Below are 54,391 nucleotides of genomic sequence, written 5' to 3' on the forward strand. Positions count from 1 at the left end.
GGGCGGCTACATGAGCATCGACGTCAACGATGAGCGGGGCGGTCTCTGCGTCCTGGGCTACTGGGGTGGCACGGTGTGCTTTGATCCGGACCGGAAGCCGTTGCGCATGGACATCAACGATCTCAACGGCGGGGGAATCTCCGGCAACGTCGTGGCGGAGACCTGCGGCAGCTCCCAGGAGCACTCGCACCTGCGCGTCTTCGCGGCGCCGTACTTGCCGTCGACAGCCACGAACGCGCAGCTGAAGAGCATTGTCTCCGCCTACGCGAAGTCCTTGTCGGAAGCGTTCGAGCTCTTCGATGACCTCTTCCCCGAGCACCCCTCGCAGCCCCTGCGCGGGGCGGCGCTCAAGCCCGTGCCCACGCACTATTTCAGCGAGGCCTACGAGGTATCCGTGGTCGGGATGTGGCGCGTGCACCAGCGCGCCACGCGCCTGGCCATGGTGGGCACCCCGGTGTACGTGCTTAATCATGGGGACGGCACCGTGAGCATCATCATCGATGACCACACGATCACCGTGCAGGCGGCGACCGATGACTCCGGCGATATCGAGCTGAGCCTGGTCACCCCCTCCGGCCGCTGCGTGTGCGACCTCGACTCGCTGGTGCGCTGGGCGGAGCTTAAGAACGCCGATCAGTACGCCGTCTCCGCCCGCATTGAGGCGGTGCACGTGGACGCCGAGCTTGCCGACGACGACATCCTCGCCCTCGACGGTGAAGAAGACCTCGTCCTCGTGACCACCGCGCGCATCCCCACCGGGTGGGGCTACACGGACGCGCAGCTGGATCACCAGCTCAGTTCCCTGGTGAGCCAGCTGTTGTGGGCCGGCGAGGAGTTCTATGACACCTTCAACCCGGGCCGCTTCACGCGCTACGTCGACCGCGCGGCCTAGGCCTTCGCGTGCTCCTCGATGAGCGCCATCAGCTCCTTCTGCACCTCGCGGCGGCGAACCTTGCCCAGCTGGTCTGAGGCGAGGTGCTCGAAGTGGTAGAAGCGGCGGGGCACCTTGTAGCGGGTAAGCCGCTCGCGGCAGTAGTCCTTGAGTCCCTCGGGGTCGAGCACGGCGCCGTCGTTAAGCACGATGCACGCCACCACGTCCTCCGAGCCGTCCTCGCGGGGTAGGCCCACCACGGCCACAGAGTTGACGTCCGGGTGCTCGCAGATGACGTCCTCCACCTCGGCCGGGTAGATGTTGAAGCCGCCGGTGATGATCATCTCCTTGATGCGGGAGACGATCTTGATGAAGCCGTCCGACTCCATAATTGCCATGTCGCCCGTGCGGTACCAGCCGTTGTGGAAGGCATTCTCGGTGGCCTCCGGCATGTTGAAATAGCCCTTGAACACCTGCGGGCCGCGCACGAGCAGCTCGCCCGCCGTGCCGTCCGGCTGTGTTTCATCCAGGTTGTCCGGGTTGCCAATGCGCACCTCCGTATCCGGGAAGGGGATGCCGATGTAGCCCGGGCGGCGGTTCTTGTTGAGTGGGTTCGCGGTGACGATGGGGGAGGTCTCCGTCAGGCCGTAGCCCTCCACCAGCAGGCCGCCGGTGAGCGCCTCCCACTCCTCGACGATCTCCTGCGGCAGCGCGGCCGCGCCGGAGAGGCTGTTGTTGATGCCCTTGAGGTCGATGCCCTTCTCCTTGGCCGCCTCCATGACCTTGGCGTAGATGGTGGGCACGCCCGGCATCCAGGTGGGGCGGCGCTTCTTCATGATGTCCAGCAGGAGCGGGATCTTCGGCGCGGGGGTAAGGACGAGCTCGCCGCCGATGTGTACGCCGAGGGCCGCGATGAGCGTGAGGCCGTAGACGTGGAAGAGGGGAAGTGCGGCCAGCATGCGCTCGGGCTTGTCCCCTAGCTCCGGCACCCAGGACTCCGCCATCTTCATGTTGCAGTACAGGTTGGAGTGGGTCAGCTGCGCGCCCTTGGGCGTTCCGGTGGTGCCGGAGGTGTAGAGGATAAGTGCGGTGTCGTTGAGATCCACCTCCGGGTCGGGGAGGTCGTGGCCGTAGCCGCCGATGGCGCGGCCGGTCAGCGCGCTCCACGGCACGGTGTTGGGAGCGTCGACGGAGAGCTCCTCGCGCTTGTCCTTGATGAAGGGTACCGGCAGCCGCAGGAGCAGCTGGGTGCGGCGCGGCATGGCGTCGATCATGTTGACCGTCACGATGGTTTCCAGCGGGGTGGAGCTGCGCAGCTTCTCAAAGGTCGGCGTGGCCTTGTCCCACACCACGGCCACGCGGGCGGCGTGGTCCTTGAACAGCGGCTCCAGCTCCGCGGCGGTATACAGCGGGTTGTGCTCCACTACCGTCGCCCCCAGCTTGAGGATGGCGTAGAACACCGCCACGTGCTGCGGGCAGTTGGGCAGGGCCACCGCCACGCGGTCGCCCGGGCGGATGCCGAAGGCCTTGAGCCCCGCAGCGGCAGCGCGCACGTGGGTATCCAGCTCGCGGTAGGTCATTTGGGCGCCGAAGAACCAGGTGGCGGGCCGGTCGCCCTTGGCGTCGATGGTTTCTTGGTAGGAATCCAGCAGAGTCTTCTCGCCGTAGTCCAGGTGCGGCTTGGTCCATTCGGGGTAGTACTGCAGCCAGGCCTTCGTCTCGTAGGCGGACGGTGCGTGAGCGGGGACGTCGGTCATCTCGGCAGACTCCTTAGGGGTGCAAAGTAGTTATGTGTGGAACAGTATAGCCAAATAGTGACTAGTGTCTCGCAAAACTTTGCAAAGTTACGGAGTGCGGGGAGAAAACGCGCGAAAGCCCGGCCAGAACGTCAGTGTTCGGACCGGGCTCGCGGGAGAAGCGGCTACTTCTTCTGCTTACTTCTCTGCCTGCAGGCGCTTGAGCAGGTCTTCCTGCACCGCGCGGCGGCGGACCTTGCCCAGCTGGTCGCTGGCCAGCTCCTCGAAGTGGTAGAAGGTGCGTGGAACCTTGTAGCGGGTCAGGCGTTCGCGGCAGTAGTCCTTGAGGCCCTCCGGGTCCATCGCGGCGCCGTCGGCCAGAATGACACAGGCCACGACGTCCTCCGAGCCGTCCGAGCGCGGGCGGCCCACCACGGCGGCCTGGTCCACGTCCGGGTGGGAGGTGAGCACTTCTTCCACCTCGCCCGGGTACACGTTGAAGCCGCCGGTGATGATGATTTCCTTGATGCGGCTGACCAGGCGGATGAAGCCATCGTCCTCCATTACGCCCATGTCACCGGTGCGGAACCAGTCGCCGTGGAAGGCCTTCTGGGTGGCCTCCTCGTCGCCGAAGTAGCCCTTGAACACCTGCGGGCCGCGGGCTAGGACCTCGCCCTCCTCGCCGTCCGGCATGGTCTCATCCAGGTTCTCCGGGTTGGCGATGCGAATCTCGGTGTCCGGGAAGGGGATGCCCACATAGCCCGGGCGGCGGGCAGAGGTCATGGGGTTGCCCACGATGATGGGGGAGCACTCCGTGAGGCCGTAGCCCTCCACCAGCATGCCGCCGGTGTACTTTTCCCACTTCTCCACGGTCTCCACCGGTAGGGTGGACGCACCGGAGAAGGCAGCGCGCACGCCGTCCAGGGATACGTCGTTCTCCTCCGCCTTGGCCACGATGCGCTCGTAGAGCGTCGGCACGCCCGGTACCCACGTCGGGGTGTGCTTCTTCATCAGGTCCATGATGAGCGGCATCTGCGGGCTGGGCAGGAGTACTAGCTCGCTGGCGATGAGCGGGGCCAGGGTGGCGTTCATGGTCAGGCCGTAGGCGTGGAAGAAGGGCAGGGCGGCCAACATGCGCTCCGGGGAATCGCCCAACTGCGGCACCCAGTGCTTGCCCATGAGGATGTTGGCAAAGAGGTTGCCGTGGGTCAGCTCCGCGCCCTTAGGCTTGCCGGTGGTGCCGGAGGTGTACATGATGATCGCGGTGCTGTCCTTGGTGACCTCCTCCGGGGAGACCACATCGGAACCGTCGCCGCCGATGGCATTGCCCACCAGGGACTCCCACGGCACCGTGTTCGGCGCCGGGGCGGTGAGCTGATCGCGCTTGGACTTCAGCGGCGGGATAGGCAGGCGCAGCGCCAGGCGCTGGGCGGTGGGCATGGCGTTGACCATGTTGATGGACACGACCGTCTCCAGGCTGGTGGTCGCGCGCAGCTTCTCCAGGGTGGATGCCGTCTTGTCCCAGGAGATGGCGATGCGTGCCCCGTGGTTCTGGAACAGGCCCTCCAGCTCGTGCGCGGTGTAGAGCGGGTTGTGCAGCACGGCGATGGCGCCGAGCTTGAGCACGGCCCAGAAGGACGCGATGAACTGTGGGCAGTTCGGGGCCACGATGGCCACACGGTCGCCCGGGCGAACACCAAAGGCGCGCAGGCCGGCGGCGGCGCGGCGGACCTGCTTGTCCAGCTCCGCGTAGCTTTGGGTGCGGCCGAAGAAGTACGTCGCGGGCTTGTCGGGGTGGAGGGCAAGGTTGTTGTCGTAGACGTCGAGAAGCGTGGTGTCTCCGTACTCCAGGCTGTGCGGAGTCCACTCCGGGTAGTGCTGGAGCCACGCCTTGGACTCAAGTGCCGACATCTGTTCACCTTTCGGTCGCGTAACTTAGGGCACGGGCCAGTATAACGCGGGGTGAATACGGTTACACTGGGCAACTATGCGGATCGCGATGATTTCCATGCACACCTCGCCCCTTGAACAGCCCGGATCGGGCGACGCGGGCGGTATGAACGTCTACGTTCTCAACACCGCCCGCCAGCTCGCCCGCCTCGGCGTGGATGTGGATATTTTCACCCGCGCCACGCGCCCGAGCCAGGGAGAAGTGGTGGGCGTGGAGGAACACCTGCGCGTCATCAACATCGTCGCCGGCCCCTACGAGGGCCTGAGCAAGGAGGAGCTGCCCACGCAGCTCGCGGCGTTTACCGGCGGCATCTTCAACTTCGCGCGCTGCTTTGGCGCGGAGTATGACGTCATCCATTCGCACTATTGGCTCTCCGGCCAGGTGGGGTGGCTGCTGCGGGACCTGTGGGACGTGCCGTTGGTGCACACCGCGCACACGCTGGCGGCGGTGAAGAACTCGCACCGCACGCTCGATGACACCGCGGAGACGGAGGCGCGCCGCATCTGCGAGCAGCAGCTGGTGGATAACGCCGACATTCTGGTGGTCAACACCGCCCAGGAGACGCGGGACCTGGTGGAGCACTACGACGCCTCCGAGGAAAACATCGTGGTGGTCTCCCCGGGCGCCGACACGGAGCTCTACACGCCGGGCACGGACCGTATGACGGAGCGTGCCCGCCGCCAGCTGGGCATTCCGCTGCACACGAAGGTGGTGGCGTTCGTCGGCCGCCTGCAGAAGTTCAAGGGCCCGGAAGTACTCATCCGCGCCACCGCGGAGCTCATGGAGCGCGACCCGGACCGCAACCTGCGCGTGGTTATCTGCGGCGGTCCGTCGGGGGCGAACTCCTCCCCGGACACCTACCACGCCCTCGCCTGCGAGCTGGGTGTGGAGCGCACCGTGCGTTTCTTGAACCCGCGCCCGCCGCAGGAGCTCGTGGCCATCTACCAGGCCGCGGACATCGTGGCGGTACCCAGCTACAACGAGTCCTTCGGCCTGGTGGCGATGGAGGCGCAGGCCTCGGGCACACCGGTTGTGGCGGCCGCGGTGGGTGGCCTGCCCATCGCCGTGGCGGACGGGGACACGGGCCTGCTCGTGCACTCCCACGCGGCGGAGGACTGGGCGGACGCGCTGGAGCAGTTGCTTGACGACGATCCCCGGCGCATCGCCATGGGCGAAGCCGCCGTCGACCACGCCCAGCAGTTCAGCTGGGCGGCGGCCGCAGCACAGCTGGAAAACATCTACGCCGACGCCATGAGCATCGAGATCCCGGACTGCCACTCGCGCCGGGCAAGCGGCTACTAAAACCACATAAGCGGGCATAAACCCACACTTAGGGGTGATGTGTTTGGCTTCACAGGCGAGCCGTCGAAAAACGTGGCATGCTGGTGTTTATGACTAACGGAAAGCTGATTCTTCTTCGACACGGACAGTCCGAATGGAACGAATCCAACCAGTTCACCGGTTGGGTAGACGTCAACCTCACCGCCAAGGGTGAGAGTGAGGCTAAGCGTGGTGGCGAGCTGCTCAAGGAGCAGGGCATCCTGCCGGAGGTTGTGTACACCTCCCTGCTGCGCCGTGCCATCCGCACCGCCAACATCGCCCTCAACGCGGCTGACCGCCACTGGATTCCGGTCGTGCGTGACTGGCGCCTCAACGAGCGTCACTACGGCGCTCTGCAGGGCCTGAACAAGTCCGAGACCAAGGACAAGTGCGGCGAGGAGCAGTTCATGGCATGGCGCCGCTCCTACGGCACCCCGCCGCCGGAGCTCGAGGACGGCGCAGAGTTCTCCCAGTCCGGGGACCCGCGCTACGCCAACCTGGATCAGGTTCCGCGCACCGAGTGCCTCAAGGACGTCGTCGAGCGCTTCGTGCCCTACTTCGAGGAGGAGATCCTCCCGCGCGCCAAGAAGGGCGAGACCGTCCTCATTGCCGCACACGGCAACTCCCTGCGCGCGCTGGTCAAGCACCTGGATAACATCTCCGATGATGACATCGCGGGCCTGAATATCCCGACCGGTATCCCGCTGGTCTACGAGATCAAGGAAGACGGCTCCGTCGTCAACCCGGGCGGTACCTACCTCGACCCGGAGGCAGCCGCTGCTGGTGCTGCCGCCGTGGCCGCACAGGGCGCTAAGAAGTAAATTTGCCCTTACTTTTCGCTGCGCTTAATCCCCAGGGAGTCTATACTCCTTGGGGATTATTTTAGGGTGTGACTCGTCGTGGAACTGATGCTCCTTGCTTTCCTCGCCGGTGTGGTGGCCTGCGGGCTGGCCATACCGGTGATTACGCGTGTCCGCGAGCGGCTCGACCGCCGGCGCGCCCGCGATTCCGACTCCAACCAGGTCACCAGCGTGAGCCAAGTGCTGCACCTCGCCGTGGGCGGCTCGCCCTCCGGTATCACGGTGCTGTCCAAGGACAAGGAGATCATCTTCTCCAACCCCACCGCCCACGAGATGTCGATGGTGCACGACCGTGCCGTGAACCCGGACGTGTGGTCCGTGGCGCAGGAGGTCTTCGAGGACAAGGAGACCCGCACGCTGGATCTGGCCATCCCGAAGCGCCGCACGGGCAACCGCGTGACCCAGGTCCGCGCGGTGGTCAAGCCGCTGACGCTCAACGATGACCGCTTCGTCATCGTCTACGGCACCGACGAGTCCGAGTCCGTGCGCATGGAGTCCGCGCGCCGCGACTTCGTGGCTAACGTCTCCCACGAGCTCAAGACCCCGGTCGGCGGCATCGCCCTGCTGGCGGAGGCCCTGCTCCAGGACACCGGCGACCAAGACCACGTGGAGTACTTCGGCGGCAAGATCCAAAAGGAGGCCGCCCGCATGGCGGAGATGGTCAGCGAGCTCATCTCGCTGTCCAAGCTGCAGGGCGCGGAGGCGCTGCCGGAGATGGAGCCGGTGAGCCTGGATGACATCGTCGATGCGGCCATTGCCCGCAACCAGGTGGCCGCGGACAACCACCACAATCGGCTCACCCGTGGCGAGTCCGTCGGCGTGCAGGTGATGGCGGATGAGTCCCTGCTCGTCACCGCAGTGTCGAACCTCATCTCCAACGCCATCCACTATTCGCCGGATGAGATGCCGGTGTCCGTGACACAGAAGGTGGTGGGCGGCAACGTCGTCCTCGTGCGCGTGACCGATCGCGGCATTGGCATCGCCCCGGAGGACCAGAAGCGTGTGTTCGAGCGCTTCTTCCGCGTGGACAAGGCGCGCTCGCGCCAGACCGGCGGAACCGGTTTGGGGCTGGCCATTGTCAAGCACGTGGTGGCAAACCACGGCGGCAACATCAAGCTGTGGTCCCGGCCTGGGACGGGTTCGACGTTCACAATCGAGCTCCCTATCTACACAGAAGAAAAGCCAGCGGATACTGTAGAGAATCAGGATAATAAAGAAGACGGGGCCGTCAGCTCCGCCGCTCCTGGCTTGCAGCGCGCCGTCGCGCGCGTTGCCGCACGTCGAAAGGATAAAGCTCAATGACCACCATCCTCATCGTCGAAGATGAAGAGTCGCTGGCCGATCCCCTCGCATTCCTCCTCCGCAAGGAGGGCTTCGACGTCCTCCTCGCGCCCGACGGGCCGAGCGCGCTCGAGCAGTTCGAGGCGAACTCCGTGGACATCGTCCTGTTGGACCTGATGTTGCCGGGCATGTCCGGCACCGACGTGTGCAAGCAGCTGCGCGCCACCTCCTCGGTCCCGGTCATCATGGTCACTGCCCGCGACTCGGAGATTGACAAGGTGGTGGGCCTGGAGCTCGGCGCCGATGATTACGTGACCAAGCCGTACTCTTCCCGCGAGCTCATCGCCCGCATCCGCGCCGTGCTGCGCCGCGGTAGCGAGGTCAGCTCCGAGGGCGGCGAGGAGGAGCCGGACGAGCAGATTCTGGAGGGCGGCCGCGTGCGCATGGACGTGGAGCGCCACACCGTGCTTGTCGACGGCGAACCGGTCTCCATGCCGCTGAAGGAGTTCGACCTCCTCGAGTACCTCCTGCGCAACGCCGGACGCGTGCTTACCCGCGGCCAGCTCATTGACCGCATCTGGGGTGCGGACTACGTGGGCGATACCAAGACGCTCGACGTCCACGTCAAGCGCCTGCGCTCCAAGATCGAATCCGAGCCCTCGCACCCGCAGAACCTGGTCACCGTCCGCGGCCTGGGCTACAAGTTCGACGCGTAGTCCGCAGGCGTTTAGTCCGCCGGGTGCTGCGGGAACTCCACCCCGGAGCGCTCGCGGGCCGCAAGGTGGCGGGCGAGGATGTCGTAGCACTCCTCACCCAGCAGGGCGATGAGCTCCGTTTTCTGCGACTTCCACAGCGGTTCTTCCGCGATGTGGCAGGACGGATCGGCCGAGCAGTACCAGTCGAAGTCCTCGCCGCCGTTGCCCCAGCCGCGGCGGTCATATTCGCCGATGGTGGTGCGCAGAATCTCCTCGCCGTCGGTGCGCTCCTCGTAGTCCTCGTGGCGGCGAATCGGCAGCTGCCAGCACACCTCCGGCTTGACCACGGTGAGCTCCTCACCGGCGTCGATCGCCCACTGGTGGAGGGCGCAGCCCGCGCCCGTGGCCCAGCCGGCGCGGTTGGCAAAGATGCACGCACCGCCCACAATGGGCGTCTTGAGCTCCGGCTCCTCGCCGTCTTCGCCCTCGTCCCATTCCAGCCAGGGCTCCAGCTCGTCGGAGTCGCTCTCCAGGTACTCGTCCACGCCCTCCGGGCGGTGCTGCCAGTAGCGTGCGGGCATGCGCGTCACGGCGTCGCGAAGCTGCTCCCGGTCCGTCTCATCCGCCATGTAAGCGCCGTGGACGCAACAGCCGACGTCCGGCTGGTTCTTATCAATGCCGTGGCAGCGCTCGGTTCCGAACTGGCACGCATAGTGCGATTCCAGCCAGGTGAGATCGACGGAGAACACGTGCAGCGGGTCGTGCGGATCGGTGAACTCGAACCACTCGCGCGGGAAGTCGGGGGCCTTTTCGCGGCCGGCGCGGATGGAGGCAGCGGCGGGGGAGGAGGCTGGAAAACCCAGGTAAACCTCGTTTGATTTCGGGCGATTCACACCTACCCACGGTAGACCTACTACTCTGGAAGCGTGCGATTAGGTGTATTAGACGTCGGAAGCAATACCGTCCACCTCGTTGCGGTTGATGCCGCGACCGGTGGCCGGCCCACTCCGATGAGCGATTGGAAGACTCCGCTGCGTCTGGTGGAACAGCTGGACAAGAAGGGCAACATCCACGAGAAGGGTCTCAAAAAGCTCATCAACGCCGTGGGCGAGGCCAATGAGCTGGGTGAGAAGCTCGGCTGTGACGAGTTCATGGCCTTTGCCACCTCCGCGGTGCGCTCCGCCCCGAACTCGGCCGAGATCCTCGATGAGGTAGAGAAGCAGACCGGCGTCCGCCTGGAAATCCTCTCCGGCGAGGAAGAGGCGCGCCTGACCTTCCTGGCGGTGCGCCGTTGGTACGGCTGGTCTGCCGGCCGCATCACCAACCTCGACATCGGCGGCGGTTCCCTGGAGCTGTCCACCGGTACCGACGAGCACCCGGAGCTCGCCTTCTCCCTCGACCTCGGCGCGGGACGCCTTACCCACAATTGGTTCAATACCGATCCGCCCGAGAAGTCCAAGGTAAATCTTCTCCGTGACTACATTGATGCGGAATTGGTAGGTGTGGCCGATCAGATGCGCGCCCTCGGCCCTGCGGGCCTGAGCGTGGGAACCTCAAAAACCTTCCGTACGCTGGCACGACTCACCGGTGCGGCACCGTCCTCGGCGGGCCCCTACGTCAAGCGCACGCTCACCGCACCGGGTCTGCGGCAGCTGATTTCTTTCATCTCCCGCATGACTGCAGCTGACAGAGCGGACCTTGAGGGTGTAAGTTCTACCCGATCGCACCAAATCGTCGCGGGCGCTCTTGTGGCCGAGGCGAGCATGCGTGCCCTGGGAATTGAGAAGCTGGAGATCTGCCCGTGGGCTCTGCGTGAGGGTGTTATTCTGCGCCGTACCGATAAGGGACTGGAATAGGAAAGAAACGTGGCTGACGAGAAACAGTTGACAGTTGCGGAGCTGATGGCCCGCAACGCGAAGAACCGCCCCGAGGGGGCTACGAGCTCGCGCCGCCGTCGCCGCAGCCTAGAGGAGGGCGGCGTCTCCGTGGCGGAGCTGACCGGCAACCTGGAAAAGGTCAAGGCCACCCCGGCCGAGGCGAAGCACTCCAGCGTTTCCATCGACGAGACCGCCCCCGTCATTCCGGCACCCAAGAAGGAAGAAGACAAGCAGGCAGAAGCTAAGCAGCCTGCCGCGGCCCAGGGCGCTGCGGTACGCGTCGAGAAGCCCAAGGCAGATAGCAAGGCTGACACTAAGGCCGACGCCGAGGAGAAGCGCCACCAGCCCTCCACCGAGGACACCCACGTCATCCAGCGCGTCAAGGATGAGCCGGAAAAGGCTGAGGCCAAGGACACCAAGGTCAAGGCCGAGGAGCCTGTCGCGCCCGCAGTACCGGCCGAGCCTGCGGAGCCGACTCAGGACGCTGAGCTCGAAGAGTACGACGACGAAGAGGACTTCGAGGAGGAAGAGAAGCTCAACCCCTTCGCGGTCGTGCTTCTCGCGCTCGTCGGCGTCGTGCTGGGCGCTGTGGTCTTCAAGGGCTTCGAGGTTCTCTGGGAGAACTTCTCCCGCGTGGTCGTCCTCATCCTGGCCGTGGTGGTCACCGGCGTCATCGTCGGCATCGTCCACGCTCTGCGCACCAACCGCGATGGCTTGTCCATGTTCCTGGCCGCCATCGCCGGCCTGGTGCTGACCTTCGGCCCGCTGCTGGTTGTAATGTAGCCGTGCCCCAGGGTTTCTGGCACCCTGGGAAGCATGACAAAAATCGCAGTACTTGGTGGAGGACAAATCGGCGAGGCCCTGGTCTCCGGGCTGGTGAACGCGGGCTACGAGCCCGCTGACATCGTGGTGACCAACCGCCGCTCGGAACGCGGCGAGCAGCTGCACGGCACGTATGGGGTGAGTGTCACCAGCGATAACGCCGCGGCTATCGACGGCGCCGAGTACATCTTCGCCTGCGTCAAGCCCTACGCTATCGTCGAGCTGCTGGAAGGCCTCGACATTCCCCAGGACGCCGTCGTGGTGTCCATGGCCGCGGGCCTGACCCTCGAAACCTTGGAGAAGGCCGCGGGCGACGGCGTCCCTGTCGTCCGCGTCATGCCGAATACGCCCATGCTGGTGGGCAAGGGCATGTGCACGTGTGCGGGTGGTGAGCACGTGAGTGAGGAGCAGCTCGGGGGCGTCGTCAAGCTGCTTGAGGCCGTCGGTGAGGTTGCCGTCATTGAGGAGAAGCACATCGACGCCGCCACCGCCCTGGCCGGCTCCGCGCCCGCGTACTACTTCCTGGTGACGGAGGCGCTGATCGACGCCGGCGTCCAGCTCGGCCTCACCCGCGACGTCGCCGAAAAACTGGCCACCCGCACCGCCCAGGGCGCGGGCACAATGATGGCGGAATCGGGCAAGGACCCCGTCGCCTTGCGTGCCGGCGTGACCTCCCCGGGCGGTACCACCGCGGCGGCCCTCCGCGAGCTGGAGGAGTCGGGCCTGCGCGGCGCCTTCTTCCGCGCCGCCGAGGCATGCGCTCAGCGCGCACAGGAGCTGGCGTAGGGGATCGTGAAAATCCTGTGACACCAGTTGCCCGGCGGGTTTATGGGGAAGGGGGTTGCGGCAGGGGAAAAAATTGGCACTTGGGTCGCATTAGTCACAGGTTTCACGCTAAGCTGGCAGGAGCGCGTGCGTGATAGTCCTGTGGGAGGGGAAGCCTACAGCGCGTCACGTGCTGAAGGGTTAACTAAAATATGGCTAACGAAGATAAGGGAACTTTCCTGACCATCGCTGAAGTTGCGGAGATCATGCGAGTCTCCAAGATGACGGTGTACAGGTTGGTTCATGCAGGTGACATGCCGGCAGTACGCGTGGGGCGTTCCTTCCGCGTGCACGAGTCCGCCGTCAAGGAATACCTTGAGGCATCGGTCTACGGCGCTTAACGTTCACCATTTTTAAGCAGCGCCCACCCCTGTGGATTCCTACAGTCCACGGCGGTGGGCGCTGTTTTGGTGCTGTAGGGCCAGCTGGGTAAGATGATGGGCATTCGTGTCGGCACAGGTACGCCTGCGTCTCCCCGCTGTGCGGGGCCGCATCGAGTGCACCGTGCGGTTTCATTCCAGGCGTTGCCGGCCGGTTTGAGTACGTACTAATACCGAAAGTGAGGAAACCTGTCATGGGTTCTGTTATCAAGAAGCGCCGCAAGCGCATGTCCAAGAAGAAGCACCGCAAGATGCTGCGCCGCACCCGCGTTCAGCGTCGTAAGCTGGGCAAGTAAAGCTCCGGCACTCGCTCTCCCCGTTCGGTCCTTTATGAGGATTGTGGCGGGGAGTTCGTCGTTTTAAACGACGGGGCTGTCGTCTTCCTTTCTCGTCGTTTTAAACGACGGCGCGGGCTAGAACGGGATGTCCTCCGTGTCCTCCGTGGAGTTGTCCTGCGGAGTGCTGGGCTCGGGGGTGCGGGCGTCCTCGTCGAGTTCCTTCTTGAGCTGCTGTGCCTTGTCATGCGCGCGCTTCTGGTCGGCGGTGATCTTCTGTGCCACGGTCTGCGCCCAGCGCTTAGTCTTCGGGGCCAGGGGACCGGAGGGCTCGGTCATGGCCCAGGTGCCGTCCTCGAAGAGCCAGACGACGTCCCCGGTGATGGGGTCCATGATGTAGTGCGCCCGGCCGTCGGTCTTCATGTTGTGGTGGTGCTGGCACAGACTGGCAAGGTTGCGCGGATGCGTCGGCCCGCCCTCGGCGTAATTGATGCGGTGATCCATCTGGCACTGCCAGGCGGGGCGAGTGCACCCCAGCGCCCGGCAGGTGCCGTCGCGGCCCTCCACGAACTTGCGGATGAGCTCTGAGGCCACGTAGCTGTCTGACTCCAGGGGCTCAGCGGAGAGGTCGCGCGTGCGGGTCGCGGGCAGGTCGGCGGCGGTCCACTCGTGGCCTTGGACAAAGGTGGGCGCATTCGGGATGTCAGTGGCCTGGTAGGTGTGCAGGATGACGGTGGCGGAGGGCTGGATTGCCCCGGAGATGAGCTTCTTGAGCGCCTCCGGGGTGGAGATGTTGTGCTCCTTGGCGGCGTCCTTGATGAATTGGTGCAGGATGATGCCGGTGGCGCTGTCGGTGGTGAGCTCCAGGCTGGCGCGCTCGCCGGTTTCCGTCATGGTGTAGGTGTCCTTCGGGCGGGTGTCACGAAAGGCCACGGTTTTGTCGATGACCCGGCAGATGTCGCGCACCTTCCGGCCAATCTGGGCAGGCGTGGGGAAGTTCTGGTTCGGCCGGGTGGGGGTGAGGAAGTCCACCAGGGCGGCGTCGATAAACGCGAGCTTGTCCGCGGCCAGCGTGCCCAGCTTGGTCAGCGCGCGGTCGATGGCCAGCAGGGCGCGCATGTCGAGCAGGTACAGGGTCTCCTGCAGGTTCTTGAGCCCCGGCAGCTGCGTGAGGCGGTGGAGGGCAGCGCAGCTTTCCATGATGACTTTCGGCCCGAGGCCCAGCTTGGCGACGAGCCGCTGACACGCAACATCAAAATCTTCATCTAACGGTGGCAGGGCGGATATCCACGAGCGATAGTCCGCGCGGCGGGCGGCGGTGCGCTCGGTGGCGATGGCACAGTTGGGGTTCATGTGGGAAAAGTAGGTGGTCTCGGTGGCGGTAGTCATGCGGTATCTCCCTGGGTAGTTTTGGATGGAACACACGTTCTACCGTGACTATATAACCCGCCTCGGACATGTACCCTGAGCTGCGCAAAGGGCGATTTGGGGAGTGAGGTTAAGCGGGCACCACGCGAGCGGAAATTTCCGTATTATGGCGCACTATGGTGCCTAAGCTATTGACCACGAATAATCTCGTCATTTCCCAGACCAAGTCCTTCATGCAGGATCAGTTCCTCATCGCCGACGAACAAGGCGTGCCCGTGGGAACCATCGTGCAATCAGCCAGCCTGAAGGACATGTTCTTTAAGGCCTCCCGCAGTCTGGAGGTCGCGTTCACCGATGATCAGGGAAACCCGCAGCAGCCACTCATGGTGATTTCGGATCCGCCGAACCTGGTGCGGGATACCTATGAGGTGCACCTGCCGGGCGTCGAGAAGCCCATGGCGGTGGTGACCAAGCACTTTGCCCTGTTGAAGACTCGGCTGACCATGGAGATGGAGGGCTTTGCCGATATCGACATTGAGGGCGATTTCTGGGACTGGAACATTACCATTACCAGCCAGGGGCAGCCGCTGGCGCAGGTGCGCAACCAGTTCAGTGGTGTGGGCCGCTACCTGACCGGCAAGAACACCTATCACCTGTCCATTGCGGAGGGGCTCGACCCGCAGCAGCACGCCGGGCTGATTGGCGCGGTGATGTGCATGGATATGCTGCGCACCAAGGCGCAACAGAGCGACGGCTAGCGGCGGTGGGCCATGCGCCAGCCGCCGTAGGAGAAGAGGGCGGTGGCTAGCGCCGGGAGGCCGTACGTGCGCACGGCCTTGCGTACGGAGCGGTAGTCCCGGATGAGCCAGCCGTTCTCCTCCGCGATGTCCCGCAGCTTGGCATCCGGGTTGATGGCCACCGGGGTGCCCACCATGGACAACATGGGGACGTCGTTTGCGCTATCGGAATACGCCGTGCAGCGCTCCAAGTCGAGGTTTTCCAGGGTGGCCAACGCCGCCACCGCATGCATCTTGCCGGAGCCGTGCAGGATATCGCCCACGAGGCGGCCGGTGAAACGGCCGTCTTTGACCTCGGCCACCGTGCCGAGAGCTCCCGTGAACCCGAAGCGCTGCGCCAGGATCTGCGCCAGCTGCACCGGGGTGGCGGTGACGAGCCAGACCTGCTGGCCGGCGTCGAGGTGCATCTGTGCCAGCTGCTTGGTGCCCGGGTAAGCCTTGTGCGCCATGGACTGGTCCACGATCTCTTCGCACAGGGCGACCATCTCCGCCACCGAGCGGCCCTTGACAAACTCGAGGGCCTGGACGCGCCCGGAGGCGACGTCTTCGGCGTTTTCTGAGCCGGATACCCGGAACTTCAGCTGCTTCCAGGCAATGGGAAGAATCTCCGAGAGGCTGAAATAACGTCGGCGCGCCAGGCCGAAGGCGAAGGACACCAGGGAGGAGCCTTGGACCAGGGTGTTGTCGACGTCGAAAAACGCGGCCGTGCCGGGGTCCTGGGGGATGTCCGGGTCGGGCGCGGTGATGCTGCGCGCGCCGGCGGATTCGAAGGAGCCCTCCACGGACTCGAGGCCGGAGGAGAAGGAATCTAGGGAGATACCGAAGAGCTGTTCCACCGCTGCGGCTGCCGACGCCTCACCGGCCGCCCGCTGATGATCCTCACCGAGAGGAGCGAAGGCTTGCTGCTCGAGGAAATTGCGGAGGTTGCCCCTGCTCGCGGTCCAGTTGGCCAGGAACTCACGCGGGGAGTTGGGCATACCGGGAGGGATGGGGAGGGACACGCATTCAGCTTTCAACGGGACGGAAGACTAACGTGTCCATAGTAAACCGTTGCCTATATTTCTTCTGAATAAGGAGACCCATGTCTTCCCAGCCTCACACCGTTGAGCTCATGGTGCGCACGACCTGCGGATCCTGCGAGCGGGTGCGCCAGCAGATCGAGCCCGTGGTGGCGCAGGCGGGCTGCGAGCTTAGCGTGCGCACGGTGGATGAGGACCGGGAGCTGGCCATGGAATACGGCGACCGCGTGCCGGTTGTGGTGATTGACGGCGAGGAGTTTTCCTGCTGGGAAGTGGACAACGCGGAGCTGGCGGAGGCGCTGTCGGCGTAGTTTCGGAAAGCGTCGCCAAGCTGCTAGCCTTTTGGTTGATTTGGGTCATCCAAAGGGATGATCGAGGGCTGGAGGGTAGTGCATGAGTGTGCTCGTCGTGGGCATGTCGCATCAGTCGGCGCCGGTGGCGCTGTTGGAGAAGCTGAGCATGGATGAGTCCGTCCAGCACTCCGCCTGCGGCGCCATGGTCCAGGCGGGGTCGCTGTCGGAGGCCATGATTATCTCCACGTGTAACCGCATGGAGGTCTACACCGTCACCAACTCCTTCCACGCCGGCGTCCACGACGTCGTCCGCGTGCTGACGGAGATCTCCGGGGTGGCGGAGGATGAGCTGCGCACCTACCTGTACGTGCGCTACGCCGACGCCGCCGCGGAGCACCTCATGACGGTGACCTCGGGATTGGACTCCATGGTGGTGGGGGAGCAGCAGATTATCGGCCAGGTGCGCAGCGCCTACCAGTCCGCCTCCGAGCAGGGCACGGTGGGCCCGCGCATCCACGCCCTGGCGCAGTCCGCGCTGCGCACCGGAAAGCGCGTGCACTCCGAGACCGATATTGATGAGGCCGGTGCCTCCATGGTCTCCTTCGCCTTCGACCAGGCGCTGCAGCGCATGGGGACCGAACAGCTGGACGGCAAGCGGGTGCTCATCCTGGGCGCAGGCGCGATGGCGTCCCTGGCGGCGACCCATGCCGGGCGCCTCGGCGCCGACTTGGTCATTGCGAACCGCACCACCGCCCGCGCGCAGCGCCTGGCGGAGCACGCCCACGAGGCCGGCGTGCACGCGGACGTCGTGGAATTTAGCGACCGCGCCCAGGCGCTGCACTCCGTGGACATGGCCATCTCCGCCACCGGCGCGCAGGACTTCACCATCACGGCCGCCGACGTTGAGCGCTATCACGTGGCGGGCCGCGCGCTCATGCTGGTGGATCTGTCCCTGCCCCGGGATATCGACGATGCGACCGCGGAGCTGGAGGGCGTGGAGCTGGTCAATGTCGAGCGCCTGAGCAAGTCCCTCGACGCCGCCGCGACAGACCTTGCCGCCGGCAGCAGCCCCCACGCGCAGGCGCGCCGCATCGTGACGGAGGAGCTGGAGGCCTACGCCTCCGCCCAGCGCGTGCGCGACGTGGTGCCGGCGGTCTCGGCCCTGCGCCAGCGCGCGGCGGACCTCGTGCAGTGCGAGGTCGCCCGCCTGGAGCAGAAGCACCCGGAGCTGGATGAGCGCCAGATGGGGGACGTCAACCGCGCGCTGAAGCGGGTGGCGGATAAGCTGCTCCACGAGCCCACGGTCCGCGCCAAGCAGCTCGCCGCCAGCTCGGGCAGCGTGAGCCACGAGACCGCGCTGCAGGAGCTCTTTGGGCTGCAGCTGGAGGGCAGCGGGGTGGCGGTGGATGTCGCCGAGCTTCCCGACGCCGCCCAGATGCAGGCCGCACAAAAGAAGGAGTCGTAAATGCTGAAGATTGGCACCCGTGGATCCCTGCTGGCAACGACGCAGTCGGGCCACGTGCAGGAGTGGCTGAAGTCCGCCGGTTATGAGGCGGAGCTGCACATCGTGACCACGCACGGCGACGTCAACATGGCGCCCGTCGAGCGCATCGGCGTCGGTGTGTTCACCCAGGCTTTGCGCGAGGCCGTGGCAGGCGGGGAGTGCGACATTGCCGTGCACTCGTTCAAGGACCTTCCCACGGCCGCCGATCCGCGCTTTGACCTGGTGGTTCCGCAGCGCCAGGACGCGCGGGAGGCGCTCGTTGCCCGGGACGGGCTGACGCTTCAGGAGCTGCCGGAGGGCGCGCGCGTGGGTACCTCCGCCCCGCGTCGAATTAGCCAGCTCAAGGCCCTGCGCCCGGACCTGGACATTCGCCCCCTGCGCGGCAACATCGATACCCGCATGGGCAAGGTCACCGGCGGCGAGCTCGACGCGGTTCTGCTGGCCTACGCCGGCCTGGTCCGCGCCAACTATGCCGACCGTGCCACCGAGGTCTTCGATCCGGAGGTCTTCATGCCCGCACCGGCGCAGGGTGCTCTGGCCATTGAGGCAGTCAAGGCAACCCCGGCAGCGGAGGCGATTGCCCAGTTGGCAGATAACACCGCCACCGCCGCAGCCCAGGCGGAGCGCACCGTGCTCTCCCGCCTGGAGGCTGGCTGCACCGCGCCCGTGGCGGCGACCTCCCACTGGGAAGGTGAGCAGCTGGTGGTCCGCGGCGGCGTCTTCGCGCTGGATGGTTCGCGTCAGCTCACCGCGCAGGCGGCTGGAATGGCGGTCCAGGCGCAGGAGCTGGGGCGTGCCGTCTCGGAGGAGCTCTTCGCGCAGGGGGCGGCCGACCTGCTGGATAACTGATTTTTGGTTTCGCGCCTTATCCTTTAGTGTGTACCTAGCACACAATCATTGACGTCAATGATTTAGCCCCCCTTAATCCCTTTCTGAGGGGGCTTTTCCCTGTCCGTGCGCCCACCATTGAAGGATGGGGCGCTTCGAGACCACAGACTAGAAAAGAACCTTATGAGCAATGCCGTGCCGGATACGCAGTCGCCTGATCTGGGCAGAGTCGTCTTCGTCGGTGCCGGCCCAGGCAATCCTGACTTGTTGACCGTGCGCGCCCGCGAGGTTCTGGAGGCATCCGCCATCGCTATCGCGGACGCCGGCGTGTCCCAGGGGGTGCGCGATTTCGTGGCGCGGCAGGTGCCGGTGCCGCAGGAGCTTCTCGACGCCGCCGAGGAAGAATACGAGCGCATCTGCGCCGCCGCCAAGGAGGCCGGGGCGCGTCGCAAGCCGCCGCGTCCTGCCCCGCCGACGGCGGCGGTGTTTGAGGAACCTGAGGGGGACGTCGTCAAGCAACTGCGTGAAGCGCTTGAGCGCGCCGAGGGTCGCGACGTCATCCGCTTGGTCACGGGCAACCCGCTCAACCGCGAGTCCATCAAGGCGGAGATTTCTGCCGTGGCGAACGCCGGCATGGAATTCCAGGTGGTGCCGGGCATGTCCCTGCCGTCGACGGTGCCGTCCTTTGCCGGCATCGCGCTGGGCGCGACCTACACCGAGGCCGATATTACGGAGGGTGCCGACTGGGACGAGCTGGCATCCGCCACGCAGCCGTTGGTTCTGCAGGCCACGGCGGAGGATCTGCCGGTTATCTCCCGGGAGCTGGTGGACCGCGGCATGCCCGCGGAGACCGAGGCGTACGTAACCGTCCACGGCACCACCCGCCTGCAGCGCACGCACGAGACCACCCTGGGCACCCTGGGCAAGCTCGACGCGGAGCTGCCCGGTGAGCTGGTGGTGACGCTGGGCCGCAGCTTCGATGACCGCTCCAAGTACTCGTGGTGGGAGAACCGCCCGCTGTACGGCTGGCGCGTGCTGGTCCCGCGCACGAAGGAGCAGGCCGCCGCCATGAGCGCCCGCCTGGCCGGGCACGGCGCCATCCCGCAGTCGGTGCCCACTATTTCCGTGGAGCCGCCGCGCAACCCGGCGCAGATGGACCGCGCCATCAAGGGCATTGTCGAAGGCCGCTACAAGTGGATCGTCTTCACCTCCGTCAACGCGGTGAGCGCGGTGTGGAAGAAGATCGCAGAGCTGGGGCTCGACGCCCGCGACTTCGCCGGCGTGCACCTGGCCGCGGTGGGGCAGAAGACTGCCGACGCTATTCGCGCCAAGGGCATGGTCCCGGAGGTTATGCCGAAGCCGACGAAGCAGAACGCCGAAGGCTTGGTCGACGTCTTCCCGAACTACGTGGAGGACATCGACGCCGTGAGCCGCGTCCTGCTGCCCCGCGCGGACATTGCGGGTGAAACTCTGGTCACTGGCCTGCTGGATCTGGGCTGGGAGGTCGACGACGTCGTGGCCTACCGCACCGTGCGCGCGGCCCCGCCGGCGGCGGAGATCCGCGACATGATCAAGACCGGTGGCTTCGACGCGGTGACGTTCACGTCGCCGTCGACTGTCCGCAACCTCGTGGGCATCGCCGGCAAGCCGCACGCCCGCACCGTCATTGCGTGCATCGGGCCGTCGACCAAGGCTGCGGCTGAGGAGCTGGGCCTGCGCGTCGACGTGGTCCCGGAGGTCGCGGATGTGCCCGCGCTTGTCGACGCCTTGGCGGACCACGTCGCCGCCCTCCGCGCCTCCGGCAACCTGCCGGCCCCGCGCAAGAAGCGCCGTTCCCGTAAAAAGGCGGCGGCTACTAAGGTCGACAAGGCATAGGATTTAGCTGACTTTTTCGAGCTCGAAGGAGAGTTAACACTCATGAGCATTGTTCGTCGCCCCCGCCGCCTGCGCCAGACCCCGGCCTTCCGGGAGCTCGTCGCCGAAACCACGCTGCGCCCCAGCGACTTCATCCTGCCGATGTTCGTGGTGGACGGCCTGGACGAGCCCCGCGAGATTCCGTCCATGCCGGGCGTCCACCAGCACACGCTGGACTCGCTGAAGCGCGCGGCCCACGAGGCCCTCGAGGCCGGCGTGAAGTGCGTCGACCTCTTCGGCGTGCCGCTGGAGGAGGACAAGGATGAGACCGGCTCCGTCGCGTGGGATCCGCAGGGCATCCTCAACCGTGGCATTGAGGAACTGCGCAAGGAGTTCGGCGATGACCTCATCGTCATGGCGGATACCTGCCTGGACGAGTTCACCTCCCACGGCCACTGCGGCATGCTGGATGACCAGGGCCGCGTGCTTAACGACGAAACGGTGAAGCTCTACCAGGACATGGCCCGCTCCCAGGCCCGCGCCGGCGCGCACATGGTCAGCCCCTCCGGCATGATGGACGGCCAGATTGCCGCCATCCGCGAGTCCCTCGATGAGGCCGGCCACGAGGACGTGGCCATCATGGCCTACTCCGCCAAGTACGCCTCGCCCTCCTTCGGACCGTTCCGCGACGCCGTCGGCTCCTCCCTGGAGGGCGACCGCCGCACCTACCAGCAGGATCCGCGCAACTACCGCGAGTCCATGCTGGAGGTGGACCTCGACATTGAGGAGGGCGCGGACATCGTCATGGTGAAGCCGGGCCTGCCCTACCTGGACGTTCTGGCGGGTGTGGCGGAGCGCTCCTCCGTCCCGGTGGCCGTGTACCAGGTCTCCGGCGAGTACGCGATGATCAAGGCTGCCTCCCAGAACGGGTGGATTGACGGCGAGGCCGTTATGCTGGAGTCCTTGACCGCGTTCAAGCGCGCGGGCGCCGATCAGATCCTGACGTACTTCGCCACCGACGCCGCCCGCCTGCTGAAGTAAGGGCCCCTACCGGGGCCGAAGTGAAGGAGAGCCGTGACCCAGACACCGAACTCCGCGCTGCCTGCCAAGGCCGAGAAGGAGCCGAAGAAAGGCAAGCGCACTGAAGCCGTAGCGCTGATGATCAAGGTGTGGCTCTGCGCCCTGATCCTGGAGGCGGTGCACCTCATCCTCAGCGTCGTGCTGACGATGTTTAACCGCAGCGAACTCTTTGCCCAGGCGGAGGAGACCGCGGAGCAGGCGGCCCAGAGCACCGGCCAGGAGCTCTCGGACTCCTTCGTGCAGCTCGTGGCGTACGGGTCGGTGGCGTTTAGCTCCTTTATCTCCCTCGCCATCGTGGTGCTGCTGGGCATCATGCTGTGGCTGCTCAACACCAACTCCTCTGCGGCGGGCACCGGCCGGCGCCTGTGGTTCGCCTTCTCCCTGTACTTCGGCTTCCGCGTGCTGCTGGTGTTCTTCACCAGCCCGGCCGGCGCCCATGTGCCGGACTGGCTGTTCGTCCTCGATGCGGGCGTGCAGATCCTCGCCGGCGTGACCGCGGTGATGGGGCTCATCTTCTGCTCCAAGGAGGAGGTCCTGGAATACACCGGGGAGATGGAGCAGATGCGCCAGATGCGAAAGGAGCTGGAGGACCAGCGCCGCCAAGAGAACCAAGAGAAGCGCGATAAAGACCGCACCGACAAGAAGGACGACCGCTCGTGACCGATCGCCCAGGCCCCATCGACTACAACCGCCGCCCGCGCCGCACGCAGATGGACGGCGAGCAGGACACATCCACCTGGCCTGCGCAGCTGCGCATTGCCTACTGGGTCTTCGTCGTCGCGGCCGTCATCATGCTCACCGCCGGCATCGTGGGCATCGGTGCCTCCACCAAGGTTGTCACGGGAATCGCTCCGGAGGCGCGGGACTTCATCGCCTTCAACGTGCGCTTTGCGGCGGTGTCCAACATCGTGGGCGCGGTCGTCATCGCCGCCTGTGCGGCACAGCTGGCGGGCGGCTCGACGTGGGCGCGCCGCGCCATCGTGCTGGTCTCCGCCTACGCGATGTTTGTCAACGTCGCCGCACTCATCATCGGCGTGGGCGAGCTGTTGCTGTTGTTCATCCCCATGGTGCTCATGGTGGGTATTTACTTCCTGTTCCACCCGAACTCCAACGCCTTCATCAAGGCCCGACGCCTCGAGCGCGCGTGATTGGCGCGGAATCCAACTTTTGATTCATAATGGACGGTATGTCACGACTGTCCGCCGCGCCGCTCATTGAGGCCGCTTCCGGCCGTACCCCGTCCCGCCCGCCCGTCTGGTTCATGCGCCAGGCGGGCCGTTCCCTGCCGGAATACCGCAAGGTCCGCGAGGGGATCAGCATGCTGGACTCCTGCTTCATGCCGGAGCTCCTGGCGGAGATCACCCTGCAGCCGGTGCGCCGCCACGACGTGGACGCGGCCATCCTGTTCAGCGATATCGTCGTCCCGCTCAAGGCGGCGGGCGTGGGCGTGGAAATCGTCCCCGGCCGCGGCCCCGTCATGGATGCCCCGGTGCGCACTAAGGAGGACGTGGCGAACCTGCCGGCTCTCGACGTCGACGTGCCCGAGGTCCGCCAGGGCATCGAGCTCATCCTTAAAGAACTCACCGATAAGCAGGCGCTCATCGGCTTCGTGGGCGCGCCGTTTACCCTGGCCAGCTACCTCATCGAGGGTGGACCGTCCAAGAACCACGAGCGGACCAAGGCGCTCATGCACTCCGAGCCGCAGACGTGGCACGCGCTCATGGAGCGGCTCACGCCCACCATCACCGCGTTCTTGGAGTTGCAGCTCGATGCCGGCATTGACGCCATGCAGCTCTTCGATTCCTGGGCGGGCTACCTCAACGAGCGCGACTACCGCGAGTTCGTGCTGCCGTATTCCACGCGCATCCTCGAGGTTGCCGCGGGCCGCGTGCCGCGCATCCACTTCGGCGTGGGCACTGGGGAACTGCTCGGCGCGATGTCGGAGGCCGGTTCCGAGGTCATGGGCGTGGACTACCGCGTGACCATGGACGCAGCTGCTGCCCGCGTCAACGCGGATGTCTTGCAGGGCAACCTGGACCCGGCCCTGCTCTTCGCCGGTGAGGACGCGGTGCGCCAGGCGGTGCGTACCATCAAGTCCGAGGTCGCTCGTGCGACAGAGCACGGCGACATAAAAGGGCACATCTGGAACCTCGGCCACGGGGTTCTGCCGACTACCGACGCCGACGCAGTCACCCGCGCCGTCGCCATCATCCACGAGGAGGCTAAATGAAGATCGCGATCATCGGTGCTGGACTAGCGGGATTGACCGCTGCATGGGAGCTGCGCTCCCACGAGGTTTACGTTTTTGAGGCGGCCGGTCGCATCGGCGGCAAGCTGCACACCGTGCCGTTTAACGGCGGGCCAACGGACATGGGCGCAGAAGCCTTCATCCGGCGCCGCCAGGATGCCGTGGAGTTCTTCACCGAGCTTGGTCTCAGTGACTCCTTCGTGGAGCCCAACACCACGCTGCGCCCCCGCGTATACACCGGCGGCGAGCTACACCTCCTGCCGCAGGGCGGAGTGATGGGTATCCCGTCTGCGCCGCAGGACTTCTTCTCCGCGGCCACCAATGAGCGCATCGCCAACGAGCAGCCTTTCGAGTGGGAAATTGGTGGGGATGTTTCCGTCGGCAAGCTTGTGCGTGAGCAGTACGGCGACGATGTGGTTGACCACGTGGTCTCCGCCCTGCTCGGCGGCGTGTACTCCTGCGCCGCCGATGACCTGGGGCTTCGGGCCACGGTGCCGCACCTGGCAGCCGCGCTGGACACGCTGGCGCAGGACGGGCCGGTGACGTTGTCCGCTGCGATTAAGCAGATCGAGTCTGGCCGCAGCCCCGCCGAGGGCTCGGTCTTCGGTGCTTTCAAGGGCGGCTACGCCGAGCTCTACGAGGCGCTGGCGGAGCAGTCCGGCGCACAGATCCACCTCGATACGTTCGTCTCCGGCGTGGCCCGTAAGGGCGAGGCCTTCGAGGTCAAGGGCGCCCCGGGGGACCTGGGCCCCTTCGACCGCGTCCTCTTCGCCACCCCGGCGCCGACCACCGCGCGCCTCATCAAGGCCGTCGCCCCCGAGGCCGCCGCGCAGCTCGCCACTATTCAGCTGGCCTCTTCTGTGGTCGTGGGCTTCAACTTTGCCTCCGCCACGGACCCGGAGGGCAACGCGCTTCCCGACGCCACCGGAATCCTCATCGCCGCCGACGAACCCGACCTGCACGCCAAGGCTTTCACGCTATCCTCCAACAAGTGGCCGCACCTGGGCGAGCGCGAAGGCTTCCTCGTGCGTGCGTCCTTCGGGCGCTTTGGCGACGATTCCCTCGTCCGCGCGGAAGAAGATGACCTCGTGGACTACGCCCTCGATGACCTGCAGAAGATCACCGGCTTCGATGGTCGTGCCGCCGGCGTGGAGGAGATTTACACGCAACGCTGGTTCGGCGGAATCCCGCGCTATGACGAGAAGCACCTAGCCACGGTGGCCGCTGCGCAGGACGCGCTTGGTGAGGTCTCCGGCATCGCCGCCACCGGCGCCTGGGCAGGCGGGGTTGGCGTGCCCGCCGTCATCGCGGACGCCCGCGCTGCTGCGCAGGGGCTCGTCAGCGAGTAGTGGGATCTGCTAGAAGGCATCTTTTGTCTCCAGCTTTTCGATGGAGTCACGCAGACGATGTGCGTTGCGAGGGGAACCCAGTAAGTATGCCGTTTCGCGGAGAGAGCTGTAGCCATCCAAGGAAATGGTCGTTGTGAGGTCCACCCGCTCGCACACGTGCTCGTCGTGGCTGACCAGGATGAAGGCGCCGCGGTAGCTTGTGAGAACCTCGACCAGCCAGTCGGTGGTGGGGATGTCGAGGTTGTTCGTCGGTTCGTCGAGAAGCAGGAAGCGCGGGGCCGGATCGCTGAGCAGGACGCGGGCGACTTCGACGCGGAAGCGCTCGCCACCGGAAAGCTGGCCTACGGGCTGGTGGATCTTGTCTTTGATAAAGAGCATCTGCGCCAGCTGGTCGCGCAGGAACTGCGGGTCGGCGTTGGGGTTGGCCTCACGGACGATGTCGAGCACCGACTTTTCCGCGGGCAAGACGATGCGCTGGCGGATGTATCCGCAGGGCAGTGCGTACTCGACGTCGCCGCGGGCGACGCGGTTGAGGAAGGTGGTCTTGCCGCTGCCGTTGGGCCCGGAGAGGCGAACGCGCTCGGGTCCGGTGATACTCAACAGATCGCTGACTAGGACCCGGGTGCCAGCGGGAAGCTCGGTGCCGGGCAGGTCGATGTGGACATGGGTGTCGTCGCGAAGCGCGCGCTGCGCCTTGTCGTGCGCCGACTGGGCGGCAGCGACTGCGTCGTTGGCCTGTTGGGAACGCCCAGCAGCGGAGCGCTCGGAACGGTTCTTGTCCAAGCCCATGGCCATGCCGGGTTTGCGCTTCGAGGCGGCGAAGTTCTTGCCGCGGCGGGCATCGCGCGCAATGCGGGTCTGCATAGCGGCGCGCTCGCGGATTTGTTTGCGGTGTTCGGCCTTGGTCTCTCGGACCTTGGCCTGCGCGGAATCCTGCTCGGCGTCAATCGCTGCGCGGTAGGAGGAGTAGTTTCCCTCGAACTCGCGAAGTGTTCCGTGGTAGAGCTCCGCGATGCTATCGGCGTGCTCGAGGAGCTCGCGGTCGTGTGAGACGACGAGAACCGGCATCGGCGCGGTGCGAATGAGCTCGAGTAAGCGTTGGCGTGATGAGGAATCCAGGTTGTTGGTGGGCTCGTCGAGGATGAGGAAATCCGGCTTGCGGAAGAATGCGGCGGTCAGCGCCACGGTTACGGCCTCACCACCAGACAAAGTACCAATAGTGCGCTCTAAGGGGAAGGGGATACTCGCGGCGTCGAGAGCCGCTTCGATGCGCTCTGCTAAATCCCACTGCTCACCAACAGTGGTGGCGAGCTCTTCCGAGTATTCGCCAGCCTCAATGCGGGCAATGGCGTTGAGGACTTCGGTCGCGCCAAAGACATCGGCGATGGTGCTAGACGTATGGAGGCCTAAATCCTGGTCGACATAGAGGACTGAGCCCGCGGATACCGTTCCCGAAGTCGGGGCAATGAGACCAGCAAGGACCTTGGCCAACGTTGATTTTCCGGAACCATTCGCACCGACCAAGCCCGTGAAGTGCGAGGAAAACGTGCCGGTGAGGTCCGTGAAACAAGGGGTGCCGTCGGGCCAGGTGACGGTGAGATGAGAAAAAGAAATAGGCATGAAGAAATCCACCTTCGAGTAAGTCGCGTAAAAAGTGTGAGGTCGAATTAGGAAAAAATCTTCATGCTCGAAAGACTAGCCCCGGCTAATACCCCAGTGCAAGGGCCGCCATGCCAAGGCCGAGAGCGCCGCGGGCAATGTAGTGCAATACCTCGGGAGAGAAGGAGACACCGAAGCCGCCGCTATCCAGCATGGACATGCGGTCTACCCGTGCCGGGCGGGAACGCTTAAACGACGCCCAGCTAAGACCAGCGATGATGAGCGCCACTGCGATGGCGGAGAGCTTCCACACCAAGACCAGAACACCGGTGCCAAGGAACGCCGTGCCCACTGAAGCGATAAGGGGAAGGCCCCAGTCGGGCCATGCATCGTCGCTGATGCGACCGAAGGAGGCGGCGCGCCCAACCGCCGCGCCGACGATGCTCCACGCGGACATGAATCCGACGATAGCCAGCGCCCCGAGCTGTGGGGCGAACCCCAACGACAAGCCGAGGGCCGCGAGGGCACCGACGCCGATGTACCACCGTCGTCCCAGACGACGGAAGAAGAGACCCGTCAACGTGGAGGGCGCATGGGCGCGACGAGGAATCCACGCGGATTGGCTCGCAATGGCATCAGAGGTGACCTCCGAATCGAGAAGACCTAGGCCAGACCCGCCGACCAGGCGCGTGCGCCCAGCGCTGAGAAGCGAAGCCAGCGTGAACGAGCGCCACCCCACGACGAAACGCAGGGCCGGGACTGCCAGCGCGAACCACGGGGATAGCCCGGTGGACACGCAGATGCCGAGGCCCAAGATCCCGAACCCCATTAGCTGCGCCCACGTCATCCAGTCGGTACCGCGCAGCCGGCCGCGCGGGCGATCAACGTACACCCAACGCTCCCGGGATAGCGCGCGCAGAGGATAGAGAACCTCGGTGAGCACCATAAGCGCGAGCAGTCCCACGATGCCGGCAATCGGGGCGACGCTAGTCAGCGTGATGCGTGCCGGGATGGCAGGCAGGACTGCGCCGACTTCTTGCCAGACTGTATAACCGAAGCCGAAGACGACGCCGGCGAGGATGAGGTACCAAATGCCATCACCTAGCCGCGATAGCACGCGCATCACAGCTGCACCACCTCGTCGCAGGCCTGGGTGATGGTGTCGGAATGCGTGGCCACAACGATGCAGCGATTCTCCTCGTCGGCTAGGTAGCGCAATTCGCTGGCGAGGAACTCGGTCCAGGCGGCGTCGAGGTGGCGCTCGGGTTCGTCGATAAGCACTGCACGTGCCGGCTGGTATAGCTGCGCCGCCAAGAACACGCGCTGGCGCTGGCCCGAGGACAGGCGCGAGGCTGGGTGCGGAAGGAGAGGATCGAGTGCCCAGAGTTCGCAGAGCTTGGCGACGTCCACCCCTGCCGCCTTTCCTATCAAGTCCAGGTGCTCGCCCACGGAGAGGTCGGGGAGGAAAACCGGCTCGGCCACCGTAATCACAGCACCCGGCTGCTCCTTCGTACCGACGGGATGGCCGTCACACTTCACTGAACCATCGAGGGGTGCGAGTTCTCCTCCGAGTGTTGCGAGAAGCGTAGACTTACCCGAACCATTGGGGCCAGCGAGGCCATAGATGCGGCCGGGGGTGAAGTCCTTCTCAAGGTGTCCAAGGGGCGTGGAATGCCCAAAATCGGCGTCGATGGAAAGCATTGTTGGGCGGTGATCTCCTTGTATTGGGCGGCTAGATAATAGTTGAAACTTATTGATGAAGTTTAGCAAAATGCTCGCCCTGAACGTTCTCCTCGAGCTGGGAAGAACCCTAGGGATTGAGGTCTTGTGCTGCTAAAATGGGGCGAAGTGTAGTTAGAAACTCGGGAGGGTAGCAATGTCCAAGCCGATTCAAGTTGAAAGTAGTAGTGCCCGTGATCCTTTGGCGCTGAGTGATGCAGCGCTGCGTCTGGCAGGCCACGACGTGACGGATGAGTACGTTCGGCAATTAGGCCGCGAGGTGGCCGCAGGGACATTATCTGCCGACGAAGCAGTCGCTCGTGTACGGCGTGCTTCGTTGAAGTAGAGCGCGGGAAAGAAACATGAGCGGGGGCTGGGAGAGCTATTTCATTCCTGGGACTAAGGTTCTGAAGAATCGCTTGGGGTTAGATGATGCAGAAGAACTACGGATCTTGGAAGAAAGGCTTGTATTTCTTCGGATAACCGAGTTGGACTCGGAACCTGTGAAAGGTGATTTCGACTATGCGCACTTCAAAGCCATACATCGACATCTCTTTCAGGATGTGTACGAGTGGGCAGGGGAAGAGCGCACTGCGCCAATGGGGCAGTTCATGATTAAGGCAGGGCATGCCTATTACCCGGCGGGTCCGGAAATGACGAAGGCAGCGGAGAAGCTGTTCGGGGGGTTGGCGAAGGATAACTTTCTGCGTGGCCTGGGGATTGATGAGTTTGTGGCCAAGCTGGCGGAACTGTGGGGCGAGCTCAATGTGGTGCACAGCTTTAGAGAAGGAAATACTCGCACGCAAACGGTGTTCTTTGACGAGCTGGTCAAGGCGGCGGGATACGAACTTGACGTGGAGCGGTTAGCGAGTGATAGCCGCGTGCGAGCGGAGTTTATTGACGCGCGCTTTCACAGCCAAGACACTGGGGATAACGCGCAGCTGGAGGAAGTGCTGCGCGGACTCGTCGGAAAGCGCGGTGCGTAGCGGCGGGGCCTAGCCCTTGTTGCGGAAGACGAAGATGGAGGAGAAGTCCTGGTCGCCGTGGCCCATGGCCTGCTGCTCCTCAAAGCGCTGGATGGCGGCGGTGACCGCGGGCAGCGGCTTGTTGGAGGTCATCTCCATGAGCTTGGCGTCCTTGCACAGGGCGTCGACGGTGAAGTCGCCCGGAGTGGTGTTGCGCTCACCGGTGATGAACGGGCCCTTCATGTTCTTCATGAAGGCCAGGCCGGTGATGTCGAGCATCTCGAGGATGACCTCGGAATCGAGGCCCTCGGACTCACCAAGCTGCAGGGCTTCGAGCAGGCCCTCCGCGGTGACGGCCAGGGCCAGGTTGGCCAGGAGTTTGCCAAGTGCTGCGGTGGGAGCGGACTCCACGCCGATGAGCTTGTTCTCGTCGGCCCAGAGTTCGGCAATGGTCATGGCGAGCTCGCGGCGGTCGTCGTCAGGCGTGCCTACGTAGACGCCGAGCGTGCCCTCGCGCGCCGGGCCAAGGGAGCCGACGACGGGCGCGTGGACATAAGAGTCGACCGCAGCGGCGAACTCGCGGGCGGCGTCGGGGGAGACGGTGGTGGTATCGATCCAGGTCACGCCCGCGGGGATGAGGTTGGTGTCGATGACGACCTCGCGGATATCGTCCGGGCCAAAGAGCGAGGTAATGACGACCTCTGCGCCCTCCACGGCGGCGGTGGGGGAATCGGCGCGGGTAGCGCCGGCGTCAACCAGCGGCTGCGCGCGCTCGGCGGTGCGGTTCCAGACGGTGAGCTCATGGTGATCGAGGAGGTGTCGGGCGAGCTCGGTACCCATGCGGCCAGTTCCCAGGAATGCAATCTTCATGCTGCCCAGTGTGCCATTATTGTGGGCAGGTTCGCCGCGAGCTGTGCGAGCCCCGGCCGAAGGTGGCTGAGAAGTGGCGTGGCTTGGGCTGTTCCCTGGCCATTTTTTGCTGCACGATGGGGCTGAAGTTGGAGCACTAGGAGGCTTTCGTCGTTTTAAACGACGACGAGGAACCGTTATATCGGTGGATGGACTCCTACGTACATACGTAGTAACTCTTAAGTATCAAGCCGAAAGGCACATAGGCTCTGGCCCCAGAGACGCTGGGGCCATCTTTTATTGCGCCGGCAAGAGGGGGCTGGGCGCGCGAAAATATTAAACACGCACCACTCATCCACTATGTGGTCCTCCCCGAACCTTTGGGCTTCGGAGTACCTGATTAGTCGGGAGGACGCGTGGGGTCCTACTCGTAGCGCAGCGCCTCAATCGGGTCCAGCTTCGCGGCCTTGCCGGCAGGGTAGTAGCCGAAGAAGAGGCCGATGGACAGTGAGAAGAGCATCGACATGATGACTGCCCACAGCGGCGGGAAGACGAGCGCGCCGATAGCTGCTGCGCCCGCCATGCCGGCGGCGGTGCCGATGGCGATGCCGATGAGGCCACCGATGAGGCAGACCACGACGGCTTCGGTGATGAACTGCATGCGGATATCGCGGCGGCGCGCGCCCAGGGCCTTGCGGATGCCGATCTCGCGGGTGCGCTCCGTGACGGTGATGAGCATAATGTTCATCACGCCGATGCCGCCGACGAGCAGGGAGATGCCGCCGATCGCCGCGAGCACCAGGCTCATCGTGGTGAAGATCTGGTTGAGGGAGGCCAGATCCTCGCTGAAGTCAGACACTTCCACCTTGTAGTCCGGGTTGGTGGCGTAGTAGCTGTCGAAGGCGCGCTGGAGGTTGCTGGCCACCGCGGCCTTGTCGGTATCAGCCCCGCCGCGAACGGAGACCTGGCTAAAGCCCTCGCCGGCGCCGGTGGAGGTGGTGAGCTCGGCCTCAAGGGGGTAGGGCACGAGGGCGGTCTGCGCGGATCCGCCGCCCACCAGCGGGCCGGTCTCCGGTTCCTCGTAGACGCCGATGACTCCCAGGTTGAGCGAGGTGCCGTCGTCGAGCTGGAAGTCGACATACTGGCCCACCGCGGCGTCGGGGCTGCCGAAGAGCTCCGTGGCGGTCTCCACGCTGAGCATGGTGGAGGGGCGGGCGGAGTCGATGTCGTCGGCGTTGAGGGAGCGACCCGCCTGGATGGAGTACTGCGAGGCGGAGACGTAGTCCGGATTCGTGGGGCGCAGCAGCAAGTTGGTGGACTTTTCCTGGGCCGTGGCGGAGTCGTTCTCCGCGGTCATCTCGCCGGGGTAGGAGTTGTACTCGCCGATGATGATGCCCTCGATCTGGGAGCCCATGGCGGCCTTGACGGCGTCGAGCATATCGGGGGTGAGCAGGGAATCGGAGTCCTCGATGGTGCCGCCGCCCATGAATGGATCTTCGGCCTTGTCTTCCTCGCCCTCCTCCGGGCGCTCCTTGACTTGGACGGAGAAGTTGTTGGCTCCGACCTTATCCAGGTCCTTTTGTACGGAGGCCTGCAGCGAGCTGCCCAGCGTGACGATGGCGATGACGGCAGCGATGCCGATGATGACACCTAAGAGAGTCAGCGCCGAGCGCATCTTGTTGGTGCGCAGGCTGGACAGCGCCATCTTGGTGGATTCGGCGAAATTCATGAAAGCACTCCGTCCGCCATCGTGACCGTGCGGGAGCACTCCTCGGCCAACTCCGGGTTGTGGGTGATGAACAAGATGGTCTTGCCGTGGGTGCGATGCAGCTCGTGGAAGAGATCCATGACCATGCGCCCGGTCTGGGAATCCAGTGCGCCGGTGGGCTCGTCCGCCAGCAGGATGTCCGGTTCGTTGGCTAGGGCGCGGGCGACGGCGACGCGCTGCTTCTGGCCGCCGGAGAGCTCGTTGGGCAGGTGATTCATGCGGTCGGTCATGCCGACCATCTCCAACAGCTGCTGGGCGCGCTGCGTGCGCTCATGGGCGGAAACGCCCGCGTAGACCATGGGCATCTCAACGTTCTTCAGCGCGGAGATGCGGCCGATCAGGTTGAAGTTTTGGAAGATGAAGCCGATTTTTTGGCCGCGGAAGCTGGCCAGTTTGTCGTCGCCAAGCGCGAGCGCATCCACCCCCGCCAGGTGGTACGCGCCGGCGGTGGGGCGGTCGAGGAGGCCGATGATGTTCATGAGCGTGGACTTGCCGGAGCCGGACTGGCCCACGACGGCCACGAACTCGCCCTCGTCCACGGTGAAATCGAGGCCGGGGAGGACGGTCAGCTCGCTGTCGAGGCCCTCGTTGAAGCGCTTGACAATTCCCCGCATGTCGATGAGATGGCTCATGCGTCCGCAACCTCGACGGCCTCACCGATGCGGTCCTTGAACATGTCCGCCTGGGCGATGACTGTCTCGCCCTCCTTCACGCCCGAAGCGATCGCCGCGGACAGGGTGGATTCGGTGGCCACGGTGACCTTGCGCGCGCGGATCTCGCCGTCCTCGACGACGAGGACGGAGGACTGGCCGTTGTCGTCGTACAGCGCGGACAGGGGGATGGTGATGGCGTCCGAGTCCTTCTCCGTGATGATCTTTGCCTTGGTGGTGGAGCCTAGGCGCAGGCCGTCGCGGTTGCCCTCGACGCGGATGTGTACGGGGAACTCGGGCTTGGCGGAGCCGCCGGAGCCCCCTTTGTTCGCGCCGGGCTCGGCGGGCGCATCCTGCTGGGCGGTGGGGGAGATGAAGGTGACCTTGCCCTTGTACTCCTTGCCGGGGCTGGATGGGGAGGTGAACGTGACCTCGTCGCCCACCGTGACCTGGGCGATGTCGCCCTCCTTCACCGTGGACTTCACCAGCAACGTCGAGTCATCCGCCACGGTGAGGATGGGGCCCTCGGCGGGCATGCCGGCCTGGCCGTTGACGGCGGTGATCACGCCGCCGAGCGGGGAGCGCAGGTCCGCCTGGGAGAGCTGATACTCCAGCGCGCCGTTTTCCTTGGCGCCGTTCGCGCTTGCCGACGCCGCACTTTCCATCGCATGGTTCACCGCCTGCGACTGGGCGTTGATCTGCTGCTCCACCGCCAGGTTGCTGGCCTGGAGAGCGCGCTCGGCCTCGGCGACGGCCTGGTAGGAGGCCGCCGTGGCGCGCTGCTGATCGCCGAGCTCTCGGTCAATGCTGCGCAGGACGCGGTCGTAGGAGTCTTCCGTCTCTTTCAGCTGGCGGTGGGCATCCTGCACGGAGGAATCAGCGTCCACGTAGTCCAGGAAGGCGCTGGCGGTCTGGATGCCGGAGGGGTCGTCGGTGGCGGTACCCACGGAGGCCAGCGCGGACTGGAAGGAGGCGGTCTCCGCCTTGCGCACGGCGTCCCGGGCCTGCTCGACGGCGGCCTGGGACTCGGCGACCTCGGGGCGATCCCCCTTGGTGGCCACGGCCTGATCGAGCTGCCGCTGGGCCTCGTCGTACTCGCCGCGCGCGGAGTTCACCGCGGACTGGGCGGAGTTGATGTCGGGGTTGAGGCCCTGGTCCAGGGAGTCCTGGAGCTGGCGCAGCTGCAGCTGGGCGTCCTCGATCTGGTGGACGGACTCAAGTTTGCCGGCCTCCTGGGAGGTGCGCTGGGCGTCGAGCTCGCGCTCCGTTTCGGTGGTGTCGATGCGCCCGAGCAGCTGCTGGGCCTCCACGCGGTCTCCCACCTTGGCGTCGAGGGACTGGATGGGCCCGGTGAGCGTGGTGGTCAGGGACAGCTCGCGGTCGGCGGCGACGTTGCCGGTGGCGGGCACGGAGCTGATGAGATCTTCTTTGGCGGCCTTCGCCACGTCGGTGGCGGCGAGCTGGGTGGCGGAGGAGCTTCCACTGGTCAGTGCGTAGAATCCGCCGCCACCGGCGAGGAGGAGCGCGGCGATGGAGCCGGCGGTGATGCCCACAGCTTTCTTGTTCATGGTTCCCTTAACTCGTTCTCAACGTCAATCAGAGTGAATGAAAATCGGATTCAGCTTAACTCGCGGGGTAGCGGGCTGTCATTCGAGCTAGGGGGAATATAGGAGGTAGATCAGGGTCTACCCCTAAGGAGGTGGCCCGGGGTTTAGAAGGGCTAGAAGGGCACGTCGATGTAGATATCCTCCGCCCGCGGGAGCGGGGGAAGGGTGGGGATCTGGTCGATCCCATCCTGGACCTCTTGGGGGATGTGGATGGTGGGAGGCGCGGGTAGGGCGGGCAAGCCCGGCCGGGGATTCTGTGGCTGGTTCGGTGCCTTCGGTGGGTTCTGGGGCGCTGGCTTGGGCGCAGGTGCCTGCACGGTCACGGTCTGCACCTGCGGCGCGGGCGCGGTGTTTTGCGGGGCCTGCGCAGGCGGTGCCTCTGGCTCCCGTTCTGGCTCTGGCTCCGGTGAGTCCGGTGCGCTGGGGGCCGTGGTGCCCAAACGCGTGACGGGCTGCGGCAGGGACTCCGGCTGCCAGTCGTTGAGGGCAGACACGGTGGACAGTGTGGTGGTGGTGGGCGCGCTGGGCTGTGGGTCGGAGTCTGTGTCGGTGCTGCAGCCGGTGAGGACGAGGCTGGCGGTGACACCGGTGGTGGCAATAGATAGGAACACGACAGAGTGCCGCATGAGGATCCCCCTTGAAAAGTAACTGCGTAGCTGCCGACGCCCCCGCGTCGGTGCATGTGCTGCGAGCATAGCAAGGCCAGGGTGGAGGCGCTGGGTAAGAGCGTGAAGGGGAGTCAAACTTTTGTATAGGGCTAAAACCGATACACTGTGGCTATGCCTAACTCTAGCCAGCAGAATACGACCCAGTCCGCCCAGTGGTTCGAGCGCGCCACCAAGGTCACCCCGGGTGGAGTGAACTCCCCGGTCCGCGCCTTCGGCTCCGTGGACGGCCAAGCCCGCGTGATCGCCCGTGGCGAGGGCTCGCGCCTGTGGGATGTGGACGGCAACGAGTACGTTGACCTGGTCAGCTCCTACGGCCCCATGATTCACGGCAATTCCCACCCGGCCATCGTGGACGCGGTTCAGAAGGCGGCTGCCGACGGCCTCTCCTTCGGCGCCCCCACCGAGGCCGAGACCCTCCTGGCGGAGCGTATCGTGGAGCGCACCGCTGCCGAGCAGGTGCGCTTGGTCAACTCCGGCACCGAGGCGACGATGTCCGCGGTGCGTCTGGCCCGCGGCTACACCGGCCGCGCCAAGGTGCTCAAGTTTGCGGGCTGCTACCACGGCCACGTGGACGCACTGTTGGCGTCGGCTGGCTCCGGCGTGGCCACCTTCGCGCTGCCGGACTCCCCGGGCGTGACCGGCGCCTCCGCCGCGGACACCATCGTGGTGCCCTACAACGACCTCGACGCCGTGCGCGAGGCCTTCGCCGCGCACCCGGGCGAGATTGCCTGCATCATCGCCGAGGCCGCCGCCGGCAACATGGGCACCGTGGCCCCACAGGAGGGCTTCAATGCGGCGCTTAAGGAGATCGCGCATGCCGACGGCGCCCTGCTCATCCTCGATGAGGTCATGACGGGCTTCCGCACCTCCCACCAGGGCTGGTTCGGCGTCGACGGCGTGGCCGGTGACCTGGTGACCTTCGGCAAGGTGGTCTCCGGCGGATTGCCCGCCGCGGCATTCGGCGGCCGCGCCGACGTCATGGCCTCCCTCGCCCCGGCCGGCCCCGTCTACCAGGCGGGCACGCTCTCTGGAAACCCGGTGGCCATGGCCTCCGGCCTGGCGTCCCTGGAGCTGGCGAACGAAGAGCTTTACCCGCGCCTGCAGGCCAACGCTGACCGCCTCACGGGTCTCATCTCCCAGGCGCTCGACGCCGCCGGCGTGGTGCACCACATCCAGCGCGCTGAGTCGATGTTCTCCATCCGCTTCGCGGAGGGCCAAGGTCACAACTTTGCGGACATGCAGGCGGCCGAAACCTGGCGTTTCGCCCCCTTCTTCCACGCGCTGCTGGAGGGCGGGGTCTACGTGCCGCCGTCAGCCTTCGAGACGTGGTTTGTGTCCGATGCACTCACGGACAATGATTTTGAGGTAATCGAGGCCGCGCTCAAGCCTGCCGCCCAGGCCGCCGCCAGCGCGCAGCGCCCGCAGTAAACCAACCACTTTGAGGGGATACCACCAGGCTTATGTCCACCACCATCGTCCACTTCGTCCGCCACGGCGAGGTTTTTAACCCGGACAAGATCCTCTACGGACGCATCCCGGGCTACCACCTGTCCTCCCGCGGACACTCCATGGCCGTGCGCACCGCCCAGGCCTTTGCAGGTCACGACGTCACGTACCTGGCGGCCTCGCCGCTGCAGCGCGCCCAGGAGACGGCGCTGCCGATTTCGCGGGTGACGGGGCTGGAGGTGGACGTCGATAAGGGCGTTATCGAGTCCGGCAACCGCTTCGAGGGCCTGCGCACCAAGGGCTGGAACTCGCAGCTGTGGAACCCGCAGCGCTGGCCGCTCATGGTCAACCCGCTGCAGCCCTCGTGGGGCGAGCCCTTCACCGAGATCGCCGCGCGCATGATGGATGCCGCCGAGCGCGCCCGCGCCAAGGCCGAGGGCCACGAGGCCATCGTGGTCTCCCACCAGCTGCCCATTGTCATGGTGCAGCGCACCGTGCTGGGCAAGCGCTTGGCGCACGCGCCGTGGGACCGCGAATGTGATCTGGCCTCGGTGACCTCCCTGGTTTACCGCGACCGCGACATCGTGGACATCTTCTATTCCTCCCCGGCGCAGGACATCTAATGGGCCGCCTGACAAACAGCGCTGCGGCGCTTGTCCTCGTGCCGGCCCTCGCGGTGGCCGGCTGCTCCCAGAGCGAGGAGAACGCCCAGAACGCGGTGTCCTCCGGAGATACGTTCCAGTTCATCTCGCCCGGCGGGCAGACCACCATCCGCTACGACGAGGCCGACCGCAAGCCGCTCAAGGATTTCTCCGGCGAGGATCTGCGGGACGAGTCCGCAACGATTCACCTCTCGGATTACAAGGACCAGATCGTCGTCCTCAACTCCTGGGGCCAGTGGTGCGCGCCGTGCCGCTCGGAATCAGACGACCTGCAGGCCGTCCACGCGGAGCTGCAGAAACGCGAGATCGGCACCGTGCTGGGCATTAACGTCCAGGACTTTAACCCGGAGATTTCCCGGGACTTCCTCACCGATAACGGCCTGGAGTACCCGTCCATCTACGACCCGCCGTTTAAGACGGCCGCAGCGCTCGGCGGCGTGCCCACCTCCGTGGTGCCCACCACCATCGTGCTGGACAAGCAGCACCGCCCGGCCGCGGTCTTCCTCACGGAGATCACGGAACAGGACGTACTCGACGTCGTGGACGAGCTGGAGAAAGAACAGTGATCCTAGCCGCTGACGGAATCGGGCAGAGCTTTGCCGACGCCGCCGCGGCCGGCCCGCTGCTGCTAGGAATCCTCGCCGCGGCCGCCGCCGGGCTGGTATCTTTCGCCTCACCCTGCGTGGTGCCGCTGGTGCCCGGCTACATCTCCTACCTAGCCTCCGTGGTCGGCGGCGAGGTCACCTACGACGAGGAGCTCGGGGTCGGCGTGGGCAAGCGCCGGCAGTGGGCCGTCGTCGGCGCCGCAGCCCTCTTCGTGCTGGGCTTTACCGTTATCTTCGTGCTGGCCACAGTCTCGGTCTTCGGCGCCATCTCGGCGCTGCGGCTCAACGCGGACACCCTCATGCGCGCCGGTGGCATCATCACCATCCTCATGGGTGTGGTGTTCATGGGCGTGGTGCCGGTGCTGCAGAAGGACACGCGCATGGCGCCGAGGCGCTGGACCACCTGGTTGGGGGCGCCGCTGCTCGGCGGCGTGTTTGCCCTGGGCTGGACGCCGTGCCTGGGGCCCACGCTGGCCGCCATCTTGTCCGTCTCCGCCGGCACCGCGGGCATGACTGCAGTGCGCGGCACGCTGCTCATCGTCGGCTACTGCCTGGGGCTGGGCCTGCCCTTCCTGCTCGTGGCGCTGGGATCTGCCAAGGCCATGCGCACCGTGTCCTGGATGCGCGCGCACTCCCGCGCCATTCAGATGGCGGGCGGAATCGCCATGATCCTCGTAGGCCTTGCCCTGCTCACCGGCGCCTGGGGCGAGTTCATCACCATCGTCCGGCAGTGGACCGTCTCCCACGGCGCGACGCTGATTTAGAAGGAGTGACATTTTCGTGAGGTACATCCGCAAGGCCTGGCACTGGCTGACCAGCATGCGCACCGCATTGGCGCTGCTGTTCTTGCTGGCCATCGCGGCCATCCCCGGCTCCCTGCTGCCGCAGCGCTCGCTCAACGAGTCCAACGTCAACGACTTCATTGAGACCAACGGCACGGTGGCGGAGATCTACGATAAGCTGCAGCTTTTCGACGTTTTCTCCTCCATCTGGTTCCAGGCCATCTACGTCCTCCTCATGGTTTCCCTGGTGGGCTGCATCATCCCGCGCTCCTGGGATCACTACAAGGCGTGGAAGACCCCGCCCACCCGCGCGCCGAAGTACTTGTCCAAGATGCCGCTCAACGCCACTGGGCATTCGGAGAAATCCCCGGAGGAGATCGCGGCCGCGACACAGAGCATGCTCAAGAAGTGGCGAGTCTCGGAGGTCGCGCCCGCTGAGGATCGCGCCGGCGCGCAGTCCTTCTCTGCGGAGCGCGGTTACGCCCGCGAGCTGTGCAACCTCATTTTCCACGTGGCACTCGTGGCCATCCTGCTCACCATGGCGGCTGGCCGCCTGGTCACCTACGAGGGTCAGGTCATCGTGGTCACGGAGAAGAACTCCCAGGGCCAGTCCCAGGAGCAGGCGCAGTCCACGGAGTTCTGTAATACCTCGACCTCGAATTACAACTCCTTCCGCGCCGGCCCGCTCTTTGACGGCACCGGCCTGCACCCCTTCTGCGTCAAGGCCCACGACTTCGCCGCGGAGTACCTTCCCAACGGCCAAGCGGAGATGTTTAGCTCCAACGTGTCCTACGCGGAGGGCGATGACATCTATAAGGATGACTCCGAGTGGAAGGACTACCAGCTCCAGGTCAACCACCCGCTGCGCCTGCAGAATAACCGCGTCTACCTGCAGGGCCACGGCTATGCGCCGACGATGACGGTGGAGTGGCCGGACGGCGAGAAGCGCACGCAGACCATCCAGTTCCAGCCCAATGACACCACCTTCTTCCTGTCCTCGGGCCTCATGCGCTTCGATCCGCCGGCGGGCATGTACCCGGACCTGTTTGAGCGCCGCCAGAACCAGCTGGCCATTCAGGGCCTCTTCGCGCCGACGGCCGAGTGGTCCGGTGAGAACGGCAAGCTGCTGCAGTCTTCGTACCCGGCAATGCTGGATCCGGCCGTGGCCATCGACATCTACCGCGGCGACGCCGGCCTGGACACCGGCACCCCGCAGTCCCTGTTTAGCCTGGATACCTCCCTGGTCCACTCCGGTCAGCTGCAGAAGATCGACCGCGTGAACCTCAACCAGGGTGAGTCGGTGACGCTCGACGACGGCACGAAGGTCACCTTCGACGGCGCCTCCGAGTTCGCCAACTACCAGGTTTCCTACGACCCCTTCCAGAAGTGGGTGCTGGTTTCCGCACTGGCCATGCTGGTCTCCCTCGTGGGCTCGCTGGTGATTAAGCGCCGCCGCGTGTGGGTACGCATCCGCCCGGCTGCCGGCGGCGGCACCGATATCGAGATGGGCGGCCTGGCCCGCACCGACCGCGCCGGCTGGTCCGAGGAGTTCTACGCGCTTCACCGCCAGCTCTTGGAGCTGCCGGACCCGGATGAGGTGGAGGAAGACACCCTGTACGCCGAGGATTAGCGGCGCTGACGCCGGCGCCGAAATATCAGTCAAAAGTTGGAGAGGCTACACATGGGGGAGTACCCTAAGGGCCACCGCAAATCCTCTCCATTCCTGCCAGATTGTGAAGGTAGAAACCTATGCAGATTGATCAGAATCTGTCCAACTTCTCGGACATCGCCGTCCAGACCTCGTTCGTCATCTACGCGCTCGCGCTGGTGCTGTCCCTGATTTACTACGGCCGCATGCAAGGCCTCATCGAGGTCCTGCGTTCCCGCTCCGACGCAGTGGCGCAGCAGCGTGAGTACGCCGCCGTGGGCGCGCGCGGTGGCGACGCCGTGCTGGGCGACGTCCCCCCGGCCACCACCGCCGCCGAGGACGCCGATGTGGCGAAGAAGGAGCAGAACGTCGACAAGCTCGGCGGCATGATGCAGATGCTCATGTGGCTGGGCATCGCCCTGCACCTCGCGGCCATCGTGCTGCGCGGTCTGGCCACCGGCCGCTTCCCGTTTGGCAACCTGTACGAGTACGTGCTCATGGTGACCGCGGGCGTGATGGTGGTGGCGACCCTTGCCATGCAGCGCAAGGAGTGGCGCACCCTGTGGCCGTGGCTGCTTACCCCGATCCTGGCGCTGATGTTCTACGGATCCACCAAGCTGTACGCGGAGTCCGCCCCCGTGGTGCCGGCGCTGCAGTCCCACTGGCTGCCCATCCACGTCACCGTGGTGTCGCTGGGTGCCTCCATCGGCATCGTCTCCGGCATCGCCTCGCTGCTGAGCATCCTGCGCGTGCACCAGCCGAAGGGCGTGGAGACCGGCTTCTTCGGAGCGCTGGCGCGCCCGCTGCCTTCCGCCAAGAAGCTGGATCAGCTGGCCTACCGCCTCGGCGTGGTCACGCTGCCGACCCTGGGCCTGGGCATCGTGCTCGGCGCCATCTGGGCGGAGTCCGCGTGGGGCCGCTTCTGGGGCTGGGACCCGAAGGAGACAGTGTCCTTTGCCACCTGGATCCTGTATGCCGCTTACCTGCACGCGCGTGCGACGCCGTCCTTCCGCAAGGCGGCGCCGTGGATCAACGTCATGGCGATGGCGCTGATGGTCTTCAACCTGATCTTTATCAATATGGTCGTCTCCGGCCTGCATTCCTATGCGGGGCTGAACTAGATGGCGGAGCATACGAGCCCGCGCCATAAGCAGGGAAAGCCGGCCGGCGATAATGCGGTGATTTTGGGCCTAGGCGCCCAATTTGCCGAGCGGCGCCGCGAGTTGGGCATTTTGCAGCAGCAGCTTGCCGACGCCGCCGGGGTCTCCCGCTCCACCCTCCACACCATCGAACACGGTGGTGCGGGCGTGCGGTGGGAAAAGATCACGGCCGTGGCCGAGGCCTTAGGCCTAGAGATGCGGTTCGTGCCGAAGGAAGCCTAGTCCTTCTCGCCGTCGGCGTCGCGTTTGCGGCGCTGGCGGCGTTTTCTTCTTCTGCCTCCTGGGCGCGGCGCTGTTTGAAGCGTTCCTTTTCTAGGTTCCACAGGAATTCCTCGTCATCATCGGGGCCTTTGATAGCGCGGGGTTGTTCCACCTCGCGCTTTTTCCATGTCGAGGGCCCGAAGGCCTTCCAGACGAGGTAGGCGGCGAGGACAAAGAGTAGGAGGAGGATGATTCGGCCCATGCGTGCGATTCTACCTGCACCGCGTACAATCAACCCCCATGACGCATAACCCTGAGCCACCCAAGCCGGACCCAGAACTGCGCCGCCGTTCGCGCGCGGCGCTGTGGAAGTACGGGCTCGCCCGCGTGATGCTATTTATCGCATTGACCGTGGTGATTGAGCTGTTGGCCATCACCATCGGCTTTCCCATCCCGGTGCTCATCGCGGCGCTGCTGGCGCTCTTTGTGGCGCTGCCGCTATCGATGCTGATCTTTAAAAAGTGGCGCATCGAGGCCACCCAGACGCTGGCCGAGTACTCCGCCCAGCGTAAGGCCCACAAGCGCTGGGTCCAGGCGGAGCTGGAAGGCCGCGCCGCGCAGGACTAGACGAGGATGAGCGCGGCGGCCTCGATAACGGCCCACAGGAGCATCGCGCGGCCGGTCAGGCCGAGCACGGGGATAAGCTCTGGGCCCTGGGCGCCGCGGTTGACGGTGCGGATGGCGCGCAGCGCAAGGGGGAAGTAGACCAGGCCGGCGAGCGCGAGCCAGCTGCCGAAGGCGATGCCGATGGTCAGCAGGAATGGCAGCAGGAGCAGCACCGTAAAGAGCAGTCGCGCCTTCTGGTTGCCAAGCCGCACGGCGAGGGTAATCTTGCCGGTCTCGGCGTCGGAGGGAATATCGCGGATATTATTGACTAAGTTCACCCCGGAGCTCATCGCGCCGATGCCCACGGCCAGCGCGAGGCCCGACCACGACAGGCGGCCGGCCTGGGTGAATTCGGTGCCGAGCACAGCGACGAGCCCGAAGAAGATAAAGACGGCGACCTCGCCGAGCCCGCGATAGCCATACGGGTTCTTGCCACCGGTATAAAACCACGCGCCGGCGATGCATAGCGCGCCGACGAGGATGAGCCAACAGGCGTGCGCCGCAAAAGACAGCGCGATGCCGGCGAGTCCGGCCACGGCGAAGGCGGCGAAGGCCGCGAGTTTCACCTGCTGCGGGCGGGCCAGGCCGCCGCCGGTGAGGCGCTGCGGACCGGTGCGGTCGTCGTCGGTGCCGCGGATGCCATCCGAGTAATCGTTGGCGTAATTGACACCGATGATGAGCGCCCACGCCACCACGAGGGCGAGAAGCGCGCGGCCGAAGTGCGCGCCGTCGGCAGCCGCTGCGGCACCAGTACCAGCGATGACTGGGGCGAAGGCATTAGCCCACGTGTGCGGGCGTGCGCCTTGGAGCCAGTCTTTGGCAGTTGCGGGATAGGCAGAAAGTGACATGTCAGTTATTGTGCCACGCCACCGCGGGCATGCTGTGCACAAGGGACGCACACGGCGGATATATAAAAGCCACGGGTATGGCGGAAGCGCGTCGTACGTACCCAAGAAAGGACGGCTGTGGGCCACACCCGTGACAAAAGTTCAATGCGTTGAACTTTCTTAAAGTTATCATGTGAATCGCTCGCGGGGCAAGGCCTTTACTACGATGAATATCATGCATTTAAGCGATCTCCCTGAACGTACCCAGGACTACCTCAAAGTCCTGTGGGACCTCTCCGAGCACTCCGGCGGCGCGCCCATCGCGCTCAAGGAGCTGGCGGGGCGATTGAACCAAAAGGTGCCCACGGCGTCGGAAGCCGTAAAGCGTCTCGTTGCCCAAGGGCTGGTGGAACATGAGCGCTACGCTGGCGTTTCGCTGACCCCAGAGGGCCAGGCACTGTCCATGGGCATGGTCCGCCGCCATCGTCTCCTCGAGACCTTCTTGGTCAAAGAGCTGGGGTACACCTGGGACGAGGTTCACGAGGATGCCGATCTCCTCGAGCATGCATGCTCCGATCGCTTCATCGATCGACTCGATCAGCACCTGGGCCATCCTCAGCGCGATCCCCACGGCGATCCCATCCCCGACGCGCAGGGCAGCATCGAGGACCTTGGCACGCTCACGCTTGACGACGTTCCCCTTCACACCCCTGTCACCATCGAGCGGGTATGCGACGGAGACACCGAGCTGTTGCGCTACCTCGACAGCCATGGCGTCGGCCTGGGCGTCGAGGTCGTAGTCGATTCCCGCGTTGCGGGCCTGCTCAACCTGCACGCAGGGGACGAGGAGTTCTCTCTTGCGGAAGTCGCGGCCGCCGACGTGACGGTGCGCGCTAACGAAGTCTAATCAGTTCTTAAAGAGCCCTGCGACACCACGACGGTCCACCTTGCCGGGGCCGGTCAGCGGCATCTCAGCAATGCGGATAATCTCGCGCGGAATCTGCCACCGAGGCAGGTCATCGAGCGCTTCGAGGATGTCGGTGCGCGAGGCCCAGCCGGTGTAAGCTGCGGCGATCATCTGGCCAAGACGTGGATCAGGGATGCCCACCACGCATACACTGTCGACGCCCGGTACCTGCAACAAGAGCTGTTCCAGTTGTTCTGGGTGCAACTTCAACCCGCCCGAGTTGATGATGCTGTCCAGACGTCCAGTGACGGTGAGTTGACCGTGGGCGTCGAGCTCCCCGGCGTCGGAAGTGGCGAACCAGCCATCGACGAAGTCGCGCGATTCCACATTGCGGTAGCCCTGCGCAATGGTCGGCCCGCCCAGGAAAATGCGGTTATCCTCGCCGATGCGCACCTCGGTGCCGGGCAGGGGAGTGCCGTTGTAGACGCAACCGCCCGCAGTCTCCGAGGAGCCATAGGTGGTTACCACGGTGATGTCGAGCTTGCGCGCAGATTCTAATAGCTGGGGATGCGGCGCTGCTCCACCCACCAGGATGGAGTTGAAGCGGCGCAGTGCTTGGATGCCGTCCAGTGAATCGAGTGCCTTGTGCAGCTGCATCGGCGTGAGCGCGGTGTACATGCGGTCTTCGGTGTGAGCGAGTTCTTCTGCTGCGCGGGCGAACTCGGCGATGTTAAAGCCTTGAGACAGGTCGAGGCACAGTGGCTCCACACCCGCCACCAACGAACGCACGAGCACCTGGATGCCCGCGATGTGATGGGCGGGCATGGCCAGTAGCCATTGGCCGGGTCCACCCAGGAAAGAATGGGTGGCATCCGCACTCGCCACCAGGTTAAGCGGGCTTAGCTGCGCACCCTTCGGTGTGCCCGTGGAACCCGAGGTAGCCACCACCAAAGCAATGTCCTCAGCAATCGATTCGCCCGCGCGCATGTGGTTGCGCAGCAATTCCGTCCGCGTGCGGTCCGCTGCGGGAAGGGGTAAGAGCGTGGTCTGCCCAGCGATGGCTCTCTCGAGCTCATCCAAAATACCTGCGGGATTGTGGGGATCGACTGGGAGTGGGGCGAGGATATGAGTCACGAATAATCAGGTTACCCGGGCATATCGCTCGTCCCGGGAGGCGGCGCGCCGGGCGTTTAGAGCAAGGCGCGCAGCCCCATGCTGAGCAAATAGAACACACCCGCCAGCACCGCGATGCAGCCGCCCGCCGACAAACTGAGTGCGGCCGCCAGCCAGAGCCCGCCGCATGCCAGCGCAATGCCCGCGATACCGGCACCGAGCATGAGCTGGGTCGGGCGCTTGATCCACGGCTGCAACGCCGCCGCCGGGGCTACCAGCAGCGCCAGGGACAAGATAGTGCCCACTGCGGGAATCACCACCACCATGGTCACGCTGATAAGCGTGAGGGTAAGCAAGTCATAGCGGCCGGGCTTTCCGCCTTGTGCGCGGAAGGACGTCTGGTCGAAGTAGAAGGAGACTAACGTCCGGCGAAATGCCACCAGCACGCCAAGGCTGACCACCACCAGGGCGCCGACAAACCAGACATCCTGCGCATTGACAGTGGTCAGCGAGCCCACGAGAAAGCTATCCACGTGGATAGGTAGCGGTTGGAACCAGCGCAGCAACAAGATGCCCAGGGAAAATCCCAAGGTGAGCGTCACGCCGGCGGCAGCGGTCGAAGAAATGCCCTCGACGGTACTCAACCACCGCATAAGCCAGGCCAAAGGCAGGCAGAACAGTGCCGCCCCCACCATCAAACCCGTGGAGAGATCCAAGCTCAGAAGGTTGGCCACTACTACACCGAGCACCGCGCCGGGGAAGATTCCGTGCGACAGGCTCTCAGCGAAAAAGACGCGCTTGCCCATGACCATCAAGGTTCCAACTAAGCCAGATAAACATCCCACAGCGATGGCCTCAAGGAGGGGCATCCGCAGGATCTCTGGATCAAGATGAGACAGTCCCATTAGCTAAATACCCCCTTCAAGCCCGCTAGCGGCACGGTGGCAACCAGCATCAAGCTGACGATTGCCTGCGGCGAAATCTGGTGCGTGGTTTGGGACAGCATGATGGCAAATCCCACCACCACTGCCAGCGTGGACAAACCCGCAGCCCAGAAGCACATGCTGCGCGGGGATCCTGCGATCAAGCGCGCCGAGAGGCCTGGAATGACAATAAAACCGATAACCAGCAACACACCCACTGCCGAGCTAGCCGCCACCACGATTAGGCCAACCGCGATATTCGCAATGAGCTCATAAGCCGCCACGTTGATGCCCATGGCGCGGGCCGCTGTGGTATCGAAAGCGACGAGAATCTGCATGCGCCAGGTTGTCAGGATGAGTAGTGCCGCAATCACGCAGAGCGTGACGGAGGTTGCCAGCCTGGACTGCGTGACGTCGAGAAGCCGGCCAAACATGAGGGCCTCCAGCTGCCCGGACTTGTCGCCATAGGCCAAACTGATGACCACGCCGATGCCGTACATAAAGGTCAGCACCACGGCCGTTCCGGCTTCCATATCCAGCTTCTGCGCTGACTGGCCCTGCCCAGAACCCAGAGAAGCCAGCACCAGCACCGTCACCGTGGCCACCGCGGCCGCACCCGGCACGATGCCCGGGATGCCGCCCACGATGAGCCCTACCACGATGCCCGGAAAAACCGAGTGCACGAGGGCTTCCACCGTAAATTCCATGCGGCGGAGATTAACGAGGACGCTAATGGCAGCTCCCGCAATCGATAGGCACAGCAGGAAGAGGAAAGCATTGCGCAGGTACGGGGCGAAGAGAATCTGCTCTATCACAGTCGCGCGCCTTGCTCCATATAGGTTTCCACTGCTTCCTCGGTTCCCATGGTGCGGACCTTGCCGTCGATCACAAACGCCGCCCAGTCGCAGGTGTGCTGCGCCAAGATGGGGTCGTGAGTGGAGACGAGCAGGGCGATTCCTGCTTCCTTGAGATCCGCAATGATCTGAATCAGGATTCGGCGACTTTCTTGATCAAGCCCGTTGAAGGGTTCGTCGAGAAGCACCAGCTCCGGGGCCGAAACCAACGCGCGCGCGATGAGCACGCGCTGGCGTTGCCCACCCGAGAGCTGGCCAAACCGCGTCTCGGCGAGGTGCTCCATCCCCACTTGTCGCAGGGCATTGAGTACGCAGTCGCGGTAGCTACGCATGCTCGTGCACCTGTGCCACCAGCTCACTGAGGGCAAAAGGCCCATTTCCACGACCTTGTAAGCCGTGACGGGAAAGCTCAGGTCGGAGTCTTGGTACTGCGGGACGTATCCGAGCGAGGCGTCGATGGTGGCCATGCCGCGCAAGGCAGCCAGGCCAGTGATTGCCTTGAGCAGGGTAGATTTGCCCGCGCCGTTGGAACCTAGGAGCGCCACGGCCTCGCCCGCGCGGATCTCAAGGTCAACGTCGGTGAGGATATCCCGGGCGCCATAGCCGCAGGTGGCATTGTGCAGAGTGACTAATGGGGAAGACATAAAGAGCTACTTGCGCTTGGCGAAGTCGAATTCCTGCAGCGATTCTGGCAACGGTTGCTGCTTGGAGTCCCAGGCGCTGACCAGGGTGTTGATGTTGTGGACGATGGATCCGATGTAGGTCTCGCCCTCACTGCCTGGCACACCTAGCGAGTCGCCGTACAAAGCGTCGTCGGATGTAACCGCCTTGACGCCTGCGGCGCGGGCGATGGCCTCGATGGACTTCGAGTTGTTGGAATTCTCCGCAAAGATGGCCTTGGCGCCGGACTCGCGGACCTTCTTTACCTGCTCATCGATGTGGCTCGAGGTGGCGTCCTGCTGGTGGTTGAAGTCAGACAGTGCGGAGCCGATGAATTTCACGCCATACTCGTTAGAGAAGTAGCCGAAGGCGTCGTGGGAAGAGAAGAGCACGCGGTCTTGCTCAGGAACTGCGGACATGGAATCGCTGGCCCACTTGTCGAGGTCCTCCAGCTGGTCGGTGTACTTCTTGCCGGCGGCGGTGAAGGCGTCCTTGGCCTGCGGGGAGGCCTGGGACAACGTGTTGACGATGTTGTCGACCTGAATCTTGGCCTGCTTCGGGGAGGTCCACACGTGCGGGTCGTACTTGAATTCTGGGGCCTCGCCGTCCTCCCCCGGGAAAGGCCACGGGCGCGGGCTCACGTGTTCGATGCCCTCGTCGATGGTGTACTTGCCGTTGCCATCGCCCATACCTTCGCTCTTGACGCCCGAGGTCACGGCCATGACGCCGTGGAAGCCGGAGGAGTCCACGGCTTGGTCGAGGAAGTGCTCGAGGTCGACTCCGTTAACGAACATGTAGTCGGCCTGGGAGAGCGCCTGCATCTGCTGTGGGGTCATCTCGTGCTCGTGGGCGCTGGCGTTGGGGGCGAGCAAACAGGTGAGGTCGAGGGTCACTGGACCCTCGCCGGAGTTGGTCTCCGCACCCTGGGAGTCGACCTTGTGGAGCTTGACGCCGCCGGCGGCTACCTGGGTGAGGTAGTCGCAGATCTGGGTAGTCGTGGCCACGGCCTTGACGGTGTCGCCGTCCTTCGGCTTTGCAGCGTCGGTGGATTCTTTCGAGGCGCTGCAAGCGGCGAGGCTGGCGCCGAGTGCTAGGGCACAGGTGCCTGCGAGAATGCGCTGTAGGGGCCGGCGTGGGGTGCTGTGATTTGAGCTCATAATGAACTTCCTTTGCATTGTGAGAAGCGAACTCAACAAACACTAGCACCCTTGAACTGAATTGTTCAATACCGTGAACTTAGGTAGTCCTATCTCCTTCTTGAGCTGCTAAACTTAAAAAATCCTCTCACTTCAATGGATGAAGTGAGAGGTTGGGAAGCGGTGGCCTTAGTTGGCTACTTTTGTCTTCTTGCTGAAGAGAAGCTGGTCCAGGGAGTGCATGCCGGGGCCGGCGGCGAGCATCAGGCCCGCGACGGCGACGGTCCATTCGGAGAACCTTTGCCAGCCCTGGGCGATGAGAATTACGCCCAGGGCGACGCGTGCTGCGAGCATGACGAATGAGTTGCAGAGTTTCATGTTCGACACTTTAAGTATTAACTATGGGCATGTCCACAATTGCTTGAGATGTCTCACTCCGGTCCGAGGGCGTCCCACGCCATTTACTCCGCTACATGTATGGATTGCGCGGGGTGTCCTCCTGAGCGAAGGGACGCTCCCCGCTGTCCTGCGCATCCTTGATACGCTTGAGCATCCACACTCGCGAGACGATGACGCCCGCCAGTGCAAGTGTGGCCAAGCCGATGGCGAAAATCCACATCGTGCTAACTCCTGGCTAGTAGTAATACGGGAACTGCTCCCACTGCGGGTCGCGCTTTTCGAGGAATGCTTCTTTGCCCTCGACGGCCTCGTCGGTCATGTACGCCAGGCGGGTCGCCTCGCCGGCGAAGACTTGCTGGCCCATGAGGCCGTCATCGGTCAGGTTGAAAGCGAACTTCAGCATGCGCTGGGCTGTTGGGGACTTGCCGTTGATTTCGCGGCCCATCTGGATTGCGGCGTCCTCCAGATCGGCGTGATCGACAACCTCATTGACCGCACCGATCTCGTACATGCGCTGCGCGTCATAGGTGCGGCCCAAGAAGAAGATCTCGCGGGCGTACTTTTGGCCCACCATCTTGGCCAAGTAGGCCGAGCCATAGCCGGCGTCGAAGGAACCGACGTCGGCGTCGGTCTGCTTGAAGCGTGCTTCCTGGCGGGAGGCGATGGTCATATCGCACACCACGTGCAGGGAGTGCCCGCCGCCGGCGGCCCAACCGTTGACCACGGCGATGACCACCTTGGGCATGGTGCGGATGAGGCGCTGGACCTCCAAGATATGCAGGCGGCCGCCCTCAACCTTCTCGCGGGCGGTGTCGACAGTGGATTCGTCGGCAGTCGCGTCATCATGCGCATGCTCCGTGGCATAGCGATACCCGGAGCGGCCGCGGATGCGCTGGTCACCGCCGGAGCAAAACGCCCAGCCGCCGTCCTTCTGGGAAGGCCCGTTGCCGGTGAGAAGTACTGTTCCTACATCCGGGGTGCGGCGCGCGTGGTCCAGCGCGCGGTAAAGCTCATCTACCGTGTGCGGGCGAAACGCATTGCGCACCTCAGGGCGGTCGAAGGCGATGCGGACGATGCCATCCTTACGCTGTGGCTTTGGACCGTCACTGTTAAGTCGGTGATAGGTGATATCCGTGAGATCCTCAAAGCCCTTGACGGGCTGCCAGAGCTCCGGCTTGAAAGGGTTATCGGTGCTGTAGTTCTTCTGCTCGCTCATGGCACACCAGCTTAATTGGAAAGCAGTGCGCCGGAAGTATAGTCCCCATTCCCAACCCTCACCCACACTCTCCGCCCAGCGCGGCGGTTGTAAAACAATACGCAATACTGCGGGGTATGCCCCGTCAATGTGCACGTGTACTCCGTACCAGCGCGGTACACCATACAGTGGGACGGAATCGAACCTCCCTGCCTTCTTGCGCTACGAAGGCGCCTGAGAAGCACTGGACTTTTCCCTGCCCAGTAAGGGTTGCGCTCGCTGCGAAGGGTGTGGGCTACCGTCGCGCGCGTGGCGCGCGACATGACTACATGTCGAACGACATGACGTGCCGCAAGAATGCGGCACAACTAGCGGCAGACCTTATTTAGTTATCAGTTCCGTATTCCAGTTCAGCTGCTGGATGCGGGTATCCAGCTCGCGGTACTGGCGGGCCAGATCGTCGGCGCGCTCGCGCAACTTCGGCACGGGCACCGTGGCCACGAACTTGATCTCTGAGCGGGAGTAACGGTCGTGGCGCGCACCCGCACGCTCTGCCAGTCCCTGGTAGATGCGGCGCTTGCGTAGCAGACCATCACGCAGCGCCAGCGCTTCCATGAGCGTGATCTCATCGTCGAACGCGGTGGCCGTGTTCGTGGCGTTGATGGCGATGACGAGCTCATCGATGCGCTTGGTCACGCCCTCGAGTTCGCGGAGGAGATCGGTCGGATTTTCATCCGGTTCATCGCCTTCCTGAATGCGGACCGTCGCCGCGAGGCGGTCACTCAGCGAGTTGAGGCGCTCCTGCGCCTGGGCACGCTCGGCCAAGGCTTCAGCCAGTAGCATGGTTCCTCCTTAACCCTTAATGGGATTGATTGTCTGGGCAATTGTACGGCAGACAGGAGGCTTCGCCGTGCGGTCGTGACGGTTTTAACAAATAGTGCCCCGAAACTTCGAGGCGGGCTCAGGTGGTGAATGCATCTATACAGCTGGGAGGTTGTGTAGATGTCAGGTGACAAGAAGCTACGTGAGCAGTTTGTGGAGGCGTATCTGCATGATGCGCGTCCGATGCCATTGATCCTGAAGGAGTTGGGGGTTTCGAAAGCTCAGGCGAGGGCGTGGCGTCAGGCTGAGGGCCTTAGCCGTGCTCGGCGCCAGCGGAGTTTGGTTGACGAGCAGTATCAACACGTTGTTGCTTTGGTTGAAAGCGGCCGGTCTGTGCTCAGCGCAGTTAAAGAGGTCGGGTTCCCTCAGCGGTTGGCCTATAGCTACCTTGCCCAGGACGGGTTTGAGCTCGTCCAAGGCAACCGTGGTGGAACCGCACAACACCAGCGGGATCGCATCGCTAAAGCTTTACAGCTTGTTGATGCTGGCAAAAGCTATAAACAGGCCGGTCAGGTAGTTGATCGCAGTGATGCCACGGTTAAAGCGTGGCATCATAATCGCATGTCTGGGCGTTTGATACTCAATGATCATCCCACTGAATCCGAATCGAAGGTAGGACGCGGAAAGCGTCTTATCCGCCATGACCGAATAGCGATAGGCTACCTGCTTAAACAGGGGCTTACTCACCGTGAGATTGCAGCCCAACTGGGCCGCAACCAGTCGACGATTAGCAGGGAAATCGCCCGTGGGATGACTGAGCATGGCTACGATGCCCTCGTGGCACAAAAGCGGGCTGTGGACCGTTTAGCCAGGCCTAAACCCCGCAAACTCGATACCAACCCGCAGCTGCGTGCCTTGGTCATCGAGGGATTGAACACGAAGTGGTCGCCTGAGCAGATTTCGAACTATCTTGCCCGCTGCTTCAGTAAAGGTGGGGATATGTCAATTAGCCATGAAACCATCTACCAAGCTCTCTACATCCAAGCTAAAGGTGCTTTGCGCCACGAGCTGAAAGTAGAAAAAGCGCTGCGTTCTGGGCGGACCGGACGAAAGCCACAATCACGCCTGCCAGCCCGCGGTAATCGAAGCTGGATTGGTGAGGACTACCGCATCAGCGAGCGCCCTGCCAGCGTTGAAGACCGCGCTGTCCCAGGACATTGGGAAGGCGATCTCATCATCGGACAAGGAGGAAGCACTGCACTCGTGACCTGTGTGGAACGCAGTACTCGCTACACCATGATCCGCAAACTGGATGTTCATGATTCCGCCACAACTGTCGACAAGTTAATCGAGATGTTCACCGGCAAAATACGCAACATCACCAAGACTCTCACCTGGGACCAAGGCGTTGAATTAGCCCAAGTAGACAAGCTGAGCATCGCACGTGGACTAGCAGTCTACTTCTGTGATCCGCACTCGCCCTGGCAGCGCCCTACCAACGAAAACACTAACGGGCTAGTCAGAGACTTCCTACCTAAAGGAAGCGACTTTAGTACCCTGACCGACAAGGATGTCCAACACATTCAAGACCTTCTCAACGGGCGCCCCAGAAAGGTCCTCAACTGGTATAAACCCGAAGAGAAGATACAAGAACTATTCAAGTGATGCATCCACCACTTGAAACCGCCCGATGATCTGGGGGCTTATTTGATCGATATGTACCTCAGCGCTACTCATCTAAGTCGAGCAGCATCTCGATGCGGCGGAGCTCGTCGTACAGGCGGCGTTCTTCCAATGAGAGGCAGCCCATGGAGGCTAAATCACGCAAATCGCGGCGAGTGATGGGTTCGCCTTCAATGGCTGAATAGGCGTTAGTGAGCTGGTTGGTCAGTTCTTTTCTACGAAGTTTGAGTTCCTCATTGTTGGTTAAGCGAATTGCCGATGTCATCGTGGCCTCCCTTCTTCTAAGGAATTTAATCTCACGAAGTTAGGTTGAACAACCGTTTGAGCACCCAAAAAATAGAGGAGACCCCCCAAAGCGCCCGGGGAGCTGGGGTGCCTATGCGATTGCTATGTGGGTCTCGCGTGGTTGCTCCCTACGCTTGTCCAACTAGCCTCCGTAAGCTACCGCGATGCGCGGTCCGCTACGGCTGACCTTCGGTAGACAGCCGGTCGGTCCACGTCCAGTTGTTGGCGTCCTCAAAGCTTGCGTACACGGAATTGTCGCCGTCGATACCGCAATAGAAGGTCCGGGTATCGGAGCCCATGGCGCAACGCAGGTCGTAGGTTTGTTTGGTTGCCGGGCTCACGGCAGAAATGCGGGTGTTGTAGGAGCCATTCACGGTGGGGCTGCCCTGCGACCAGGTGAAGGTGTGCTTGATGGCCTCGTCAAACATAGCGGCGGCGAATTCACAGGAGGTGTTCTTGCCTGCGTGAATCCTGTCGCCCTGGTTCGTGTAGCCGCACTCGCCGCCGATTTGGCCTACGTTGATGGAGTGGCCGCCCGGATTGGGGTTCGTGTTGCCGTCGGCGCCTTCTTGCGTGGAGTGGGCGTCTGATGGGGCGTCGTCAAGCGTCGGCGCGGGGCCGCGGTCGTCGGAGCTTTCGGAGGTCTCTGTAGCTGCCGCTTCCGTAGTCGTGGTGGCGGCGGAGGGCACCTGGGCGTTAATGGAAGGCTCATTCGCCGGTGCGGCGGTGGTATCGGAGGCATCGCCGCAGGCGCTCAAGGCAAGACCGGCGGCAACGAGAACGGAAAGAGTAGAGGTGAATCGCATGGGGTGCAGCCTAGCGCCCCGGGGCAGAAATCAGGGGCGCTGACTGTACAAACGGGGAGCGTTACCCAATAAACATGAACGCGAACAGCGTGTTGAGCACGGTGGCCGCAATCATCGGCACGGCCGTGCGCTTGACCAGCTGGATGGGGTTGACCTTGATGGCGCCGGAGACGATGAGGACCGCGGCGTTGACGGGGGAGACCTGGCGCATGAGGTTGGAGGTACCCCAAATAGCGGTGAGCATCTGCGGGGCGTGGATGGAGGTCTCAGCGGCCAGGTTGGGTACGACCTCCGAGAAGGCGAAGTAGGGGGCGGTACCGGAGCCGGTGAGGGCAGCCATGGCGGCGGTGGCGGCTACGAAGATGAGGACAATGATGACGGCCGCGCCGGAGGAGCCCTCGGTGGCGCTGATGAGCATGTCGATAACGCCCATCTGGGTAATGCCCTCCACCAAGACGGCGGCGGCGACGAGCAGAGCCACCACGCCGGCGGCGCCCTCGCCCATGCCCTTGAAGAAGGTGGCCATGGAGTCCACCGCGCCGGTGACGGTGCG

58 protein-coding genes (2 of these 58 cut by a window edge) are annotated in these 54,391 nt (G+C 64.3%); 31 read left to right on the forward strand and 27 right to left on the reverse strand.

Going from position 1 to position 54,391, the window contains the following annotated elements; translation table 11 throughout:
* On the forward strand, positions 1 to 892 hold the 3' portion of the coding sequence (locus ACLI1P_RS01605) for a hypothetical protein (RefSeq protein WP_408932117.1). The gene continues 146 nt to the left of window position 1, outside the view; the window shows 892 of its 1,038 coding nt (coding positions 147-1,038); its start codon lies off the left edge, out of view; its stop codon occupies positions 890 to 892.
* Here ACLI1P_RS01605 and ACLI1P_RS01610 read toward each other — a convergent pair.
* Positions 889 to 2,628, reverse strand: a complete 1,740-nt coding sequence (locus ACLI1P_RS01610; RefSeq protein ID WP_411709259.1) for a long-chain-fatty-acid--CoA ligase — start codon at positions 2,626 to 2,628, stop codon at positions 889 to 891. The two genes, ACLI1P_RS01605 and ACLI1P_RS01610, sit on opposite strands and share 4 nt — an antisense overlap.
* A gap of 177 nt (positions 2,629 to 2,805) precedes the next feature.
* Positions 2,806 to 4,518 carry a long-chain-fatty-acid--CoA ligase gene (locus ACLI1P_RS01615; protein WP_411709260.1) on the reverse strand — a complete coding sequence of 571 codons (1,713 nt, stop codon included), beginning with the start codon at positions 4,516 to 4,518 and terminating at the stop codon, positions 2,806 to 2,808.
* 76 nt (positions 4,519 to 4,594) lie between these two features.
* Between ACLI1P_RS01615 and mshA the strand changes: the two genes are divergently transcribed.
* The 4 genes from mshA (at position 4,595) to ACLI1P_RS01635 (ending at position 8,735) form a co-directional block, all read left to right on the forward strand.
* Positions 4,595 to 5,860, forward strand: a complete 1,266-nt coding sequence (gene mshA, locus ACLI1P_RS01620) for a D-inositol-3-phosphate glycosyltransferase (protein WP_411709261.1) — start codon at positions 4,595 to 4,597, stop codon at positions 5,858 to 5,860.
* Positions 5,861 to 5,949: 89 nt separating this feature from the next.
* Entirely contained in the window at positions 5,950 to 6,699 is a 750-nt protein-coding gene (locus ACLI1P_RS01625; protein WP_411709262.1) for a phosphoglyceromutase, read from the forward strand.
* A gap of 87 nt (positions 6,700 to 6,786) precedes the next feature.
* Complete coding sequence (locus ACLI1P_RS01630) at positions 6,787 to 8,040, forward strand: sensor histidine kinase (RefSeq protein ID WP_411709679.1); 1,254 nt, start codon at positions 6,787 to 6,789, stop codon at positions 8,038 to 8,040.
* Positions 8,037 to 8,735 (forward strand): response regulator transcription factor, encoded by a 699-nt coding sequence (locus ACLI1P_RS01635; protein WP_296134657.1) that lies wholly within the window; start codon positions 8,037 to 8,039, stop codon positions 8,733 to 8,735. The genes ACLI1P_RS01630 and ACLI1P_RS01635 overlap by 4 nt, the downstream gene beginning before the upstream one ends.
* 11 nt (positions 8,736 to 8,746) lie before the next feature.
* Here ACLI1P_RS01635 and ACLI1P_RS01640 read toward each other — a convergent pair whose 3' ends face one another.
* Positions 8,747 to 9,607: a hypothetical protein gene (locus tag ACLI1P_RS01640; protein ID WP_408930008.1), complete on the reverse strand. Its 861-nt coding sequence runs from the start codon at positions 9,605 to 9,607 to the stop codon at positions 8,747 to 8,749.
* 33 nt (positions 9,608 to 9,640) lie between these two features.
* Here ACLI1P_RS01640 and ACLI1P_RS01645 point away from each other — a divergent pair, with 33 nt between their 5' ends.
* The 5 genes from ACLI1P_RS01645 to ACLI1P_RS01665 all read left to right on the forward strand — a co-directional run bounded on the left by ACLI1P_RS01645 (position 9,641) and on the right by ACLI1P_RS01665 (position 12,914).
* On the forward strand, positions 9,641 to 10,570 hold the full coding sequence (locus ACLI1P_RS01645) for a Ppx/GppA phosphatase family protein (RefSeq protein ID WP_306507940.1): 930 nt from the start codon (positions 9,641 to 9,643) through the stop codon (positions 10,568 to 10,570).
* 9 nt (positions 10,571 to 10,579) lie between these two features.
* Entirely contained in the window at positions 10,580 to 11,374 is a 795-nt protein-coding gene (locus ACLI1P_RS01650; RefSeq protein WP_411709263.1) for a hypothetical protein, read from the forward strand.
* A gap of 33 nt (positions 11,375 to 11,407) precedes the next feature.
* A complete protein-coding gene (gene proC / locus ACLI1P_RS01655) occupies positions 11,408 to 12,199 on the forward strand; it encodes a pyrroline-5-carboxylate reductase (protein WP_306507942.1) in 792 nt (263 codons plus the stop codon).
* A gap of 191 nt (positions 12,200 to 12,390) precedes the next feature.
* Positions 12,391 to 12,579 (forward strand): helix-turn-helix domain-containing protein, encoded by a 189-nt coding sequence (locus ACLI1P_RS01660; RefSeq protein ID WP_296134674.1) that lies wholly within the window; start codon positions 12,391 to 12,393, stop codon positions 12,577 to 12,579.
* Positions 12,580 to 12,812: 233 nt separating this feature from the next.
* A complete protein-coding gene (locus ACLI1P_RS01665; protein WP_003855542.1) occupies positions 12,813 to 12,914 on the forward strand; it encodes a 30S ribosomal protein bS22 in 102 nt (33 codons plus the stop codon).
* Between the two features lie 117 nt (positions 12,915 to 13,031).
* Here the strand turns inward: ACLI1P_RS01665 and ACLI1P_RS01670 are convergent, their stop codons facing one another.
* Positions 13,032 to 14,282: an HNH endonuclease signature motif containing protein gene (locus tag ACLI1P_RS01670; RefSeq protein ID WP_411709264.1), complete on the reverse strand. Its 1,251-nt coding sequence runs from the start codon at positions 14,280 to 14,282 to the stop codon at positions 13,032 to 13,034.
* 155 nt (positions 14,283 to 14,437) lie between these two features.
* Between ACLI1P_RS01670 and ACLI1P_RS01675 the strand changes: the two genes are divergently transcribed.
* Positions 14,438 to 15,019 (forward strand): LURP-one-related/scramblase family protein, encoded by a 582-nt coding sequence (locus tag ACLI1P_RS01675; protein ID WP_411709265.1) that lies wholly within the window; start codon positions 14,438 to 14,440, stop codon positions 15,017 to 15,019.
* Here ACLI1P_RS01675 and ACLI1P_RS01680 read toward each other — a convergent pair.
* Positions 15,016 to 16,035 carry an HAD-IB family hydrolase gene (locus ACLI1P_RS01680; RefSeq protein WP_411709266.1) on the reverse strand — a complete coding sequence of 340 codons (1,020 nt, stop codon included), beginning with the start codon at positions 16,033 to 16,035 and terminating at the stop codon, positions 15,016 to 15,018. The genes ACLI1P_RS01675 and ACLI1P_RS01680 overlap by 4 nt on opposite strands.
* A gap of 104 nt (positions 16,036 to 16,139) precedes the next feature.
* Between ACLI1P_RS01680 and ACLI1P_RS01685 the strand changes: the two genes are divergently transcribed.
* The 9 genes from ACLI1P_RS01685 (at position 16,140) to ACLI1P_RS01725 (ending at position 25,233) form a co-directional block, all read left to right on the forward strand.
* The gene (locus ACLI1P_RS01685; RefSeq protein ID WP_411709267.1) at positions 16,140 to 16,388 is read left to right on the forward strand and encodes a glutaredoxin family protein; all 249 of its coding nucleotides are present in this window, start codon (positions 16,140 to 16,142) and stop codon (positions 16,386 to 16,388) included.
* An 82-nt stretch (positions 16,389 to 16,470) separates the two neighbouring features.
* Entirely contained in the window at positions 16,471 to 17,835 is a 1,365-nt protein-coding gene (locus ACLI1P_RS01690) for a glutamyl-tRNA reductase (protein ID WP_411709268.1), read from the forward strand.
* Positions 17,836 to 18,723, forward strand: coding sequence for a hydroxymethylbilane synthase (gene hemC, locus ACLI1P_RS01695; RefSeq protein ID WP_411709269.1), 888 nt, complete (start codon positions 17,836 to 17,838; stop codon positions 18,721 to 18,723).
* Between the two features lie 162 nt (positions 18,724 to 18,885).
* A complete protein-coding gene (locus ACLI1P_RS01700; RefSeq protein ID WP_408932104.1) occupies positions 18,886 to 20,577 on the forward strand; it encodes a uroporphyrinogen-III synthase in 1,692 nt (563 codons plus the stop codon).
* 42 nt (positions 20,578 to 20,619) lie between these two features.
* Positions 20,620 to 21,597, forward strand: a complete 978-nt coding sequence (hemB, locus tag ACLI1P_RS01705) for a porphobilinogen synthase (RefSeq protein ID WP_411709270.1) — start codon at positions 20,620 to 20,622, stop codon at positions 21,595 to 21,597.
* 33 nt (positions 21,598 to 21,630) lie between these two features.
* Positions 21,631 to 22,296: a hypothetical protein gene (locus ACLI1P_RS01710; protein WP_296134579.1), complete on the forward strand. Its 666-nt coding sequence runs from the start codon at positions 21,631 to 21,633 to the stop codon at positions 22,294 to 22,296.
* Positions 22,293 to 22,784 (forward strand): tellurium resistance protein TerC, encoded by a 492-nt coding sequence (locus ACLI1P_RS01715; RefSeq protein WP_296134582.1) that lies wholly within the window; start codon positions 22,293 to 22,295, stop codon positions 22,782 to 22,784. The genes ACLI1P_RS01710 and ACLI1P_RS01715 overlap by 4 nt, the downstream gene beginning before the upstream one ends.
* 38 nt (positions 22,785 to 22,822) lie before the next feature.
* On the forward strand, positions 22,823 to 23,866 hold the full coding sequence (gene hemE / locus ACLI1P_RS01720; RefSeq protein ID WP_411709271.1) for a uroporphyrinogen decarboxylase: 1,044 nt from the start codon (positions 22,823 to 22,825) through the stop codon (positions 23,864 to 23,866).
* Positions 23,863 to 25,233: a protoporphyrinogen oxidase gene (locus ACLI1P_RS01725; protein ID WP_411709272.1), complete on the forward strand. Its 1,371-nt coding sequence runs from the start codon at positions 23,863 to 23,865 to the stop codon at positions 25,231 to 25,233. Before hemE ends, ACLI1P_RS01725 begins: the two co-directional genes overlap by 4 nt.
* A 9-nt stretch (positions 25,234 to 25,242) precedes the next feature.
* Here the strand turns inward: ACLI1P_RS01725 and ACLI1P_RS01730 are convergent, their stop codons facing one another.
* From ACLI1P_RS01730 to ACLI1P_RS01740, 3 genes are all read right to left on the reverse strand, one after another.
* Positions 25,243 to 26,853: an ATP-binding cassette domain-containing protein gene (locus ACLI1P_RS01730; RefSeq protein ID WP_411709273.1), complete on the reverse strand. Its 1,611-nt coding sequence runs from the start codon at positions 26,851 to 26,853 to the stop codon at positions 25,243 to 25,245.
* Between the two features lie 85 nt (positions 26,854 to 26,938).
* Entirely contained in the window at positions 26,939 to 27,955 is a 1,017-nt protein-coding gene (locus ACLI1P_RS01735; RefSeq protein WP_411709680.1) for an ABC transporter permease, read from the reverse strand.
* Complete coding sequence (locus tag ACLI1P_RS01740) at positions 27,955 to 28,533, reverse strand: ATP-binding cassette domain-containing protein (protein WP_408932098.1); 579 nt, start codon at positions 28,531 to 28,533, stop codon at positions 27,955 to 27,957. The genes ACLI1P_RS01735 and ACLI1P_RS01740 overlap by 1 nt, the downstream gene beginning before the upstream one ends.
* 437 nt (positions 28,534 to 28,970) lie before the next feature.
* On the opposite strand from ACLI1P_RS01740, the gene ACLI1P_RS01745 reads away from it, so the two are divergent.
* Positions 28,971 to 29,537, forward strand: a complete 567-nt coding sequence (locus ACLI1P_RS01745; RefSeq protein WP_408930021.1) for a Fic/DOC family protein — start codon at positions 28,971 to 28,973, stop codon at positions 29,535 to 29,537.
* A gap of 9 nt (positions 29,538 to 29,546) precedes the next feature.
* On the opposite strand, the gene ACLI1P_RS01750 is transcribed toward ACLI1P_RS01745, so the two are convergent.
* The 5 genes from ACLI1P_RS01750 to ACLI1P_RS01770 all read right to left on the reverse strand — a co-directional run bounded on the left by ACLI1P_RS01750 (position 29,547) and on the right by ACLI1P_RS01770 (position 35,016).
* Complete coding sequence (locus tag ACLI1P_RS01750) at positions 29,547 to 30,386, reverse strand: NAD(P)-dependent oxidoreductase (protein ID WP_408932097.1); 840 nt, start codon at positions 30,384 to 30,386, stop codon at positions 29,547 to 29,549.
* A 403-nt stretch (positions 30,387 to 30,789) separates the two neighbouring features.
* Entirely contained in the window at positions 30,790 to 32,094 is a 1,305-nt protein-coding gene (locus ACLI1P_RS01755; protein ID WP_408930023.1) for an ABC transporter permease, read from the reverse strand.
* Positions 32,091 to 32,765: an ABC transporter ATP-binding protein gene (locus tag ACLI1P_RS01760; protein WP_408930024.1), complete on the reverse strand. Its 675-nt coding sequence runs from the start codon at positions 32,763 to 32,765 to the stop codon at positions 32,091 to 32,093. Before ACLI1P_RS01760 ends, ACLI1P_RS01755 begins: the two co-directional genes overlap by 4 nt.
* Positions 32,762 to 34,351, reverse strand: coding sequence for an efflux RND transporter periplasmic adaptor subunit (locus tag ACLI1P_RS01765; protein WP_411709274.1), 1,590 nt, complete (start codon positions 34,349 to 34,351; stop codon positions 32,762 to 32,764). The genes ACLI1P_RS01760 and ACLI1P_RS01765 overlap by 4 nt, the downstream gene beginning before the upstream one ends.
* A gap of 152 nt (positions 34,352 to 34,503) precedes the next feature.
* Entirely contained in the window at positions 34,504 to 35,016 is a 513-nt protein-coding gene (locus ACLI1P_RS01770; RefSeq protein WP_411709275.1) for a hypothetical protein, read from the reverse strand.
* Positions 35,017 to 35,169: 153 nt separating this feature from the next.
* Here ACLI1P_RS01770 and hemL point away from each other — a divergent pair, with 153 nt between their 5' ends.
* The 7 genes from hemL (at position 35,170) to ACLI1P_RS01805 (ending at position 41,583) form a co-directional block, all read left to right on the forward strand.
* A complete protein-coding gene (gene hemL / locus ACLI1P_RS01775; RefSeq protein WP_411709276.1) occupies positions 35,170 to 36,486 on the forward strand; it encodes a glutamate-1-semialdehyde 2,1-aminomutase in 1,317 nt (438 codons plus the stop codon).
* A gap of 32 nt (positions 36,487 to 36,518) precedes the next feature.
* Positions 36,519 to 37,127, forward strand: coding sequence for a histidine phosphatase family protein (locus ACLI1P_RS01780; protein WP_411709277.1), 609 nt, complete (start codon positions 36,519 to 36,521; stop codon positions 37,125 to 37,127).
* A complete protein-coding gene (locus ACLI1P_RS01785; protein ID WP_411709278.1) occupies positions 37,127 to 37,732 on the forward strand; it encodes a TlpA disulfide reductase family protein in 606 nt (201 codons plus the stop codon). The genes ACLI1P_RS01780 and ACLI1P_RS01785 overlap by 1 nt, the downstream gene beginning before the upstream one ends.
* A complete protein-coding gene (locus ACLI1P_RS01790; protein WP_411709279.1) occupies positions 37,729 to 38,535 on the forward strand; it encodes a cytochrome c biogenesis CcdA family protein in 807 nt (268 codons plus the stop codon). Before ACLI1P_RS01785 ends, ACLI1P_RS01790 begins: the two co-directional genes overlap by 4 nt.
* A gap of 16 nt (positions 38,536 to 38,551) precedes the next feature.
* On the forward strand, positions 38,552 to 40,183 hold the full coding sequence (locus ACLI1P_RS01795) for a cytochrome c biogenesis protein ResB (RefSeq protein ID WP_411709280.1): 1,632 nt from the start codon (positions 38,552 to 38,554) through the stop codon (positions 40,181 to 40,183).
* A 119-nt stretch (positions 40,184 to 40,302) separates the two neighbouring features.
* Positions 40,303 to 41,322 (forward strand): c-type cytochrome biogenesis protein CcsB, encoded by a 1,020-nt coding sequence (gene ccsB / locus ACLI1P_RS01800; RefSeq protein ID WP_411709281.1) that lies wholly within the window; start codon positions 40,303 to 40,305, stop codon positions 41,320 to 41,322.
* Positions 41,323 to 41,583 carry a helix-turn-helix domain-containing protein gene (locus ACLI1P_RS01805; RefSeq protein ID WP_200436254.1) on the forward strand — a complete coding sequence of 87 codons (261 nt, stop codon included), beginning with the start codon at positions 41,323 to 41,325 and terminating at the stop codon, positions 41,581 to 41,583.
* Here the strand turns inward: ACLI1P_RS01805 and ACLI1P_RS01810 are convergent.
* Positions 41,525 to 41,824 carry a hypothetical protein gene (locus ACLI1P_RS01810; protein ID WP_408930032.1) on the reverse strand — a complete coding sequence of 100 codons (300 nt, stop codon included), beginning with the start codon at positions 41,822 to 41,824 and terminating at the stop codon, positions 41,525 to 41,527. The two genes, ACLI1P_RS01805 and ACLI1P_RS01810, sit on opposite strands and share 59 nt — an antisense overlap.
* Positions 41,825 to 41,862: 38 nt before the next feature.
* Between ACLI1P_RS01810 and ACLI1P_RS01815 the strand changes: the two genes are divergently transcribed.
* Positions 41,863 to 42,189 (forward strand): DUF4229 domain-containing protein, encoded by a 327-nt coding sequence (locus ACLI1P_RS01815; protein WP_250413299.1) that lies wholly within the window; start codon positions 41,863 to 41,865, stop codon positions 42,187 to 42,189.
* Here the strand turns inward: ACLI1P_RS01815 and ACLI1P_RS01820 are convergent.
* Positions 42,186 to 43,076, reverse strand: coding sequence for a 1,4-dihydroxy-2-naphthoate polyprenyltransferase (locus ACLI1P_RS01820; RefSeq protein WP_250413300.1), 891 nt, complete (start codon positions 43,074 to 43,076; stop codon positions 42,186 to 42,188). The two genes, ACLI1P_RS01815 and ACLI1P_RS01820, sit on opposite strands and share 4 nt — an antisense overlap.
* A 214-nt stretch (positions 43,077 to 43,290) precedes the next feature.
* Here ACLI1P_RS01820 and ACLI1P_RS01825 point away from each other — a divergent pair, with 214 nt between their 5' ends.
* A complete protein-coding gene (locus tag ACLI1P_RS01825; RefSeq protein ID WP_034656208.1) occupies positions 43,291 to 43,962 on the forward strand; it encodes a metal-dependent transcriptional regulator in 672 nt (223 codons plus the stop codon).
* Here the strand turns inward: ACLI1P_RS01825 and menE are convergent, their stop codons facing one another.
* The 9 genes from menE to ACLI1P_RS01870 all read right to left on the reverse strand — a co-directional run bounded on the left by menE (position 43,963) and on the right by ACLI1P_RS01870 (position 51,085).
* A complete protein-coding gene (gene menE / locus ACLI1P_RS01830; RefSeq protein ID WP_250413301.1) occupies positions 43,963 to 45,096 on the reverse strand; it encodes an o-succinylbenzoate--CoA ligase in 1,134 nt (377 codons plus the stop codon).
* A 56-nt stretch (positions 45,097 to 45,152) separates the two neighbouring features.
* The gene (locus tag ACLI1P_RS01835) at positions 45,153 to 45,980 is read right to left on the reverse strand and encodes a metal ABC transporter permease (RefSeq protein WP_023020499.1); all 828 of its coding nucleotides are present in this window, start codon (positions 45,978 to 45,980) and stop codon (positions 45,153 to 45,155) included.
* A complete protein-coding gene (locus ACLI1P_RS01840) occupies positions 45,980 to 46,813 on the reverse strand; it encodes a metal ABC transporter permease (RefSeq protein ID WP_023020500.1) in 834 nt (277 codons plus the stop codon). The genes ACLI1P_RS01835 and ACLI1P_RS01840 overlap by 1 nt, the downstream gene beginning before the upstream one ends.
* Positions 46,810 to 47,496, reverse strand: a complete 687-nt coding sequence (locus tag ACLI1P_RS01845) for a metal ABC transporter ATP-binding protein (protein WP_023020501.1) — start codon at positions 47,494 to 47,496, stop codon at positions 46,810 to 46,812. Before ACLI1P_RS01845 ends, ACLI1P_RS01840 begins: the two co-directional genes overlap by 4 nt.
* A 6-nt stretch (positions 47,497 to 47,502) precedes the next feature.
* Positions 47,503 to 48,669, reverse strand: coding sequence for a metal ABC transporter substrate-binding protein (locus ACLI1P_RS01850; protein WP_297845648.1), 1,167 nt, complete (start codon positions 48,667 to 48,669; stop codon positions 47,503 to 47,505).
* Positions 48,670 to 48,837: 168 nt separating this feature from the next.
* Entirely contained in the window at positions 48,838 to 49,026 is a 189-nt protein-coding gene (locus ACLI1P_RS01855) for a hypothetical protein (RefSeq protein ID WP_250413306.1), read from the reverse strand.
* A 91-nt stretch (positions 49,027 to 49,117) separates the two neighbouring features.
* Positions 49,118 to 49,267 (reverse strand): hypothetical protein, encoded by a 150-nt coding sequence (locus ACLI1P_RS01860; protein ID WP_408930033.1) that lies wholly within the window; start codon positions 49,265 to 49,267, stop codon positions 49,118 to 49,120.
* Positions 49,268 to 49,282: 15 nt separating this feature from the next.
* Positions 49,283 to 50,263: a 1,4-dihydroxy-2-naphthoyl-CoA synthase gene (locus ACLI1P_RS01865; protein ID WP_408932088.1), complete on the reverse strand. Its 981-nt coding sequence runs from the start codon at positions 50,261 to 50,263 to the stop codon at positions 49,283 to 49,285.
* A gap of 360 nt (positions 50,264 to 50,623) precedes the next feature.
* Complete coding sequence (locus tag ACLI1P_RS01870; RefSeq protein WP_010189741.1) at positions 50,624 to 51,085, reverse strand: DIP1984 family protein; 462 nt, start codon at positions 51,083 to 51,085, stop codon at positions 50,624 to 50,626.
* A 159-nt stretch (positions 51,086 to 51,244) separates the two neighbouring features.
* On the opposite strand from ACLI1P_RS01870, the gene ACLI1P_RS01875 reads away from it, so the two are divergent.
* Complete coding sequence (locus ACLI1P_RS01875; protein WP_411709160.1) at positions 51,245 to 52,729, forward strand: IS30 family transposase; 1,485 nt, start codon at positions 51,245 to 51,247, stop codon at positions 52,727 to 52,729.
* A 64-nt stretch (positions 52,730 to 52,793) separates the two neighbouring features.
* On the opposite strand, the gene ACLI1P_RS01880 is transcribed toward ACLI1P_RS01875, so the two are convergent.
* From ACLI1P_RS01880 to dcuC, 3 genes are all read right to left on the reverse strand, one after another.
* Complete coding sequence (locus tag ACLI1P_RS01880) at positions 52,794 to 53,012, reverse strand: hypothetical protein (protein ID WP_411709282.1); 219 nt, start codon at positions 53,010 to 53,012, stop codon at positions 52,794 to 52,796.
* A 196-nt stretch (positions 53,013 to 53,208) separates the two neighbouring features.
* Positions 53,209 to 53,838, reverse strand: a complete 630-nt coding sequence (locus tag ACLI1P_RS01885) for a hypothetical protein (protein WP_306507788.1) — start codon at positions 53,836 to 53,838, stop codon at positions 53,209 to 53,211.
* A 61-nt stretch (positions 53,839 to 53,899) separates the two neighbouring features.
* Positions 53,900 to 54,391, reverse strand: partial view of a C4-dicarboxylate transporter DcuC gene (gene dcuC / locus ACLI1P_RS01890; protein WP_296133722.1) — the 3' portion only. 918 nt of this gene lie beyond the right edge of the window; 492 of the gene's 1,410 nt are visible here — the last part of the coding sequence; its start codon lies beyond the right edge, outside the window; its stop codon occupies positions 53,900 to 53,902.

Source organism: Corynebacterium tardum (assembly GCF_046717785.1).
Lineage (GTDB): Bacteria > Actinomycetota > Actinomycetes > Mycobacteriales > Mycobacteriaceae > Corynebacterium.

Excerpts from the sequence above, each read along its gene's own strand:
- ACLI1P_RS01610 (WP_411709259.1), bottom strand. The coding sequence starts at position 2,628 with ATGACCGACGTCCCCGCTCACGCACCGTCCGCCTACGAGACGAAGGCC.
- ACLI1P_RS01615 (WP_411709260.1), bottom strand. The coding sequence starts at position 4,518 with ATGTCGGCACTTGAGTCCAAGGCGTGGCTCCAGCACTACCCGGAGTGG.
- mshA (WP_411709261.1), top strand. The coding sequence starts at position 4,595 with ATGCGGATCGCGATGATTTCCATGCACACCTCGCCCCTTGAACAGCCC.
- ACLI1P_RS01625 (WP_411709262.1), top strand. The coding sequence starts at position 5,950 with ATGACTAACGGAAAGCTGATTCTTCTTCGACACGGACAGTCCGAATGG.
- ACLI1P_RS01630 (WP_411709679.1), top strand. The coding sequence starts at position 6,787 with ATGCTCCTTGCTTTCCTCGCCGGTGTGGTGGCCTGCGGGCTGGCCATA.
- ACLI1P_RS01635 (WP_296134657.1), top strand. The coding sequence starts at position 8,037 with ATGACCACCATCCTCATCGTCGAAGATGAAGAGTCGCTGGCCGATCCC.
- proC (WP_306507942.1), top strand. The coding sequence starts at position 11,408 with ATGACAAAAATCGCAGTACTTGGTGGAGGACAAATCGGCGAGGCCCTG.
- ACLI1P_RS01660 (WP_296134674.1), top strand. The coding sequence starts at position 12,391 with ATGGCTAACGAAGATAAGGGAACTTTCCTGACCATCGCTGAAGTTGCG.
- ACLI1P_RS01665 (WP_003855542.1), top strand. The coding sequence starts at position 12,813 with ATGGGTTCTGTTATCAAGAAGCGCCGCAAGCGCATGTCCAAGAAGAAG.
- ACLI1P_RS01670 (WP_411709264.1), bottom strand. The coding sequence starts at position 14,282 with ATGACTACCGCCACCGAGACCACCTACTTTTCCCACATGAACCCCAAC.
- ACLI1P_RS01675 (WP_411709265.1), top strand. The coding sequence starts at position 14,438 with ATGGTGCCTAAGCTATTGACCACGAATAATCTCGTCATTTCCCAGACC.
- ACLI1P_RS01680 (WP_411709266.1), bottom strand. The coding sequence starts at position 16,035 with ATGCCCAACTCCCCGCGTGAGTTCCTGGCCAACTGGACCGCGAGCAGG.
- ACLI1P_RS01685 (WP_411709267.1), top strand. The coding sequence starts at position 16,140 with ATGTCTTCCCAGCCTCACACCGTTGAGCTCATGGTGCGCACGACCTGC.
- ACLI1P_RS01690 (WP_411709268.1), top strand. The coding sequence starts at position 16,471 with ATGAGTGTGCTCGTCGTGGGCATGTCGCATCAGTCGGCGCCGGTGGCG.
- hemC (WP_411709269.1), top strand. The coding sequence starts at position 17,836 with ATGCTGAAGATTGGCACCCGTGGATCCCTGCTGGCAACGACGCAGTCG.
- ACLI1P_RS01700 (WP_408932104.1), top strand. The coding sequence starts at position 18,886 with ATGAGCAATGCCGTGCCGGATACGCAGTCGCCTGATCTGGGCAGAGTC.
- hemB (WP_411709270.1), top strand. The coding sequence starts at position 20,620 with ATGAGCATTGTTCGTCGCCCCCGCCGCCTGCGCCAGACCCCGGCCTTC.
- hemE (WP_411709271.1), top strand. The coding sequence starts at position 22,823 with ATGTCACGACTGTCCGCCGCGCCGCTCATTGAGGCCGCTTCCGGCCGT.
- ACLI1P_RS01725 (WP_411709272.1), top strand. The coding sequence starts at position 23,863 with ATGAAGATCGCGATCATCGGTGCTGGACTAGCGGGATTGACCGCTGCA.
- ACLI1P_RS01730 (WP_411709273.1), bottom strand. The coding sequence starts at position 26,853 with ATGCCTATTTCTTTTTCTCATCTCACCGTCACCTGGCCCGACGGCACC.
- ACLI1P_RS01735 (WP_411709680.1), bottom strand. The coding sequence starts at position 27,955 with ATGCGCGTGCTATCGCGGCTAGGTGATGGCATTTGGTACCTCATCCTC.
- ACLI1P_RS01740 (WP_408932098.1), bottom strand. The coding sequence starts at position 28,533 with ATGCTTTCCATCGACGCCGATTTTGGGCATTCCACGCCCCTTGGACAC.
- ACLI1P_RS01750 (WP_408932097.1), bottom strand. The coding sequence starts at position 30,386 with ATGAAGATTGCATTCCTGGGAACTGGCCGCATGGGTACCGAGCTCGCC.
- ACLI1P_RS01755 (WP_408930023.1), bottom strand. The coding sequence starts at position 32,094 with ATGAATTTCGCCGAATCCACCAAGATGGCGCTGTCCAGCCTGCGCACC.
- ACLI1P_RS01760 (WP_408930024.1), bottom strand. The coding sequence starts at position 32,765 with ATGAGCCATCTCATCGACATGCGGGGAATTGTCAAGCGCTTCAACGAG.
- ACLI1P_RS01765 (WP_411709274.1), bottom strand. The coding sequence starts at position 34,351 with ATGAACAAGAAAGCTGTGGGCATCACCGCCGGCTCCATCGCCGCGCTC.
- ACLI1P_RS01770 (WP_411709275.1), bottom strand. The coding sequence starts at position 35,016 with ATGCGGCACTCTGTCGTGTTCCTATCTATTGCCACCACCGGTGTCACC.
- hemL (WP_411709276.1), top strand. The coding sequence starts at position 35,170 with ATGCCTAACTCTAGCCAGCAGAATACGACCCAGTCCGCCCAGTGGTTC.
- ACLI1P_RS01780 (WP_411709277.1), top strand. The coding sequence starts at position 36,519 with ATGTCCACCACCATCGTCCACTTCGTCCGCCACGGCGAGGTTTTTAAC.
- ACLI1P_RS01785 (WP_411709278.1), top strand. The coding sequence starts at position 37,127 with ATGGGCCGCCTGACAAACAGCGCTGCGGCGCTTGTCCTCGTGCCGGCC.
- ccsB (WP_411709281.1), top strand. The coding sequence starts at position 40,303 with ATGCAGATTGATCAGAATCTGTCCAACTTCTCGGACATCGCCGTCCAG.
- ACLI1P_RS01805 (WP_200436254.1), top strand. The coding sequence starts at position 41,323 with ATGGCGGAGCATACGAGCCCGCGCCATAAGCAGGGAAAGCCGGCCGGC.
- ACLI1P_RS01810 (WP_408930032.1), bottom strand. The coding sequence starts at position 41,824 with ATGGGCCGAATCATCCTCCTCCTACTCTTTGTCCTCGCCGCCTACCTC.
- ACLI1P_RS01815 (WP_250413299.1), top strand. The coding sequence starts at position 41,863 with ATGACGCATAACCCTGAGCCACCCAAGCCGGACCCAGAACTGCGCCGC.
- ACLI1P_RS01820 (WP_250413300.1), bottom strand. The coding sequence starts at position 43,076 with ATGTCACTTTCTGCCTATCCCGCAACTGCCAAAGACTGGCTCCAAGGC.
- ACLI1P_RS01825 (WP_034656208.1), top strand. The coding sequence starts at position 43,291 with ATGCATTTAAGCGATCTCCCTGAACGTACCCAGGACTACCTCAAAGTC.
- ACLI1P_RS01835 (WP_023020499.1), bottom strand. The coding sequence starts at position 45,980 with ATGGGACTGTCTCATCTTGATCCAGAGATCCTGCGGATGCCCCTCCTT.
- ACLI1P_RS01845 (WP_023020501.1), bottom strand. The coding sequence starts at position 47,496 with ATGTCTTCCCCATTAGTCACTCTGCACAATGCCACCTGCGGCTATGGC.
- ACLI1P_RS01850 (WP_297845648.1), bottom strand. The coding sequence starts at position 48,669 with ATGAGCTCAAATCACAGCACCCCACGCCGGCCCCTACAGCGCATTCTC.
- ACLI1P_RS01855 (WP_250413306.1), bottom strand. The coding sequence starts at position 49,026 with ATGAAACTCTGCAACTCATTCGTCATGCTCGCAGCACGCGTCGCCCTG.
- ACLI1P_RS01860 (WP_408930033.1), bottom strand. The coding sequence starts at position 49,267 with ATGTGGATTTTCGCCATCGGCTTGGCCACACTTGCACTGGCGGGCGTC.
- ACLI1P_RS01865 (WP_408932088.1), bottom strand. The coding sequence starts at position 50,263 with ATGAGCGAGCAGAAGAACTACAGCACCGATAACCCTTTCAAGCCGGAG.
- ACLI1P_RS01870 (WP_010189741.1), bottom strand. The coding sequence starts at position 51,085 with ATGCTACTGGCTGAAGCCTTGGCCGAGCGTGCCCAGGCGCAGGAGCGC.
- ACLI1P_RS01875 (WP_411709160.1), top strand. The coding sequence starts at position 51,245 with ATGTCAGGTGACAAGAAGCTACGTGAGCAGTTTGTGGAGGCGTATCTG.
- ACLI1P_RS01880 (WP_411709282.1), bottom strand. The coding sequence starts at position 53,012 with ATGACATCGGCAATTCGCTTAACCAACAATGAGGAACTCAAACTTCGT.
- ACLI1P_RS01885 (WP_306507788.1), bottom strand. The coding sequence starts at position 53,838 with ATGCGATTCACCTCTACTCTTTCCGTTCTCGTTGCCGCCGGTCTTGCC.